Raw genomic sequence first — 56,338 nt, forward strand, 5'->3', positions numbered from 1 at the left:
CCGCCAAGCAGGTTCTTCCAGGAGTCGGTCTAGGGCGGGGTGATGGATCGACGCAGGTTTGTACGTCTATCACCGTCATCCCGGCGAAGCACGGAGTCCAGTGGTCCGCCAAGCAGGTTCTTCCAGGAGTCGGTCTAGGGCGGGGGGGATGGGTCGACGGAGGTTTGTGCGTTTAACACCGTCATCCCGGCGAAGCACGGAATCCAGTGGTCCGCCAAGCAGGTTCTTCCAGGAGTCGGTCTAGGGCGGGGGTGATGGGTCGACGCAGGTTTGTACGTTTAACACCGTCATTCCGGCGAAGCACGGAATCCAGTGGTCCGCCAAGCAGGTTCTTCCAGAAGTCGGTCTAGGGCGGGGGTGATGGGTCGACGGAGGTTTGTGCGTTTAACACCGTCATTCCGGCGAAGCACGGAATCCAGTGGTCCGCCAAGCAGGTTCTTCCAAGAGTCGGTCTAGGGCGGGGTGATGGATCGACGCAGGTTTGTGCGTTTAACCCGTCATCCCGGCGCAGGCCGGGATCCAGAATGCTGAGGCGGATACTCCTTTTCGGAGAATCGGCCCCCTCGATCACCCATCCCCCGCCCCGGCGCGCTGCAATCAGCAGCCGATCAGTAAGTTCCCGCCCTCAGAGTTTTCAATAAAAACTCCAGAGTTTTTTGCAAGAACACCCCGCACCCAGCCACTACATTCCGTGCTCCGCTTTTTCGCTCAACCGCAGGTTATTCGCGGTATCCATGGGTTTTTACTAAACCCATGATAGGACCGAGCGTATTTCCATGTGGGTAGAGGCCGTACTGGCGCTCTAGCCCGTGTTTAGGTGAGTGCCACAAGCACCACTGGTTTACTTTCGCAAGCCCAACGACGACTGCGGGTCACCCCCAGCATTCGCATAACAACAAGTAAGAGAGATCTGCTTATGACTGCCAGCACTCCCATGCTGATCACCTTTGTGGTGTATATCGCCGCAATGGTTCTGATCGGCTTGTTCGCCTATCTGCGCACCAACAACCTCTCCGATTACATTCTCGGTGGCCGTAGTCTCGGCAGCTTCGTTACGGCCCTGTCGGCCGGTGCTTCGGACATGTCCGGCTGGCTGCTGATGGGCCTGCCAGGTGCCATCTATATGTCCGGCCTGTCGGAAAGCTGGATCGCCATCGGCCTGATCGTCGGTGCCTACCTGAACTGGCTGTTCGTTGCCGGCCGTCTGCGCGTACAGACCGAGCACAACGGCAACGCCCTGACCCTGCCGGACTACTTCACCAACCGTTTCGAAGACACCAGCAAGGTGCTGCGCATTCTTTCGGCCCTGGTGATTCTGCTGTTTTTCACCATCTACTGCGCCTCGGGCGTGGTGGCCGGTGCGCGTCTGTTCGAAAGCACCTTCGGCATGTCATACGAGACCGCCCTGTGGGCCGGCGCTGCCGCGACCATCGCCTACACCTTCGTCGGCGGCTTCCTGGCCGTGAGCTGGACGGACACCGTGCAGGCGTCGCTGATGATCTTCGCCCTGATCCTCACCCCGATCGTGGTGATGCTGGCCACCGGTGGCATCGACCCCACCTTCGCCGCCATCGAACTGAAAGACGCCGCCAACTTCGACATGCTCAAAGGCGCGAGCTTTATCGGTGTGATCTCGCTGATGGGTTGGGGCCTGGGCTACTTCGGCCAGCCGCATATCCTGGCGCGCTTTATGGCCGCCGACTCGGTGAAATCGATTCCGGCTGCTCGCCGCATCTCCATGACGTGGATGGTGCTGTGCCTGGGCGGTGCGGTAGCCGTGGGCTTCTTCGGCATTGCCTACTTCTCCGCGCACCCGGAACTGGCTGGCCCAGTTACCGAGAACCCTGAGCGGGTCTTTATCGAACTGGCCAAGATCCTCTTCAACCCATGGGTTGCCGGTGTCCTGCTGTCGGCCATTCTGGCTGCCGTGATGAGCACCCTGAGCTGCCAACTGCTGGTGTGCTCCAGCGCCCTCACCGAAGACTTCTACAAATCCTTCCTGCGGAAAAACGCTTCGCAGCTGGAGCTGGTATGGGTGGGTCGTGGCATGGTGCTGTTGGTTGCCGTGGTGGCCATCGGTATTGCCGCTAACCCGAGCAGCAAGGTGCTGGGCCTGGTGTCCTACGCATGGGCTGGTTTCGGTGCGGCGTTTGGTCCGGTGGTGCTGATCTCGCTGATCTGGAAGAACATGACCCGTAACGGCGCTCTGGCCGGCATGCTGGTCGGTGCCCTGACCGTGATTCTGTGGAAGAACTTCCTCAACCACATTGGTCTGTACGAGATTATTCCGGGCTTTATCTTTGCTTCGATCGCCATTTTGCTATTCAGCAAGATTGGTCAGGGGCCGTCGGCCAGCATGCTGGCGCGGTTTGACAAGGCTGAGCGGGAATATCAGGACGCCTGATTATCGCGCGATCCAGAACGTTTTTAGTGCTTTTGCCGGCCCCTAGTGGGCCGGCTTTTTTATGCCTGGAGCTTCTTGCTCGAATGCAGCTTGGTGTTCACCTGCGCGATTCCCCAGCCTGCGCTGGGATGACGGAGGTTGCTGCACAGTTCACCGTCGTCCCAGCGCAGGCTGGGACCCAGGTGCGCAGATAGAGTGCCCAGCGCGAACGACTCAGCCCAAAACCGCATACCAAACCGGGCGGCTCAATGCCGCCTTCCATCCTGTTAGTCCACATTTATCTAAAACTCTCAGCCCCCAAGCCGGTCTGCTCCAGTAGCGCAACGATTGCGCGCCCCCCTTTTTCCCCAACGGAAACCCGGTAAGGACTATGTGCGGAATATCTGGAGAGTTACGTTTCAACCATCGCCCCGCCGACCTCGCAGCGGTCGAGCGCATCACTCAACACCTGGCCCCGCGTGGCCCCGACGCCCATGGCTTGCATAGCCAGGGCTCCATCGCCCTGGGCCATCGACGCCTGAAAATCATGGACCTGGAGGACGCCTCCGGTCAGCCGATGATCGACAGCCAGCTGGGCCTGTCGCTGGTGTTCAACGGCGCTATCTATAACTACCCCGAGCTGCGTAAAGAGCTGCAGGCCCTGGGTTATCAGTTTTTCTCCGAGGGCGACACCGAGGTGTTGCTCAAGGGCTATCACGCCTGGGGTGCCGAGCTGCTGCCCAAGCTCAATGGCATGTTCGCCTTTGCCATCTGGGAGCGGGACAAGCGCGAGCTGTTTATTGCCCGCGACCGGCTGGGCATCAAGCCGCTGTATCTGTCGCATACGGCCGAGCGCCTGCGTTTTGCTTCGACCCTGCCCGCCTTGCTGCAGGGCGGCGATATCGACAAGAGCCTCGACCCCATCGCCCTTAATCACTACCTGAATTTCCACGCCGTGGTGCCGGCACCGCGGACCTTGCTGGCCAATGTCAGCAAGCTGCCGCCCGCCACCTGGATGCGCGTCGATGCTCAGGGCCACACCACTCAGCAAACCTGGTGGAACCTCCACTACGGCGCTGCCGCCGATGAGCAGGCCTACGGCCTTAACGACTGGCGCGACCTGACTCTGGACAGCCTGCGCGAAGCCGTGGCCATTCGTCAGCGGGCGGCAGTGGATGTGGGGGTGCTGCTCTCCGGCGGTGTCGATTCCAGCTTGCTGGTGGGTCTGTTGCGGGAGGTTGGGGTGGAAAACCTGTCGACTTTCTCCATCGGCTTTCAGGATGCCGGCGGCGAGCGCGGCGACGAGTTTCAGTATTCCGATCTGATTGCCCAGCACTACGGCACCCGTCATCACCAGTTGCGGATCGACGAGCGGGAGATCATCGAGCAGTTGCCGGCGGCCTTCCGCGCCATGAGCGAGCCGATGGTCAGCCATGACTGCATTGCCTTCTACCTGCTGTCCCGCGAAGTGGCCAAGCACTGCAAGGTGGTGCAGAGCGGGCAGGGCGCCGATGAGCTATTTGCCGGTTACCACTGGTACCCGCTGGTAGACGGTGCTGCCGACCCCTATGCGGCCTATCGCGCGGCCTTTCTCGACCGCAGTTACGCCGAGTACCGCGACACCGTGCAGCCCGCCTGGCTGACCGGTGACTGCGCCGGCGAGTATGTGCGCGAGCACTTCCAGCGGCCTGGTGCCGAGGCAGCGGTGGACAAGGCCCTGCGCCTGGACAGCACGGTGATGTTGGTCGATGACCCGGTCAAACGGGTGGACAACATGACCATGGCCTGGGGGTTGGAAGCGCGTACGCCGTTTCTCGATTACCGTCTGGTGGAGCTTTCCGCGCGGATTCCCGGGCGCTTCAAATTGCCCGATGGCGGCAAGCAGGTGCTCAAGGAAGCCGCACGTCTGGTGATTCCGGCAGCGGTGATCGACCGGCCCAAAGGCTATTTCCCGGTGCCCGGCCTCAAACATCTGCAGGGCAATACCCTGGGCTGGGTGCGTGAACTGCTGCTCGACCCGAGCCAGGACCGTGGCCTGTTCAACCCGTCGATGCTCGACCAGTTGCTCACCGACCCGCAGGGCCAGTTAACGCCACTGCGCGGTTCCAAACTCTGGCAGCTCGCCGCGCTGAATCTGTGGCTTAGCGAGCAGGGTGTCTGATGCCAGGCCCCCGTCAGCCCACGCCTCCTGCTTCTTCAAGGGAAGAATTTTTCATGAAAGGCTATGCCTACAGCCAGCGCCTGCTGCGCGGCCAACCGCCGTCTTATGAGCGCTTGCAGGCGCGTTTTGCCGAGGATGGCAACCAGAGCGCCAACCCACCCCTGGCCCTGCATTGCGGCTGGGGCCGGATTCTTATCGGGCACACCTACCCAACCCCGGAACTGCTGGCCAGCGAGCTGCTCAGCGAACAGCCGGGGGAGCGCGATATCGCCCTGTATGTGGCGGCACCCCATCAGGTACTGGCGCAGGCACCGCAGGGGCTGTTTCTCGATCCTTCGGACACCCTGCGTCTGTGGTTTACCGACTACCGTCAGGCGCGCCGGGGCTTTCGCGGCTTCAACGTGCGCCGTGCGCAAAGTGCCGAAGACTGGCAGGCGCTGAACAACCTGTACCAGGAGCGCGGCATGCTGCCGGTTGACCCCGAACGCCTCACCCCCAAGGAGGAGGGCGGCCCGGAATACTGGCTGGCCGAAGACGCCGACAGCGGTGATGTGATCGGCGGCATGATGGGCCTTAACCACCGTAAGGCGTTCAATGACCCGGACAACGGCTGCAGCCTCTGGTGCCTGGCCGTTGCCCCGCAATGCCCACGCCCCGGGGTGGGCGAGGTGCTGGTGCGGCACCTGATCGAACACTTTATGAGCCGTGGCCTCAGCTATCTGGATTTGTCGGTATTGCACGACAACCACCAGGCCAAGCGCCTGTACGCCAAGCTGGGTTTCCGTGACCTGGCGACCTTCACCCTCAAGCGCAAGAACGGCATCAACGAAACGCTGTTTCTCGGTCCCGGGCCGGAAGCGGAGCTCAACCCCTACGCCAAGATCATCGTCGACGAAGCCCGTCGCCGTGGTATCGAGGTGCAGGTGGACGATGCCGAAGCCGGGCTGTTCACCCTCAACCACGGCGGGCGGCGCATTCGCTGCCGAGAGTCGCTGAGCGACCTGACCAGCGCCGTCAGCATGACCCTGTGCCAGGACAAACTTCTGACCCACCGCGCGCTGCGCCGCGTCGGCCTGCAACTGCCGGCGCAGCAACTGGCCGGTGAGCCGGAAGAAAACGCCGACTTCCTTGCCGAGCACGGCCGGGTAGTGGTCAAGCCGGTGGATGGCGAGCAGGGCAAAGGCGTGGCCATTGACCTGCGCAGTGAGGAGGAGGTGGAAGCGGCGATCAAACGTGCCCTGGCCTTCGACAACCGCGTGCTGCTGGAAAGTTTTCATGAGGGTGCCGACCTGCGCATTCTGGTGATCGGCTTTGTAGTGGTAGCTGCCGCCATTCGCCGGCCGGCCGAAGTGATAGGCGATGGACGCCATAGCATCGGTGCGTTGATCGAAGCGCAAAGCCGTCGCCGCCAGGCTGCCACCGGTGGCGAAAGCCGCATTCCGCTGGATGAAGAAACCCACCGCACCCTGCGCAGCGCCGGTTTTGACTACGACAGCGTATTGCCTGCCGGCCAGCGCCTGGCGGTGCGGCGTACCGCCAATCTGCATACCGGCGGCACCCTGGAAGATGTCACCGATATCCTCCATCCGGTGCTTAACGATGCCGCAGTGCGGGCGGCGCGGGCGCTGGATATCCCGGTGGTCGGCCTCGATCTGCTGGTGCCCGCGGCGGATCAGCCCGAGTACGTGTTTATTGAAGCCAATGAACGCGCCGGGTTGGCCAACCATCAGCCGCAACCGACGGCAGAGCGGTTTATCGACCTGCTGTTTCCGCTGAGTCAGCCCGGCGGCTGAGGCCGCTCATTGCTTTTCGCCCCCACCCCGTCGTCCCAGCGCCCAGGTGCGCCGATGCTGGATACACCGCAACTCCTGCGCGATTCTGGATCCCATGGGATGACGGGGGTTTAATTTCGAACCTGTGCAGGCATTACCAGGAGACCCCCATGAAAAAAGTCCCCGAACCCGACCTCGATTACCTGCGCCGTGTGCTTCTGGAAATGCTCGCCATTCCCAGCCCCACCGGCTTTACCGACACCATCGTGCGTTACGTCGCCGAACGCCTGGAAGAACTGGGCATTCCGTTCGAGCTGACCCGTCGCGGCACCATCCGCGCCACCCTCAAGGGCAAGCAGAACAGCCCGGACCGGGCGGTGTCCGCGCACCTCGATACCATTGGCGCCATCGTCCGCCAGGTGCAGGACAACGGTCGCCTCGGCCTGGCCCCAGTGGGTTGCTGGTCCAGCCGCTTTGCCGAAGGCAGTCGGGTCAGTGTGTTTACCGAAACCGGGGTGTTCCGTGGCAGCGTGCTGCCGCTGATGGCGTCCGGGCACGCGTTCAATACCGCCATCGACCAGATGCCAATCAGTTGGGACCATGTCGAGCTGCGTCTGGACGCCTACGCCAGTACCCGCGCCGATTGTGAATCGCTGGGCATCAATGTCGGTGATTTCGTCGCCTTCGACCCACTGCCGGAATTCACCGAAAGCGGCCATATCAGCGCCCGCCATCTGGATGACAAAGCCGGTGTGGCGGCCTTGCTCACCTCCCTCAAGGGCCTGGTGGAAAGCGGTATCGAGCCGGCCATCGACTGCCATCCGCTGTTCACTATTACCGAAGAAGTCGGCTCCGGCGCAGCCGGCGCGCTGAATTGGGATGTCAGCGAGTTCGTCGGCATCGATATCGCCCCGGTGGCACCGGGGCAGCAGTCCAGCGAGCACACCGTCAGCGTGGCCATGCAGGATTCCGGCGGCCCCTATGACTATCACCTGTCCCGCCACCTGCTGCGTCTGGCGGAGAAACACGAGGTGCCGGTGCGCCGCGACCTGTTCCGCTACTACCACAGCGATGCGCAGTCGGCGGTGGCCGCCGGTCACGACACCCGCACGGCGCTGCTGGCCTTTGGCTGTGACGCCACCCATGGCTACGAGCGCACCCATATCGACAGCCTGGCGGGACTCAGTCGTTTGCTTACCGCCTATATCCTCAGCCCGCCGGTATTTGCCAGCGATGCCAAACCGGCCAATCAGTCGCTGGATAATTTCAGCCATCAGATCGAGCACGACGCGCAGATGGAGAGCGACACTCGGGTTCCGACGGTCGACAGTTTGATCAACTCCCGTGAAAACGACACTTGAAGGGCGCTTCGCATAGAGGCACAGTGCCAGACAAACAAGAGCGGAGCGGTCCTACAGCTTCGCCGGTATTTATTTTGAGGTTAACGAATGCCTCGTCTTTGTCTGGTCTTGCTGCTGTGCCTGCTCGCTGGAAATTCCTCGGCCAGCGTGGGTGTGCTTGCGCCGCTCAATCAGGATGATCTGCGCCTGTCGCTGGCACCCTATGTCGGCTATATCGAAGACCCCCACGGCATTCTCAGCCTGGAGCAGGTGCAGGCCATCCCGGACCGGGAGTTCCAGGGCGCGCGCAGTGACCACGTCAATCTGGGCAAAAACGGCTCGGTGTGGTGGTTCAAAGTCCGTCTGCTCAACAGCCGCCCCCACGACCTGGGCGGGTACCTGGAAGTCGATTACCCGCTGCTCGACCATATCCAGCTCTACCTGCAAACCCCCGATGGCAAAACGACTACCCAGGAGACAGGCGATCAGTTCGCCTTCTCCCATCGGCCGGTGCAGGTGCGCAACTTCTGGTTCCCATTGGATTTACCCCAAGGGCAGAGCACCCTGATTCTGCGCATTGAAAGCACCAGCACGCTGTTTGTGCCGCTGTTTTTCAGCACCTATAGCGCCAGCGCGGCGGCCCAGGAAAACCTCATGGGGGTCAACGGTGCCTTCTACGGCGTGCTGTTCGCGATGTTCTGCTACAACCTGTTCCTGTTCTTCTCGCTGCGTGAGCGGGCGTACTTCTGGTACCTGGTGTACAACTTCAACATCGGCCTGTTCGCCGCCAGTTTCGACGGCATGCTGTTCAAGCTGATGCCGAACCTGATCGAGCTGCAGTCGGTCAGCATCTATTTTCTGATGTTCCTCCACAGCTTCAGCGCCACCCAGTTCAGCCGCCATTTTCTGCATACCGCGCAATACTCGCCGCGCCTGGACAAGGGCCTGCAGATAATGATGGCGCTGGTTCTGTGCGGCATCGTGTCGGTGGCGGTAATCGGTCTGCAGGCCTGGAATATTCTCGCCAGCCTGACGGTGCTGTTTGTCTCCTTCGTGCTGCTGGCCACTGGTGTGTATATCTGGCGCCGTGGCCTGCGCTATGGCTCGTACTACATTCTGGCCTGGGGCATTTTGCTTACCGCGTTTATCGTCGCCACCACGGGTTCGCTGGGTATCGAAATCTTCGGCATCTACGGCGGCACCATGGTCAAGGTCGGCGTCACCATCGAGCTGATCACCCTGTCCATTGGCCTCGCTGATCGCATCAACCTGCTCAAGGAAGAAGGCTTCCGCTCGCGCCAGGCGGCGGCCAAGTCGGAAATCGAAAACCAGGCCAAGAGCCGTTTCCTGGCCAAGATGAGCCACGAAATTCGCACCCCGCTCAATGGCGTGCTGGGCATGCTGCAACTGCTCAAAGGCACCGCGCTGGACCGCAGCCAGCGGTTTTATGTCGACACCATCGCCAGCTCCGGCAGCTCGCTGATGGCGGTGATCAACGACATCCTTGATTACGCGCGCATCGAGTCCGGCAAGCTGAGCCTGGAAAATATCGAGTTCGACCTGGAGGTGCTGATCTCCGACACTCTGACCCTGTTCACCGCCAAGGCCCTGGAAAAGAACCTGCGCCTGTATGTGAGCATGGAAGTGGGCGTGCCGCAGCGAATCAAAGGCGACCCGACACGGCTCAAGCAGGTGCTGATGAACCTGCTCAGCAATGCCCTGAAGTTCACCGCCGAAGGCCATGTGGCGGTCAGCGTGTGCCGGCGCAACAACAGCCTGGGCAACCCGCATCTGATCTTTGCCGTCAGCGACAGCGGCATCGGCATCCCGGGCGAGGCGCAGACCCAACTGTTCGAATCCTTCTCCCAGGGCGACTCCAGCACCACCCGCCGTTATGGCGGCAGCGGCCTGGGCCTGGCCATCAGCAAGGAACTGGTGGAAATGATGGGCGGCCATATCGAAGTGCAAAGCACACCGGGGCAGGGCACGCGTCTGGCCTTCGATGTGGCGCTGCAGGAAGGCGAGCGCCAGGACGACCAGCTGCGTCAACTGCTCAAAGGCAAGACTGCCCTGATCAGCTCCCTCGACGGCCTCGGCCTCGACGCCGTCAGCCGCTTGCTGGAACGCTGGGGCATGCGCACTGAACGCTGCCAGAACCCGGAAAAACTGCAGGTCTACCTCGACGACTTCGCCGTTACCCCGTTGCTGATCCTGATGGCACCCTGGCCGGGCAGCGTGCTGCATTGGCTCGACACCCTGCGTCCGCGGCTGCAAAAGGGCCAACGCATTCTGCTGCTGTGCCCCCCGGAACAATGCCAGCTGCTGCCGCCGAGCAAAGGCCTGCGCTTGGTCAACCTGGCCCAGCCCTTGGCGATCACGCCCTTGCGCGAAGCGCTGCTGGAGTTCTACCAGGAACGGCGCGGCGAAACCCGCCCGGTGCTGGACGACCAGGGTGGCAACAACGCGTGCATCCTGGTGGTGGAAGACAACCCGGTAAACCAGTTGGTGGTGCAGGGCCTGCTGAAAAAACGCGGCTACCTGGTGCGCGTGGTGGCCAATGGTGTGGAAGCAGTGCGCGACTACAGCCGCGACCCAAGTGCGGTGCAGCTGGTGTTGATGGACTGCGAAATGCCGGAAATGGACGGCTTTGAAGCCACCCGGCAAATCCGCCGCCTGGAGAAACAACAGCAACTGCGCGCCGTGCCTATCGTTGCGCTGACTGCGCATATCCTCGACGAACACCGCGAACACGGCACCCTGGCGGGCATGGACGACTTCCTTGGCAAACCCTTGGATTGCGAGGTGTTGTACGCCACCCTCGATCGTTTCCTCGCCAGCAAGCGCGAAACGCCAGCCAGCGAAGAAACTTCTTCATCTTAGTGGGCAGATGGTGGGTGGGTTAACATCGCCGGGCTTTTTGGAGAACTGCCATGTTGATCCCGCAAGAAATGCTCGCCCCCGACACCCTTACCGGCCTGATCGAAGACTTCGTCACCCGTGACGGCACCGACAACGGCGACGAAACCCCTCTGGAAACCCGCGTGGCCCGCGTGCGCCGGGCGCTGGATAAAGGCGAGGCGGTGATCGTCTTCGACGTGGAAAGCGAACAGTGCCAATTGGCGATGAAACGCGATGTGCCCAAGGAGTGGCTGGAGGATTAATGCCGAGCGCCCGTAGGGCGAATATCCGCGCAGCGGATATGCGCCATCGCGATTGGCGTGAAGCCCCGGCGCTCGTCCTACGGGGCCGAGAAGCGTGGGCCGAGCAGAATGATCAAGGCACCGATCACGCAGAACGCGGCACCAATCCAGTCGGTCGATAGCGGCCGCGCACGCTCCACCACCCCTAACCAGAACAACGACGCCACCACATAGATGCCCCCGTAGGCGGCATAAGCGCGCCCGGCATAGGCGGCTTCGACGCGGGTGAGCAGCAGGGCGAACAGCAGCAGACTGACCAGCCCCGGCGCTATCCACCAGGCGCTCTTGCCCATCCGCAGCCACGACCAGAACGCATAGCAGCCAGCGATCTCGAACAGCGCCGCGAGGAAAAACCACAGGTAATTGAGCATCGGCCGACTCCTTGCCGTCAGCTGTGCAGCGCGCCTTCGCGTTCCCAGGCACAGCGTACCAAGAGGCCGCCGGCATCCTGCGGGCTATGGAAACCCTGCTCGGACTCCCAACGGAAGGTATGGGTACCACTCAGCTCGGTTTCCAGATGCACCACGGCGCTACCCCAATAAAGACGCTTGAGCAGCGCTTCGAACTGCTCTACCCACAGGCTCCACTCGTACTCCACCGCACGGTAGCTGGCACCGAAGTGGATGACCTGGGTCTGGTACAGGCCCTCGCCGGGCTCGGGGCAGAAGGAGAACATATCGCGGCCGATAAAGGGCCAGGCGTCGCCTGATGGCAGGGCTTGCAGTTCGCGCTGGTTGATCGCTCGGCGCAGGCGTGCCTGTTCTGGGTCGCCGGACGGCCAGTCGCGGATACAGCCATAGACGATGGATTCAGACTCCAAGCGGGTACTCCAGTTTGTTGCGGGCGAGCGTGGCGCCCTGGCCACTTTTTTGGCGGTGGCGTGGGGCGGGGGAATATTAACAGGACGAGTGGGGAACGTCGTTTGGTCAGTAGGAACATCGCGTGGTTCCTTACGGCGTTAATCTTCTTTATCGCGGGCGCTGGGCGTTTGGTTTCGCGCGTTACGCGGCTCCTGCCGCTAAACCCCCTGCACAACGATTCCGCTCGGCCAGCGCTAATGGGGCGGGTAGATCAACAGCCAGATCAACAACCAGATCAAGATCAACCGCCTGATGGCGTTCCCCCGTAGAAGCGGCCGGTGCGACGCTCTGGTCAGCCTCGATGCTTTTCGCCCGCCAGACACTGGGTGTCGGCCTGAAGATACGGTTGCAGTATCGGCGCCATGCCTTTGAGCACTTGCACGGGCAGTGCGGAGGTGAAGCGGAAGCCTTCTGCGGCGCGGCCGGGGACGAAGGCGGTGAGGGTGCCGAAGTGCTTGTCGCCCAGATAGAACACGAACGTCGCTGTGCGATTCAGCGAGCGGGAGCTGAGAATCCGCCCACCGGCCCCCACGCTTTCGATGCGGTTATCACCGGTGCCGGTCTTGCCACCGAGGGTCATGGCGCTGCCGTCGGCTTCGCTGAAGCTGCCGTTCAATCGTCGCGCGGTGCCCTTGGCTACCACTTGCGCCAGAGCGCCACGCAGGGCGCTGGCCACTTCGCTGGAAAGCACCCGTTTGCCTTGATCGGGGTTGATGCCCAGGCGTGCTTCGTAGGGGGTGTCGGCGGCAAAGTGCAGGCTGTCGATACGCAGGGTGGGCTGGCGGATGCCGTCGTTGAGGATGATCCCCATCAGCTCGGCCAGCGCCGCCGGGCGGTCGCCGGAGCTGCCGATGGCGGTGGCCAGCGACGGCACCAGGTGGTCGAAGGGGTAGCCGACGCGCTGCCAGCGTTGGTGAATATCGAGGAAGGCTTCTACCTCCAGCATGATGCGGATGCGGCTGTCGCGAGCGCTCTTGTGTCGGCTTTTGAACAGCCAGCTATAAACCTCCTGGCGCTGGCCGTTACTGGCGCTTACCGCTTCATTGAAGCTGGCTTGCGGGTGCTGTTGCAGGTAGCCGAGCAGCCACAGTTCCAGCGGGTGAACGCGGGCGATATAGCCTTGGTCCGGCAGGCTGTAGGCACCCGGGCCATATTTCACGTACAGCTCGTGTACCCGTTGCGGCCCGACCTGATCCTCTACCAGATGGGCGTTGATAAAGGTGCCGAAGGTGTTTTCGTCGACACTTGGCATCAGGTAACGGTGCACGGCCGCCAGGCGCGAGGCCGTGGGGTGCATGCCGTCGAGAAAGGTGTCCAGGCGTTCGGTGGCGTTCTTGTTCTGGTATTTGCGCCAGAAGCGCAGCAGAAACACTGTGCCTTCATGGTCGGCAAAGCGTTGCAGGTAGTCCTGGCGGCGCGGGTCGCGGTCGTCTTTGAGCAATTCGGCGCTGCTGTTACTGGCCTGGTAGGTGCTGTAGCGCACCAGGTCGCGCATCAGGCGGATAAAGGGCAGGTTGATCGACTCTTGCAGCGCTTCGCGCAAGCTCGGATTGCGGCCGTTGTCTTCGCTGCGGAAGTTGTTGAAGTGGTGCAGGCCGCCACCGGTGAAGAAGCTTTCGCCGGGGCTGGCGGAGTAATGCCGTTCCAGGGCGGCGTCGAGCATGGCGGTGAGGCTCGGGTCGTTGCCGCTGGCCAGGTAGTCGACGGCCCATTGGGTCAGGCGATCCTGCTCGGGCACCTCGACCTGGCGCAGTTGCGCCGGGGTCTGGCCGACGAAGCGGCGGTGCAATTCGTCGATGATTTCCAGGTAGGTGGTGAGCACCCGCAACTTGGCGGTGGAGCCCAGCTCCAGCTTGCTGCCTTCGTTGATATCGAAGGGCTGATCGGTGCTGTCGGTTTGTACCCTTACCCGTGAACCGTCGGCGCTGCGTTCGAACAGGGTGAAGCTGTAGCGCACCTCCTGGGTGGTTTGCGCGGTCAGCAGATGGTCGCCGAGCAGCCCGGTCTGGGCGGCGAATGCCGGGTCGGCCAGGCGCTGCAGGTAATCGCTGGCGGCTTGCTGCAATTGGCCATTGAGGGTGGTGGTGGCGGCCAGGTCCAGGCGGTCGAGGTCGTACAGCGGTTTGTTCAGCAGGTTGGACAGGCGACTGCGGGCGACGCTGATGCCCTTGTTGCTTTCCACGGGCTGCACGCCAGGCTGGGCGGCCAGGTCACGCCAACGGGTAGTGCTTGCCAGCGCCGCATCGCGTAACGCCGGGTCGATCACCGCGCCAGCGGCCAGCAGGCGGATATGGCTGTCGGTCAGGGTCGCCAGCTGGCTATGGCCCTGGGCCAGGTAATAAGACGGCCGGCGCTGGGCGATCATCAACGACAACACCTGGCGCAGGGCCAAGCCACGTTCGGCTAGCGGCGCATCGGATTGCTCCAGCAGTTGATTGACCCGAGCGAAATCGGCGCCATACCAGACCCGCAAACCGTCGGCCAGACCATGCACTTCGCCATAACCGGGCGCTGCCGACAACGGCACGCTGTTGAGGTAGTCACGCACAATGTTCTGCCGCGTCGGCAGGGTTTCGGGGCCGCTCTGGTAAGCACGCACGCTGGCCGAGGCCATCTGTTTGAGTTTGTCGGTGGCCGACAGGGTCAGACCATCGGGGGAGTGGCGGTATTTCTCCAACTGGGTGGCCAGGGTGCTGCCGCCGGCGGACTGGCCCTGAAAGTCGAGCTTCTTGCCGATCTGGGTCAACGCCGCCATGGCGAACCGCGGCCAGTCCACCGCCGGGTTGCTCAGCGGCTGCTGGCTGTCGAGCAGATCGCGGTTTTCGATAAACAGCAGGCTGTTGACCACCAGCGGCGGAATGTCATGGAAGCTGGCGTACAGCTGCTGTGGATAAGTAAAGCCATACAGCGGCAGGCCGCGGCAGTCGGCGATATTCAGGCCGCTCTGGAGTTTTTCCGGGTAAGGGATAAACAGGCCGTGGCTGGCATAGTTCATCAGCGCCGGGGAAAACTGCGTCTGCGCCAGGATGCGGAAATCACGCTGCTGCAGGCGCTCAAGCATCTGCGGCAGGTAGGCATAGCCCAGGCGTTTGTCGAAGGGGCCGTCTTCGGGATAGTGGATGGCTGTGCTCGGCCCTTCGACCAATTCATAGCGCAGGGTGGCGGCGTAACGGCTGAGCTCACGCGCTTGATAGGTGGCGGTGGTGACTTCCTCCTGCAGCCACCAGGCACCTGCCGCCATGACTAGCAATAGGCTCAGCCAGAAGCTCCAGCGCAGGGCCCGGCGCAAGGGGGAACGGCGAGGGTGGTTGGACGGCGGGGAAAGTGCAGGACTCAGGCCGGGCAGCGAGTGCTCAGCTTGGTTTACGTTCGATTGCCATAGTGCGCCCATAAACGTGGCCCTGGCTCTGCGTTGCTCTGCATGGGTTAGAGCTTAGACGCTGTTGTCGGCGGCAAAATGCGGTTAACGTTCCCAGGCGAAAATTTTCTCTCAGCCCCGAGCCAGAATATGCAGCGCGACCATCGAGAACAGCTCAACTTCAGCTGGCAGGCCAACGCCGATGCCTGGACCGCCGCCGTGCGTGAACGGCGCATCGAAAGCCGCCGCCTGGTCACCGATGCGGCGATTCTGCGGGCGATTCTGGCCTGCGAGCCGAAGCGGGTGCTGGATATCGGCTGCGGTGAAGGCTGGCTGTGTCGCGGCCTGATGGCCCACGGCATCGAAGCGGTGGGCGTGGATGCCTCGGTGCCGCTGATCGAAACCGCGCGGGCGATCTGCTCCGGACAATACCGCGTGTGTGGTTACGCCGAGCTGGAATCGCAAGCCGGGCTGCTGGGCAAATTCGATGTCCTGGTGTGCAACTTCGCCCTGCTCGACGAGCCGCTGGCACCGGTGTTGAATGCCCTGCACAAACTGTTGGCCCCGGGCGGCTCCCTGCTGATCCAGACCATTCACCCGTGGAGTTCGCGCGGCGAAGGCCAGTACCAGGACGGCTGGCGGGTGGAGCACTTCGAAGGGTTTGGCGAAGGGTTTGCCGAGCCCATGCCCTGGTTCTTCCGCACATTGGAGTCATGGCTGGCCCTGCTGGCCGAAACCGACTGGCGTCTGCAATGGCTGCAAGAGCCCCTGCACCCGGAAAGCGAGCAACCGGTATCGCTGCTGCTATTACTGAAATCCGGATTGAAATAAATGCAGACGCCAGGGAGGCCACGATGAATCTGCTCCTCAACATCGACGTCCCGGACCTGGAGAGTGGCATCGCCTTCTACACCCAGGCCTTCGACCTGCACCTGAACCGCTACCTGTTCGAACACCAGGTTGCCGAACTGCTGGGCGGCCCCGTACCGATCTACCTGCTCGCCAACCCCACCGGCAGCCAACCCTGCGAACGCGCCACGCGCCACTACCAGCGGCACTGGACCCCGGTGCATTTCGATATCGTGGTCGAAGACCTGAACGCCGCCTGCGCACGCGCCACCGCCGCCGGCGCTACCCTTGAAGCGCCCATCCGCCACGAAGCCTGGTGCAGCATCGCCACATTCGCCGATCCCTTTGGTCATGGGTTTTGTTTAATGCAATGGCAGGGGCGAGGGTATGACGAGGTAGAGAGTTGAGAGCAGCGGTTGCAGGAATCGCGGCCGAAGCCGCTCCTACAAAGAGCGTACCGGCACCACGTACTGCTTTTGCTCTTGATCTGGCTGTTGATCCACCGGCCCCATTAGCGCAGGCCGAGTGGAGTCGTTATGTAGGGGCGGCGGCCGGCTAGGTTGAGCGGCAGGAACCGCGAAAAGCGCGAAAAAAAAACGCCCAGCAAACGCGGTAATGAAGACCTACACCGGAATAGGGAAGCCTCCATGCACAGCGTCCACCTCAGCAACCAAACCCTCCCCGCCATCGGCCAAGGCACCTGGCGCATGGGCGAGCGCCCCAGCGAACGTAAAACCGAAGCCAACGCCCTGCGCCAAGGCGTAGACCTGGGCATGACCCTCATCGACACCGCCGAAATGTACGGCGAAGGCGGTGCCGAAGAAGTGGTCGGCGACGCCCTGCAAGGCATCCGCGACCAGGTCTACCTGGTCAGCAAAGTCTACCCCCACAACGCCAGCCGCCGCGGCACCATCGAAGCCTGCGAACGCAGCCTCAAACGCCTGCGTACCGACAGCATCGACCTCTACCTTCTGCACTGGCGCGGCCAGTACCCATTGGAAGAAACCGTCGAAGCCTTCGAACGCTTGCGCGAGCAGGGCAAGATCGCCCGCTGGGGTGTATCCAATTTCGACCTCGACGATATGCACGAACTGAACAACCCGGCCTGCGCCACCAATCAGGTGCTCTACAGCCTGGAACAACGCGGCGTGGGGTTTGATCTGCTGCCCTGGTGCCAGCAGCAAGGCATGCCGCTGATGGCGTACTGCCCGGTGGGCCAGGGCGGGCGCTTGCTGGTCGATGCCAGCTTGCGCCAGATCGCCGAGCGGCGTGACGCAACTCCTGCACAAGTGGCCTTGGCCTGGCTGGTGCAGCAGGGCGGGGTGATCGCCATCCCCAAGGCGGTTACGCCAGCCCATGTGCAGGCCAATGCCGCGGCCTTGGCGCTGACCCTGGATGCCAGCGATCTGCGTCTGCTCGACGACGTCTTCCCGCCGCCGACGCGCAAGCGTCCGCTGGCCATGGTGTAGGGCTCCTATGCGCAAACGCCGTTGGTTGACGCCAAGTCTGCTGGCTTGCGGGCTGGCACTGTTGGCAAGTCTGGTGCTGCTGGTGGCCAATCCCTTGCCGCTGCAGCAATTGCACAATGCCGTGTTCGATCAGTTCCAGCGCTGGCACCCGCGGCAATATGCCGAGGCACCGGTGCGCATTATCGATCTGGATGAAGCCAGTCTGGCGCGCCTGGGACAGTGGCCGTGGCCGCGCACCCGGGTGGCCGAACTGGTGGATAAGTTGAACGCTGCCGGTGCGGCCGCAGTGGTGTTCGATGTGTTGTTCGCCGAAGCGGATCGCACGTCGCCGGCGCTGCTGTTACAGGATCAGGGCCTGGACGAAGCCCTGCTCAGCCAATTGCAGGCCTTGCCCGATCACGACGCCCAACTGGCCACGACCCTGGCCGCCAGCCGCGTGGTGCTGGGCTTTGCCGCCGAGCGTCGGGTGTTGCCCGAAGGCTTGCCTTTGAGCCGGTTTGGCCTGGTTATGCAAGGCCCATCGCCGGTGCCGTTTCTGCCGCAGTACAGCGCGGCGATTCGCCCTTTGCCGGTGCTGGAGCAAGCCGCCAGTGGCACGGGTGCGCTGACCTTCGAGGCCGACGTTGATGGCGTGGTGCGCAGGGTGCCCTTGCTGCTGGCGATTGGCGGACAGCCGCGGCCGTCACTGGTGGCTGAAACACTGCGGGTGGTCCAGGGCGTCAGCAGCTTCCGGGTACACAGCGGCGAGGCAGGGGTGGAGCGGGTCGATATCGGCCGGCTGCAGATTCCCAGCAACGCCCGTGCGGAACTCTGGGTGCATTTCAGCCCGCCTCAGGCCAGCCGCAGCATTCCGGCCTGGCAGGTGCTGGCCGGTCAGGCACCGGCCGGTTTGCAAGGCAGCATCGCGTTGATCGGCACCTCGGCCCAGGGCCTGCAGGACCTGCGTTTCAGCCCGTTGGGCGGGATCATTCCGGGCGTCGAGGTGCATGCCCAGGCGCTGGAGCAGATGCTCAGTGGCGAGTTCCTCCAGCGTCCGGCCTGGGCACCGGCCGTGGAGACGTTGGCCTTGGTGCTCGGCGGCTTGCTGGTGGGGCTGCTGGCGCTGCGTCTCGCCGCGCTCTGGGCGGCGTTGCTCAGCCTGCTGCTGATGGTGCTGCTCAATGGTCTGGGCTGGTACGCCTTTGCCGAGCAGCGCCTGTTGCTCGATCTTTTTACCCCGGGCCTGGGCCTGGCGCTGATCTATAGCGTGGCGAGCATCAGTCATCACATCGCCAGCGAGCGGGAACAGCGTTGGGTGCGCGAGGCGTTTTCCCGCTATGTGTCGCCCAATCTGGTCAACCACCTGGTGGATAACCCCGGCCAACTGACCCTCGGCGGCCAGCGTCAGGTATGCAGCTTTGTATTTACCGACCTCACCGGCTTTACCGAGATGATGGAGCGGCAAACCCCGGAGGCGGTGGTCAGCTTGCTCAATGATTACCTGGAGCAGGTAATCGGCATCGCCTTCCGCCATGACGGCACCCTCGACCGGATTGTTGGCGATGCCGTGGCCATCATGTTTTCCGCCCCCTTGCCGCAGCCCGACCACGCCCAGCGTGCGCTGAGCTGCGCCCTGGAGATCGATCGGTTTGCCCAGGGCTATGTCGCCCAGCTGCAGGCGGCGGGTATCGCCTTCGGCCAGACCCGTATTGGCGTACACAGCGGTGAAGTGGTGGTGGGCAACTTCGGTGGCTCGACCATTTTCGACTACCGCGCCCTGGGCGATCCGGTGAATACCACCTCGCGTCTGGAGAGCCTTAATCAGCACCTGGGGACGCGCCTGTGTGTGTCGGCCGCGATCCAGCGCAGCAACCCGCTGGTGCCGATGCGTGGGGTGGGCAAGGTGCAGTTGAAGGGCAAGTCGGCTGCGGTGGAAGTGTTCGAGCCGCTAAGCGCGGTGGACGATGCGTATGACGCGGCTTACCTGTTGCTGATGGCAGGCGATCCTGGCGCATTGGCGGCGTTTAAGGCGCTGCATGAGCAGCGCCCGGAGGATGGGTTGGTAAGGTTTCACCTGCATAGGTTGCAGGCAGGTGAGCAGGGCAATGGGTTTGTGATGAGCCGCAAGTAGCTCAAAAGCATCGCGGCTGAAGCCGCTCCTACGGTGGGCCGCGCCCTATAGGAGCGGCTTCAGCCGCGATTGGCCGGGCCTGCAACCCACCTGGCTTGCAGACTAACGAACAATAATCTCCACGCGCCGATTACGCGGCTCCGGCGTATCGTCCGGGGTCTTCACCAGCAGGTTGCTTTCGCCATGGGAGGTGACCACCAACTCGATCACCTGAATGCCTTCCTTCTGGAACATCTCGGCAATCGCTGTGGCGCGTTTGAGGCCGATCTGTTCGTTCCATTTGCTCTTGCCTTCGGTATCGGTGTGGCCGATCACCGACACTGCCGACGGGCCACGTTTGCGCAGGGTGGTCAGCACGTTTTGAAAGTCGGCTTTGGATTCTTTGGTCAGGTCGGCGGTGCCGGTTTCGAAATACAGGCGGAAGGTGATCGGCAGTGCCGGCTGGGCTTTCAGTGCGGCGGAGAAATCCTGCTCGATGCGCGGCTGCTCGACGGCGAAGGTCTTGGCGCTTTTTCCATCCAGCGCCACCGCGTCCATTTTCTTGTCGACCCGGGTGGTGCCATTGGCGGTCTCGACCACTATGGCACCAGTGCTGCCGTCCGGGCTTTCCATCAGCACCACATAGGATTTCGACGCACAGCCGGTGGCGCACAAGGCCAACAGCAAGATGGCCAATCTGCGTAATAGCGATAAGGGCATGGCCAGGCTCAACCGTCGACTTTCACCAGGAAGTGCGTGCCGCGAACGCCGATGGTGCCGGTGGGGGTGTTGATCTCCACGGCTTCGGGTTTGAGTTTGGCGATAACACCGGAAATGTAGTTGAGCGTGCCGTGGGTGATTTTCGCGCTGAGCTTGAGGTCCTGCTGCGAGGGCTCATAAACAAAGGCATCGAAACTCAGCTGGCTGTTGGGGCCGAACGACATCAGCGTGTTGTCTTCCAGGGTGACCCCGAGCGAGCCGTCGGCACCGGTCTTGATCGAGCTGCCGACGTACACCGGCATCCCGACCTTGGCCGGTTGCGCGGTGCCGTCGACGATAACGGCAGCCTCACCTTCGGTTTTCATCACATAGCCAATGGCCTTGGCTACCGGTTGCTTGGTCGGCTCTTCAGCGGCCTGCAGCCAGGTGGAAAAAAGCGCAGGGGCAATAAAACTGATTAACCAGTGGCTGATCTTTTTTGGCACAAACATACTAGTCTCCCTGAATGTCCGATTTCCTGGGTTTTAACCTTGCTGAACGAGCTGGGTAGAACGGTACACGGTATGTGAGGTCGTATTGTCGGTATTTATAAAAGCTGCGATCAACGGGATTTGCCAGTACTGAGGCAAAAAGGAATTTCTAATAACGGGTTGCAGTATGACAACAGCATTTTTCAAGTTCCGTTTCAAGAACTGGTCAGTTGTTCTCGCCGCGTTTTTTCTACTCCAGTTGCTGCCGATTCTGGCGCTGACGTTCGGCCTCACGCCCACCACCGTACTCTGTCTATCGGTGCTGGTGCTGCTATGCACCATGCCGCTGGCGCTTAATGGCATGGAAAGTATCAACCGCACCATTGAGCGCCTGGCCGAAGATGCCCGGTTGATCCGTGATCTGGATTTTTCCGGCGAGCAGCCCCAGGCCTCGATGTTCTATGAGGTCGACAGCCTCAACCGCAATCACGCGAGCATGAAAGCGGCGTTGCAGCTGCAAACCCATACCCTGCAGGAAACCCAACTGAAACTCGCCAGCCTGGTGGAAAACGGTTTGCTGCTGTCCTCCGAGCGCGACCACGAAGCGCTGCTGCGGCACATCCTGATGCAGGGCAAGCGGATCTGTAACGCGCAAGCCGCCACCATGTACCTGAAGACCGAACACAACACCCTGCGCTTTGCCCTGCGCTCGATGGACGACACTTTGCCGGCCAGCGAAATCGCCCTGCATGACCCAGTCAGTGGCCTGCCCAATGAACGCCATGTGTCCACCTACACGGCGCTGCACAACCAGGCTGTGGTGATTGACGACGTCTACAGCGAAACCCGTTTCGACCTGAGCGGCACCCGCCACTTCGATAGCCAATCGGGCTATCACACCGTGTCGATGCTCAGCGTGCCGCTGGCACCGCGCCAGGGTGAAGTGATCGGCGTGCTGCAATTTATGAACGCCCTCGACCCACTCACCGGCGAGGTGGTGGCGTTCTCGCCGCAGGTGCTGTCCTTCGTCGGTGCCCTGGCCTCCCAGGCCGCCATTGCCCTGGACAACCACAACCTGATCGATGCGCAGAAGGCGCTGATCGACGCCATGATCGAGATTCTCGCCGGAGCCATCGACGCCAAGAGCCCCTATACCGGCGCGCATTGCGAGCGCGTGCCGGAGCTGGCGTTGATGCTTGCCGAAGAGGCGTGCAAGGTCGACAGCGGGCCGCTGGCGAATTTCAGTTTCAACTCCGCCGATGAGTGGCGCGAGTTCCGCATCGGTGCCTGGCTGCACGACTGCGGCAAGATCACCACCCCCGAGCATGTGGTCGACAAAGCCACCAAGCTGGAAACCATCTACAACCGTATTCACGAAGTGCGCATGCGCTTTGAAGTGCTGCTGCGCGATGCCCATATCGCCTGCTTGCAGGCTATTGGCGATGGTGTCGATGAAGGCGTCGCCCGCGCCGAATACCAGCGGGCAATGGCACAGTTGCACGAGGAGTTTGCCTATGTTGCCGAGTGCAATATCGGCAGCGAGTTGATGGCACCGGAACGCATCGAACGTTTGCAGGCCATCGCCCAGCGTCCTTGGCTGCGGCACTTCGATGACCGCTTGGGTTTGTCCGAAGGTGAGATGCACCGTGTGGCCCATCTGCCGGTCAGCGCGCTGCCCGCTCAAGAAACCCTGTTGGCGGACAAGCCACAGCATATTTTTCCGCGCGTGGTCGGCCGCGATTTCGATCCCAAGTACGGCTTCAAGGTGACGGTGCCCGAGCACCTGTACAACTACGGCGAGCTCTACAACCTGAGCGTGCGCCGCGGCACCCTGACCGACGAAGAACGCTTCAAGATCAACGAGCACATCATCCAGACCATCATGATGCTGGAGAACCTGCCGTTTCCGGCCAACCTCAAGCGCGTGCCCGAATACGCCGGCACCCACCACGAAACCCTGATGGGCAGCGGCTACCCCCGGCAACTGGACAAGCACAAGCTGTCGATCCCGGCGCGGATCATGGCGATTGCTGACGTGTTCGAAGCGCTGACCGCCTCCGACCGCCCGTATAAAAAGGCCAAGACCCTATCCGAATCGGTGCGCATCCTCGCCAACCTGCGGGACAAGGGCCATATCGATGCCGACCTGTTTGCCCTGTTTCTGCAAACCGGCATGCACCTGCGCTACGGCCAGAAGCACCTACAGGCTGAGCAGATCGATGAGGTGGATATCCAGGGGTTCCTCAAGCCTGCGGTGGTTTGAGTCTGGTCTCGCGCTTAGCCGCGACTTCTGGAAACGGCGATCACAACCGCCACAGCGGATCATTTGCCATGGTCGTCGTAGCCCAGTCGGTAAACGCCCGCACCCGCGCCGACTGTCGTCGGGCTTGGGGGTAGACCAGGCTCATGGGCATGCTCGTCAGGCTCCATTCGGGTAGCAGCTGCACCAGCTCGCCACTGTCCAGCAGCGGTTGTGCTTCGCACCGCGGCACGGCGACAAAACCCAGTCCGGCCTCGGCTGCGGCCATATAGGCACCGCCGCTGTTAAAGCGCATGGCCGGGGTCTGTTCCAGCAGCACGCTGTCCTCGCCGCGGCTCAAACGCACCGGGTTCTGCCGGCCGGTGGCGGGGAAGACAAAGGCAAGGAAACGGTGCAGGGCGAGATCCGCTGGCGTGTGGATTGCCGCTTTGCCCCGCAGATATGCCGGTGCCGCGCACAGCACAAAGCGCATCTGGCCGATGGCGCGGCAGACCAGATCCGGATCGTTGACCACGCCACCACGGATCGCGCAGTCGACGCCTTCCTGCACCAGGTCTACCACCCGTTCGCTACAACCCAGGTCGAGCTGGATATCCGGGTACTGGCTGACGAAACCGGGGAGTGCCGGGATCATCAGAAAACGCCCGACCGGCGAGGGCATATCCACCCGCACTTTGCCGCGGGCAAGGGTGCGGGTTTGCGAGACGCTGGCTTCCAGTTCGTCCATGTCCTCGAGGAGCGTTCGCGCCCGCTCATAATAGACGGTGCCATCGGTGGTGGGGGAGACGCGGCGGGTCGTGCGGTGCAGCAGTTTCACCCCGAGCTGGCTTTCCAGCGCCTGGATCTGCCCGGACAACGTGGTCTTGGCGATGGCCAATGCCTCGGCGGCGCGGGTGAAGCTGCCCAGTTCGACGATACGGCAGAACGCGCGCATCGCATCCAGTCGGTCAAAGGCCATGATTGTCCGGTTAGTCGTCTAATGTTTCCGAGTTTAGCCGGTTTATCCGCTTGAGTGCGGCTAATACAGTGAGCCCATTCCCGGCATTCAGCCGGGCCATCTTCAGGTTCACGAACGAGGAAAACCACATGAGCAACGCACGCGTCAGTTACGCCCAAGTCGCCCCCCACACCTTCAAGGCATTGCTGGGGTTGGAAAAGGCCATGGGCGAGTCATCCCTGGAAAAGTCCCTGCACGAGCTGGTGAAAATCCGCGCCTCGCAACTCAATGGCTGCGCCTACTGCATCGATCTGCACACGGCCGACGCCATCAAGCTGGGCGAAACCCCACGGCGCATCTTTGCCCTGTCGGCCTGGCAGGAAACGCCGTTCTTCACCGCGCGTGAGCGCGCGGCGCTGTTGTGGACCGAAACCCTGACCCTGCTGGCCGAACGCGGCGCACCGGAGGCGATTTATAGCCAAGTGGCCGAACAGTTCGATGAGCGCGAACTGGCCGACCTGACCTTCGCCATCGCCACCATCAACGCCTGGAACCGTTTTGGTGTGGGCTTCGCCATGCAGCCGGCGGTGTAACCATGACCACGTCAACTCGCTTGGCAGCGCTGGCGTTTACCTTGTTCAGCACGGTGGCGCATGCCCATGGTGGCGGCGCCGGGGATGAAACCGTAACGCCGCTGGCACAGGCGCAACTGCCGGCCAGCATTGGCTCGGATGCCAAGGCACTGCGGGTCGAGTTTGCCCCGGGTGCCGCCTCGCGTCCGCACACCCATCCGGGGCCGGTATTCGTTGTGGTGGTTTGCGGAACGGTGGAGTCGTCGCTGGACGACGGGCCGGTGCATACCTACGCGGCCGGAGAAGCCTGGTACGAAGCACCGGGGCAGGAGCACCGGGTAACGCGCAACCCAAGCAAGAGCGAACCGGCGGTGTTGGTGGCTTGGTTGCTGTCCGACGGTAAGGTGCCGTTAGTCAAACCCTTGGTGGCCCAGTAGGTTGGGTTGAGCGAAGCCCAACAGGCCGTGCAAAGGACGGTGCTTATCGGTCTCGCCGTTAGGCGGCCTTTTTCGGCTCGAACCGCCACGCCACGAAGAACACCAGCAACCCGGCAAGCGCCGTGGCGGCACCGATATAGCCAGTGGAGGTCCAGCCATACCCGGCGCTGATGGCCATGCCGCCCAGCCACGGCCCCAGGGCATTGGCGAAGTTGAAGGCGGCATGGTTGGACGCCGCTGCCAGGGTTTGCGCTTCCTGGGCGACATCCATCAGGTGGGTTTGCAGCGGCGCGCCCAGCGACACCATGGTGCCTACGGCGAATACGGCCGGCAGTACGGTCCAGGCCGACAGTGCGGCGCTGGGGAAAATCGCCAGCACCAGGGCGCTCCATACCAGCAACCAGGCGACGGCCTTGAATTGCAATTTATCGAACAGCCAGCCGCCGACCATATTGCCGACGATGCTACCCAGGCCGAAGGCGGCCAGGGCGAAAGGAATCCAGGTGGTGGACAGGTGCGTTACCTGCAGCAGGGTCGGTGCCATATAGCTGAATACGCAGAACATGCCGGCAAAGCCCACCGAGCTGATGGCCAGCGCCAGCCACACCTGCGGCCGGTTGAAGGCACGCAGTTCGCGCATCGGGTAGCTTGGTGGCTCGCTGCTGTCCGGTGGCAGAAACCAGGCGACCATGGCCACGGTGCACAGCGCCAGTACGCCGACCAGGGCAAAGGCAAAGCGCCAACTGAAATACTGACCCATCAGGGTGGCCAGCGGGTTGCCCACCAGAATGGCCACGGTAAGGCCAAGCATCACCCGGCTGACCGCCTTGGCCCGCTTGTGCGGCGGTGCCATGGAAGCCGCCACCAGCATCGCTACGCCAAAGTAGGCACCATGGGGCAGGCCGGCGAAGAAGCGGAACAGCATCATCGAGTGATAGTCCGGCGACAGCGCGGTGGCAAAGTTGCCTACGGCGAAGATCGCCATCAACAACAGCAGCAGATTGCGTCTGGGCAGGCGTGAACCGAGGATCGCCAACAGCGGCGCGCCTACCACCACCCCCAAGGCATAGGTGCTGATCACATTGCCCACCTGCGGCTCGGTGATACCCAGGCCGCTGGCGACATTGGGCATCAGGCCCATGATCGAGAATTCGCCGGTGCCGATGGCAAAGCCGCCGAGGGCCAGGGCCAGTTCGATCAAGATAATGGCGCGGCTCGACAGGCGTTTGGCCATTGGTGCTGCAGCGGGCAATACGTCAGACATGGGCACAGCCTCAATTGCAAAAACAGAACTACGGTGAACCATTCACCGGCGTGGCAGCTGGTCAAAAACAGGGTTTAGCGGTACTTGGCGAGGATTTTTTCGAATTCGCCGGCGTTGCTCATTTGCACCATGGCACGCAGCAGCGCCATGGTCGGCACGTCGGGTTCGTCGCGGACGATGCACGAGGCCAGGTCCGACGACAGCTCTAGTAAGGGTTGCAGTTTGTGTTGCGGTGGTTGGTCGCGATTGAACCAGTTCAGGGTCAGCTCACTGCTGACGGCGTAGTTGTTGCGTCCGGCGTCGAGTTTGAGCAAGGCCAGTTCCTGGGTGCGGGCATCGTCACGTTGCAGGTCATTGCTGTCGAACTTGGCTTGCAGTTGCGGGTAGACATAACCGAGCACCGTGCCCACCAGCTCGCCGTGCAGGTTGGCCAGGGTCGTATGGCGCTGAGTGCGTGCCACCAGCAGGTCGCGCTGGGTCATAAACGGTACGCTCCAGATGTACTGGTGGTGGGACTCGGTCATCCAGGTCGGGTTTACGTAGCAGCGCACATCGATCTCGCCGCGTACCAGCATGGCCTGCACACGTTTGCGCGGCAGCACCAGCATTTCGGCACGCCGCCCGACTTTCTGCGCCAGACGCATTTGCAGGTCATAAACGATACCGCCCACCGCCGCACCGTTCTCCACTTTGATCAGCGGCATCGCCCAGCTTTCGATCACGGAAAAACGCAGGGGTCGCTCATCTGCAGCGCTGCAGGCGCAAAACAACAGCAGAGCGAGTGGCAGAAAACGCATAGCGATACCGGGCTGGGTCATTCGCCCGGTTATTGGCTGCAAGGCGGCCGGAACGGGCGAGGGCGGTCAATCTTAACCACAAGCCCGCGCCCCTGTCCCTGCGATCAGGGCAGCAGAATGAATTTATCGCCGCTGCCGTTGTTCACCGCTTGGTAGCTGGCCACGCCTTCGCTCAGCGGCACTTCGCGCAGATCGCTGGGCAGTGGCAGCAGGCTCTGATCAAACAGGCTGCCGAAACCATCGAGCATCGCTGCACATTCCTTAGGGCTGTAGAGCAGCGAGTTGACCCCCACCAGCACCCCGCCACGGCGGTACAGGGCCAGGGCTGGCAGTTGCACATTGCCGTCCACCGGCGCGGCGATGATGGCGATACGGCCGAAGGTGGCCAGGGCCGGAACGGCGGCTGGCAGCCAGGAGCCTGTGGTGTCGAAGATCACTTCGGCACCGCCTTTGAAGTGTTCTTCCACCTGAGCAGGCAGGGCCGCCGGGTCACCCAACAAAATGCCGGGGATTCCTCGCTGGCTCAGCTCGGCCAGGGATTCCGGGCGTCGCACGGCGGCCAGTACCTGGGCACCACGGGCTTTGGCCAGGTTGACGGCGGCATCGCCCACCGCGCCATTGGCACCGATCACCAGCAAGGTGGTGCCGGCTTGCACCTGGCTGCGCTGCAGCGCATCCCAGGCGGTGGTGAAGGGCACGCCGCAGCTGGCGGCCTGGGCAAAACTCAGGGCTTGTGGTTTCAGCGCGACGTCGTCGGCGGCCAGGGCGATATGGCTGGCATGGCTGCCATCGCGGGTAAAGCCCAGGCCCTTGCCGGTGCCCCACACCGCTTGGCCGAGCAGATGGCTCGGGCCCTGTACCACCACCCCGGCAAAGTCGCGGCCGGGGATGCGCGGCACGGTGGTGTAGGGGAAGCGCCCGAGGACGTTTTTCACATCGCTGGGGTTGAGGCCGGCGGCGCGGATTTCCACCAGTACTTCACCGTCGCCGGCCGTAGGGGTGGGTACTTCCACAGGGTGGAGAGAGTTCAGATCGCCCTTGAGGGTGAATTGCAGTGCGTGCATGGCGTGCTCCGAGTCAGGAAGGCAATGGGACTAGTAAAGGCGATCAGGACAACCAGTGGCTGAGTAGCTGGCGACCGAACGGCAGTAATTGTTCGCCGGCCAGCATGCCCAGCAGACCGACCAGGGCGATTGCCGGTGGAGCCGGAGAACGCACGTCCAACAGGTTGTAAATAACGCCAACCAGCAAGCCGGCGGCCAGGGAAATCAGGTAGTTCATGCTGAGGCTCCGTTGCTTGAGGTGAGTGGCGGAATGGGCTCAGTCTAGCGACGGGAAAACGGTGCTCAGGTCAAAGGCTTCTGTTTATCTGCCAACCTGTGGGCGGCCTAGCGGCTGGCCAGGTAGTCCGAGGGGGCCACCCCGAGCTCACGGCGGAACATGTCGCTAAAGCTGCTGGGCCGATAGCCGAGGTCGGCAGCGATCCGGCTGACCGGCGTGCCTTCGATCAGCGCGGCCACTGCGGTAGCCAGCTGCACCTGCCGCCGCCATTGGGCAAAGCCCATGCCCAGGCTGTCCTGAAACAGACGCGCCAGGGTGCGTACGCTGGCACCCGCGGCAGCGGCATGTTGCTCGAAGGAAAACGCCTGGGAGGGCGCAGCGATTACCGCCTGACAGAGGCTCAGCAGGCGGCGGTCGCTGGCATCCGGCAAGGGCACACGCAGATGGGAATGCTGGGCGCGCTGCAGTTCCAGCACGGCCAGGGCGCTGAGGCTGTGGTAGTAGTCGCTGTCTTCGGCACCTTGCTGATCCACCAGACCGAGGATCAGCTCGCGCAGCAACGGCCGCACTTCCAGTACCTGAGTGACCCCGGGCAGGCTGTGGGGTTGGTCGGGGCGCAGGTAGATATTGCGCATCTCCAGCTCCGACACCACGCGCACCGCATGGGGCACCCGGGCCGGCAGCCACACCGCACGCAAGGGCGGCACCAGCACGGCCTCGTGCGGGGTTTCCACCCACATGATGCCGCTCATGGCATACAGCAGCTGGCCCCAGTCATGGGCGTGGGGCTCGATAAACAGGCCACGCGGATAGCTGCGCGCCACCGTCCGCAAGGCGGCGCCGGGGCTGTGCAGGTCGGGCGGCGCGGCACGGGCCATGGCTTAGCGCAGGGTCGGCAACGCCGCCCCCATCAACGCGAACAAGCTGCCGCAGCCACGGTTGAAGCCTTTGCCGCTGCGCTCCAGCCACGGGCGGATGCGGTGCGCCAGGCGGGCCAACAGGTATTCGACAAAGCCTTCGAACAGCACAAAGGTCAGCACCAGAATCACAAACTGCAGCCACAGCGCGCGGCCGGGGTCGAGAAATTGCGGCAGAAACGCGCCGAAGAACAGAATCACCTTGGGATTGGAGATGGCTGACAGCAGCCCCTGGCGAAACAGCGCCTGCCCGGATTTGCCGGGCGCCGTTGCATCGAGATCGAGCTTGATCGGTGGCGCGCGCCAGAGCTGAATTCCCAGCCACACCAGATAGGCACCGCCAACCCACTTCAGCACGGTCAGCGCATGGGCCGAGGTTTGCAGCAAGGCACCGATGCCGAACATCGACAAGGCCATCAACAAGGTGAACCCGAGCATGCCGCCGCTGATGGTGAACAGGGTTTTGCGTTGCCCATACAAGGCACCGTGGCTAAGCGCCAACAGGCTGTTGGGGCCGGGCGTCAGCGACAGGCCAATAACCGCAATCAGATAAACCAGCCAGGTGTGCAAGGCCATGGTGAACGTCCGCAGAGAGGCAGTGAAGGGCGAGGATAGCAGGGGCGACGGGAAAAAAGCTTGAGGCGCTACATGGGAAATTCGGGCTCGCTGCGGGGCTTGTCCAGGGTCTTCGCCACGCTCTGGTGCAGCTCCTGCAGATGCCGAGTCAGCAGGCTCCAGAACGCCGGCTCATTGACCGTGCTGGCCACCAGTCGAGTGGGCAGAAAGCGGCTCATTTCATGGCGAAAGTCGGCGGCTATGCTCGGGTCGCTGCTCAGCAACCCGGCACGTTGGGCAAAGACCACGAGAAAATCCGCCGGCGCACAGCGATGGTCCGCCAGCTTGCGTTGCAGCAGCTCCCACGGCGGCGTCAGCCCTTGCTGGCGCAGCCAGAGCAGGTCCCACAGGTCGCGGTTCTTGATGCGGTTCGGGCGCAGGGCGAAGGCCAGCACCTTGTCGAGGTAGATTTCTTCGCGGCTCTGGGCCTGCAGAATCAAGCCGCCGGTACCCATGTCCACCCCATAAGGGTTGAGCAGCAAGGCGGGTTGGGGCCGGTAACTGGGAATCGCGCAGACATCGATATTGATGCGCTGCGCCGGCAGGTTCGGGCTTTGCGGGCGGGTCTGGATTATCAGCTTCCAGGTGTCGACATTGCCACGCTCTCGGCTTGGCTCGCTGACCACCACGCTCAGGCCGTATTTGCCCATCAGGGTGTAGACCAGCACCTGCGCCAGCTCTGCCAACTGCTCGCGGCTGAAGTCGGTGCCGCCGGTGAAGTGGAGGTCTTCGCTCAGGCGGTTGGAGCCGTAACAGGCGCGCAGGCAGGTGCCGCCAATAAAGGTCAGGCGGGCCAGCAGCCCGGCGCTGCTCAGAGCCAGCATGATGTCGTGGTGCAGCAACTCCTTCTCCACCACCATGCGCAGCGGTGCCAGCTCCTCACTGTTGCTTAATGCCTCATCGACCAGCCGATCAAACAGGCTCATCCGCACTGCTCCCATCCATCCGCTCGGGGGCGACCAGATCCATGCTGCGGCGTGTGGCGCGCATATCCCGCAGCGCCTGCTGGGTGGTCGCACGCCACAGCCGGCAGCGCGCATCGTAATTCAGCTGTTCGGCCAGCTCGTTCGGCTGCTGCCGGGTGTGGACAAACTCGATGGTGCCCCAGCGCCCGCAATCGATCTGGCTGCTGCGTCCGGAGGACATCAGGGTCAGCCAATTCATCGGAACTTGGGAAATTACCCCGGCGTCACTCAGCGCAGTCTCAAGGCTGAGGTAGTTGAAATAATTGGCCCGCAAGCGCGCCGCCGCATGGGCCAGCAACAGGCCGTTGCGCGGCGCGGCAGGCTCGAACACATACAGACCGCGACACACGCGGGTCAGCAGGCCGCCGCTATCGGCCCGGCTGAGCAGGGTTTTATAGGCTCCCTCGGACAGCTCGGGCAGCAAGCCACGCAGATCATCCGGGGTGAACAGATAGCGCTCAGGGCCCGCCAGCTGATACAGGCTGTGCAGCAGCAGACGTATGGGCTGGATGGGTTCGGGCGAGAGCAGCATGGTCAGGGATCGCTCAACGGAAAGTTACACAAAGTGTAAGTTAGTGTTGAGTGATAGGGATTACAAGGCAGATGACTCAACGGAAGGTTTCACTTTGTGTAACTTTCCGTTGAGTGGTGCGCGAGAGGCGTTATGCGCGTTGCATGGCATCCGGTTCCGCCGGGGCCGCTTCAAAGCTGTCGGCGCGGGCCATTTTCCACATGCGCTCATAGAACTCGCCGCCGATCTTGCCGCTCAGCAATTCGCCGGGTTTGAGAAACACATGCTCCTGGGAAAACAGCTTGATCTCGGTGCTGGAGATGCGCCGGACCAGGTGCCGGGCATCCAGTTGCGCCGGGTGACTCAACCCAGCGGCGGCGAGCATTTCGGCCAGCGCCTTGAGGGTGTTGCGGTGGAAGCTGTACACCCGCTGGGCTTTGTCTTCTACTACCAGGGCGCGCTGGCGCAGCGGGTCCTGGGTGGCGACGCCGGTGGGGCATTTATTGGTATGGCAGCTCTGGCTCTGGATACAGCCGATGGCGAACATAAAGCCGCGTGCCGAGTTGGCCCAGTCGGCACCGATGGCCAGCACGCTGGCGATATCGAAGGCACTGACGATCTTGCCGCTGGCACCGAGCTTGATCTTGTCGCGCAGGTTAAGCCCCACCAGGGTGTTGTGCACAAATAGCAAACCTTCGCGCATCGGTACGCCGATATGGTCGGTGAACTCCACCGGGGCGGCACCGGTGCCGCCTTCCTTGCCGTCGACGACGATAAAGTCCGGCAGGATGCCGGTCTCCAGCATGGCCTTGGCGATGCCCATAAATTCCCACGGATGGCCCAGGCAGAATTTGAAACCCACCGGCTTGCCGCCCGACAGCTCGCGCAGCTGGGCAACGAATTGCAGCAGTTCGATTGGCGTGGAAAAAGCGCTATGGCGTGATGGTGAAATGCAGTCTTCGCCCATGGGCACACCACGGGTTTGGGAAATTTCTTTGGTCACCTTGTGCTTGGGCAGGATGCCGCCGTGGCCCGGCTTGGCACCCTGGCTGAGCTTGATTTCAATCATCCGCACCTGCGGGCTCTGCGCCTGTTTGGCAAAGCGCTCGGGGTCGAACAGGCCGGTGCTGGTGCGGCAGCCGAAATAGCCGCTGCCCAGTTCCCAGGTCAGGTCGCCGCCGTGTTCGCGGTGGTACTCGCTGATGCTGCCCTCGCCGGTGTCGTGAATAAAGTTGCCGAGCTTGGCACCCTTGTTCAGCGCGCGGATGGCGTTGGCACTCAGCGAGCCAAAGCTCATTGCCGAGATATTGAACAGCGAGGCGGAGTAAGGCTGCGTGCACGCCGGCCCACCGATCACCACCCGGAAGCTGTCGGGATCGGTCAGGGTGGCCGGGCGCATCGAGTGGCCGATAAATTCGAAGCCGTTCTGGTACACATCGATCAGGGTGCCGAAGGGTTTGTCGGCACCTTCATTCTTGGCCCGGGCATACACCAGCGAGCGTTGCGCTCGGGAGAACGGCAGCTTGTCGTCGTCGGCCTCCAGCAGGTACTGGCGGATCTCCGGGCGGATGCCCTCGACCAGATAACGGATATTGCCCAGGATCGGATAATTGCGCCGCACCGCATGGCGGGTCTGCAGTAAATCGCCGATGCCCACCAGAGTCAGCAGGCCGGAGAGCAAGGTGAATGGCCAGAGCCACTCATGGTGATAGAAGGGCAGGCTGGCGAGCGTGAATACAAGGCAGGCAACAAAAAACGCGTAGCGGCTCAGCAGCGAAAGGCTCATGCGGGTTCCCTTGGGGCGTGGACGGCAGGGCTCAGAGTAGACAGGCTAGCCGGGTGAGTCGAGCTTGAGAGCATTGCGGCTGAAGCCGCTCCTACGGAACTGTGAACGTTGTGCGATCGCGTAGGAGCCAGCTTCAGCCGCGATACGTTCCGGCCCTTACAACGCCTTCAGCATCCCACTCAATTCCTGCAGGCTGTCTTCGTCGGCGCTCAGGCGTTCGGGCAGGGTGTCGCGCAAAAACTCCACCCAGGTGCGGATCTTGGCATCCAGGTATTGCCGCGACGGGTACAGGGCAAACACCTTGAGCTGGTACAGGCGGTACTGCGGCAGCACCCGCACCAGACTGCCGTCGCGCAGGCCGGCGATGGCCGAGTACACCGGCAGGGCGCCGATACCGATGCCGGCTTTCACCGCTTCGGTCATGGCGTCGGCAGTGTTGACCTGAAACACCGAACGGTTGATGGCCACCATCTCGTCGCCATCGGGGCCTTCGAAGTGCCATTTATCCAGGCTCATGGCGGCGTTCACCAGGCGCAGGCAGCGATGCTGATGCAGCTCACCCGGGCGATGGGCAAAGCCGTTTTCGGCGATATAGGCCGGCGAGGCGCAAAGCACGCTGAAGGTATTGCCGATGCATTTGGACACCAACCCCGAATCGGGCAATTCGCGGGCGATCACCACTGACACGTCGTAGCCTTCGTCGAGAATATCGGTGGTGCGATTGGCCAGGGTCAGGTCGAAGCTGACATCCGGGTATTTGCGGTTATAGGCGGCGATGGCCTTGATCAGGTAGTGCTGGCCGATGCCGGTCATCGAATGCACTTTCAGGTTGCCGGCGGGGTGGGCATGGGCGTCGCTGGCCTCGGCTTCCGCTTCTTCGATATAGCCGAGAATCTGCTGGCAGCGCAGCAGATAGCGCTGCCCGGCTTCGGTCAGGGCGATGCGCCGGGTGGTGCGTTGCAGCAGGCGGGTACGCAGGTGGGTTTCCAGGGTGGCCACCGAACGGGAGACGTAGGAGGTGGTGAGGTCCATACGTTGCGCGGCGGCGGTAAAACTGCCGGTTTCGACCACGCACACAAAGGTGCGCATATTGAACAGGATGTCCACCCGGTAATTCCTCTGAGGCGCCGGCTGCCGGGGCTGACAAGGTTCAGGCGGCAGCTTCTGGCGAGTGCGCAGTCTGGCAGGAAACCTGCCAAAGATTGTCGCAGTTTAGTACACAATGATTCGCCAAAAGCCTCGCTTATCCATCCTCGAAGCGCCGCCTAGAATCGCCACCCAGCCGGCCAGCAAGAGCCGGAAAACCTCGTTAGCCGCCTCGTCAGGATAATTCGCAGTGCCCCGCACCCATGGGCAATGGCTTCGCCTTGCCAGCTTGTGTCTGTGTTCCGTGTTCTTGAGCGCCTGCCTCGACAGCAGTGGTATTCGCCCTATCAGCCAGGCACCTGCGCCGCTTGAACCCGCGTCGGTGGCTATCACGTGGCCAAGCGAGCAGTGGTGGCAGGCCTACCACGACCCGCAACTGAATGCCTGGATGAGCCAGGCCCTGGCTGCCAACCCCAGCTTGAAGATGGCTGCCGCTCGCGTGCGCCAGGCCCGGGCCATGGCCGGTCTGGCCGAAGCTGACGAAGCGCCGCAGGTGGATTACCGCGCGCAACTGCAACGCAAGCGCTGGCCCGACGACGGCTTTTACGGCCCTGGCAGCCTTGGCCGCAGCACCAGTTGGAACAACACCCAGGGTCTGAACCTGAGTTACAACCTTGATCTCTGGGGTCGCGAGCGCAGCGAGCGGTTGCGCGCGCTGAACCTGGCCCAGGTGGCCGCCACCGATGAACGTGCCGCGGCTCTGGAGCTGCAAGGCAATCTGCTGCGCGCCTATGTCGGTCTGGCCTTGCACTTTGCCGAACGGGATATCGCCCAAGCCGCGGTGGCGCAGCAACAGCAATTGGTTGCTCTGGCGCAACGGCGATTGCAGGCCGGGTTGGGCACGCAGCTGGAACTCAGCCAAGCGCAGACACCGTTGCCGGAAACCCAGCGGCAACTCGACCTTGCCGACGAAGCCATCGCCTTGAGTCGTCATCAATTGGCCGCATTGGCCGGTCAGCCGCCCAGCGCTGGCGAGCAGTTGCAACGTCCGCAGCTGCAACTGAATCAGGTACCGGCGTTACCCCATAGCCTGCCGCTGGCCTTGCTCGGTCGTCGCCCGGATATCGTTGCACGGCGTTGGCAAGTGGCGGCTGAGGCTCAGGGAATTGCGGCGACCAAGGCCGAGTTCTATCCGGATATCGATCTGCTCGGCAGCCTCGGTTCGGCGGCGGTGCAGGGCGCTGGGGTGGATTTTCTGCGCTACGACAAACTCACCTATGGCCTGGGCCCGGCCCTGACCTTGCCGATCTTCGATGGCGGGCGTTTACGGGCGCAATTGGGTGAACGTACGGCGAGTTATGACCTGGCCGTCGAGCACTACAACCAGACGCTGATCGCGGCGCTGCACAGCGTGGCGGATGTGCTGACTCGCCTGCATTCCCTGGCTGAACAGCAGAACTTGGTGGCCCATTCCCTAAGCCTGGCGCAAACCAATCGACAGCTGGCCGAGGTGGCACACCAACGCGGCCTTACCGATTTTCGCGCGGTATTGCAGGCGCAGACCGAGGTGTTCCAGCAGCAGCGTTTGCAGCAGCAAGTGCTGGCGGCGCAGCTCAGTAACCAGGCGCAGTTGTGGGTCGCCCTCGGTGGCGGAGTGTTAGGCCAAAACGAGGTCACGCCATGAGCACGCTAACCCTGCAACCCCTGCGCGCCACCCTGGCCGATTGGGGGCGTAGCGAAGGCCTGACCTGGGTGTTTATCGGCAAGGCCCTGGTCACTGCTTTTCTCGCCCTGTGGCTGGCTTATCGCCTGCAACTGCCGCAGCCGAGCACGGTGCTGGTGACGGTATTTATCATCATGCAGCCGCAAAGCGGTCAGGTGCTGGCCAAGAGTTTCTACCGGTTGATCGGCACCTTTGTCGGCCTGGCGATGATGGTCACACTGATCGCCCTGTTCGCTCAGGAACGGGTGCTGTTTTTGCTCAGCCTGGCGCTGTGGATTGGTCTGTGCACCGCCGGGGCCACCCGTTACCGCGACTTTCGTGGCTACGCCTGTGTGCTGGCCGGTTACACCGCCGCGATGATCGGCCTGCCCGCCACCTTGCATCCGGAAGGGGCGTTTATGGCGGCATTGTGGCGAGTGCTGGAAATCTGCCTGGGGATTATCTGCACCGGGGTGGTCAACGGCTTGCTGCTGCCACAAACCAGCAGCAGTTCGCTGCGCAGCACCTTGGCCTTGCGCTTTCGCGACTTTGCCGGGTTCGCCTGGGAAGGTCTGGCCGGTGAGTTGCCGCCGGCCCGTTTCGAACAGCTGAATGCGCGTTTTGCCGGCGAAGCGGTGGGCCTGGAAAACCTGCGCAATGCCAGCGCCTTCGAAGACCCCCATATCCGCCTGCGCAGCGGTCGTCTGGCGCGCCTGAACAATGAGTTCATGCTGCTCTCCACCCGTTTCCACGCCCTCTATCAACTGCTGCGGCGCTTGCAGGCGGCCGGTGAACAGGGCGTGGTCGATGCCTTGCAGCCTTGCCTGGCGGAGGTTGCCGCGGTACTTGCGCCGCTGCGCACGCGGCTGTGCACGGACAGTGAGGCGGTACAGCTGGCCGAGCGTCTGCACGCCTGCAAGCTGGAGCTGATGGAGCAGATTCGCCGCGCCCGCCTGCAATTGCATATGCAGCAACCGGTGGAAGCACAACTGCTGGATTTCAACACCGCCGCCGAGCTGCTCTATCGCTTTGCCGATGACCTGCACAGCTATGCCCTGACCCACGCCTCGCTGCTGGATCACCACCATATCCGCGAAGATTTCAAAGAAGCCTTCACCCCGCGCGCCAATGGCGTGGCGGCGATTGTTGCCGGTATGCGCGGCTCCTTGCTGATGCTCGCGCTGAGTGCTTGCTGGCTGGCCACCGCCTGGCCCAGTGGCACCACCCTGGTGATGACAGCGGGGATGATCACCGGGCTGGTGTCGGCCGGTGCCAACCCCAAACGCCTGGCCGGGCAGTTGTTGGTCGGTGCCTGCGCTGGGGCGGTGCTGGGGTTCGCCTTGCTGTTTTTCGTGCTGCCCCATCTGGATGGTTTTGCCTTGCTCTGCTGCGCGCTGACCCCGGTGTTCGCCCTTGGGGCCTTGCTGTTGTCGCGCCCGCACTGGGCCGGGTTCGGCATGGGCTTGCTGGTGTGGTTCTGCATGTTGTCGCTGCCGGCCAATCTGACCCTCTATAACCCCTACGGCTTTATCAACGAATACCTGGCGGCCTTGCTGTCGATGGCCATGGCCACCCTGGCCACGGCGCTGATCCTGCCGCCCAACCGCCCCTGGTTATGGCGGCGGCTGGAGCGCGATCTGCGTATGCGCGTGGTGTTTGCGGTGAGTGGCAAACTCAAGGGCCTGGTGGCCGGGTTTGAAAGTGGCACTCGGGATCTGCTCAACCAGGCCCATGGCTTTTCCGCCGGGCGTCCGGACGTACAGCGTCAGCTGCTGCGCTGGATGTTTCTGGTGCAGGAGATCGGTCACGCGGTGATCGAGCTGCGCCAGGAACAGGCGGGTCTGCCGAGCCAACCCTGCTACGCCGAACAGATGCCCTGGCGCCAGGCCATTCGGCTGATGGGGCGGGCCTTGATCCGCCTGTTCGTGCGCCCTCAGGAAAGTCATCGGCAACGCGCCTTGCAGGCCGTCGAGCAAGCCATCGCCGCCGTGCGCGCCACCCCGGAACCACGGGCACCACAGTTCGATACCTCGCCCCTGCGCCGGGTGCTCAGCTACCTGCACTTTATCCGCAGTGCCTTGCTCGACCCCGAGTCGCCCCTGGCCCCCGACGCAGGAGGCCAGCATGCCCCGTGAAGTGCAGGTGCTGGGGGTGTATATGCCGAGCCTGACCCTGCTGTTTCTGCTCTGCGTGCTGCTCGGTTGGGGCCTGGATCGGCTGCTGGCCTGGCTCGGTTGCTATCGCCATGCCTGGCACCCGACCTTGCTGCGCGTCAGCCTGTTTATCTGCCTGTATGGCGCCCTGGCGCTGTGTATCTACCGTTGAGTCGAGAGCCTTCCATGTCCGCGAAAAAGATCATCAGCGTGCTGGTCAGCCTGTTGGTGTTTGCCCTGGCGCTAGTGGTGCTGCGCACCCTCTGGAGCCACTACATGGACGCGCCCTGGACCCGTGACGGGCGGGTGCGCGCCGATGTCATCAATATTGCCGCCGACGTTGGCGGCCTGGTGGCCGAGGTGGCGGTGACGGATAACCAGGCGGTGAAAAAAGGCGACCTGCTGCTGCGCATCGACGCCGAGCATTTTCAGCTGGCGGTGCAGCAGGCCGAAGCGGCGGTGGCGGCGCGCAAGGCGGCGCTGCATCGGCGCAAAGACAACGCCGAGCGCCGTGCGGATCTGGATGAGCAGGTGGTGTCGCGGGAAAGTCGCGACGACGCCAGCCACCTGGCTGACGCTGCGCTGGCCGACTATCAACGCGCCCAGGCCCAGCTGGCGGCAGCGCGGCTCGACTTGCAGCGCAGCGAAGTGCACGCGCCGGCGGATGGCTATATCACCAACCTCAACGTCTACCGCGGTGACTTCGCCCAGCGCGGCCAGGCCACCATGGCCCTGGTGGACAGCCATTCCTTCTATATCAACGGCTACTTCGAAGAGACCCGCCTGCCGCTGATCAAGGTCGGCGACCCGGCCGAGATGCGCATGATGAGCGGTGCCCGCTTGCAGGGCCATGTCGACAGCATTTCCCGCGGCATCTACGACCGCGACAACCCGCAGAGCCACGAGCTGACCGCAGATGTGAACCCGACCTTCAACTGGGTGCGCCTGGCCCAGCGGGTGCCGGTGCGGATCCGCATCGACAGCGTGCCGGACGGTTTGCTGCTGGCGGCGGGGATGACCTGCACGGTGGTGATCAATCCGGATGCCAACGATGCCAATGAGTTGCTGCTTGGCATCGAATGATTCCACCCCTCTGTAGGAGCAGCTTCAGCCGCGATGCTGTTGGTTTTCCCGATTGCCACGGCCGGCCAGATCGCGGCTGAAGCCGCTCCTCCGGTCCTGGCTATGGCGTGGATTATTGCGATTCCAGTCAACAGTCCTTGGTCATCTTCGCGCTTAAAGCCCACCCCGCCAAAACCTAAAATAAACCCGCCTCCCACGCAGAGGCCAATGCTCGGAAAGGCATTGTTCAGCGCCGCTTTCCAAAAGATTGCGGCGGGTTCCATCAAGCACCAAGCAACACACTCGGCTGGCAAATTTTCCACGAAAAAAGGCGCCAGCCGACTACTCCCCAAAGCACTGGCAAGCGCAGTGCAAGCAAACAGGTAAACACCCCATGAAAGCTCTAGTTTTACTGGCGTTGGCGGGCTACGCCTGCGTGTCTCTGGGCGGCGAATTGCCGAGCCTCAGCGATGGCCAGGAACAACCAGCCATCGAGCAATACGCCTATGGCATGGAATTGGATGTGGCGCGGGTCATCTCCATTTCCACTGACAACCACGAGTGCGCTGTCGGGCCGGCGTGGATGACCTTCGAAGACCACCAGGGCCAGCGCCATACCGTTGAGTATCGGCAGATGGGCGATGGCTGCTCGAACGGTTGAGGATTGCGGGAATCGCGGCTGAAGCCGCTCCTGCGGACCGTGCTATCGGTAGGAACGGCCGGTCGGCGTTGCGCTGCAGCCGCGATGCTGTTTATTTTTCCTTTGCCGCGCTTACACCTTCCAGGGTGGAGAACGAGGTGTCTTTGGCGGTCAGCAGGAAGTCGCGCATAAAGGGCGCATCGAGCATGTCGGTGCGGATGCCGGCATACAGGGTGGCGAACAGGCCCTTTTCCCCCAGGCGCTTGGCCGTGACGTAACCGCGCGAGCTGTATTCATGCAGTGCCCAGTTGGGCAAGCCGCAGACGCCACGACCGCTGGCCACCAGCTGCATCATCATCACCGTCAGTTCCGAGGTACGCACCTGCGCCGGTTCGATATCGGCCGGCTCGAGAAAGCGGGTGAAGATATCCAGGCGGTCGCGTTCCACCGGGTAGGTGATCAGGGTTTCCTTGGCCAGATCGCCTGGCACGATATAGGGCTTGTTGGCCAGGCCATGCTGGTTGGCCACCGCGAGCATGGCTTCGTAGGTGAACAGCGGCACATAGGTGATGCCGGAGAGCTCGATGGGGTCGGAAGTCACCACCAGATCCAGGTCGCCGCGGGCCAGCGCCGGCAGTGGGGCGAAGGAAAAGCCCGAAGCCAGGTCCAACTCCACTTCCGGCCAGGCATCGCGGAACTGGTCGATGGTCGGCATCAGCCACTGGAAGCAGCTATGGCACTCGATGGCCATATGCAAACGTCCGGCGGTGCCACCCACCAGTCGCGCCATATCGCGTTCGGCAGCGCGCAATTGCGGCAGCAGCGAGTCGGCCAGTTGCAGCAAGCGCAGGCCCGCGCTGGTGAAGCGCACCGGCTTGGTCTTGCGCACGAACAGCGGCATGCCCAGACGCTCTTCCAATTCCTTGAACTGGTGGGAGAGGGCGGATTGGGTCAGGTGCAGGCGTAGGGCGGCATCCACCAGGCTGTCGGTTTCGCGCAGCGCGTGCAGGGTTTTCAGATGGCGCAATTCCAACATGGCGAGGGTCTCGGAAGTCAACGTGAGGCAAATTAACGTGAATATATTTACGCTTCAACTGATTATTGTTGAATAAGGCTCATCTTCGTTCGTTGGGTTTGTAGAATTAACCTACAAAGCTTTGCGACCGTTCGGCGCTATTCATCAAACTGTCACCGTTGTGTGGCAGCGCGCTCGTACAGATGTCAGCAGAATCCGGCCTTACTGGGGTTTTGTGTGTTGGTATTTTCTTATGCGTGTTTTTTTATTCTGGGCCGCCTTGTGGTGCGCCTTGCCGTCTTTTGCGGCTCCACGTTGCGATGTAAATGTTCCGACTCAACGGGCTGATCTGGGCGAAGTGAACCTCGCATACCAGAGCATTGGCCGTGAGTCCGATCCGGCCTTGCTGCTGGTTATGGGCCTGGGCGGGCAGCTGATTCACTGGCCGGATGAGGTGGTAGTTGCCCTCTGCCAGCAAGGCTTCCGGGTGATTCGCTACGACAACCGCGATGTCGGGCTGTCCACTTGGTCGCACGCCCCGGAGCAAGCCAACCTCACCTACGAAGTGCTGCGCTACAAGCTCGGTTTTTCCGTGGCCGCGCCCTATCACCTTACCGATATGGCGCAGGACGCCCTGGGCCTGATGGACAGCCTGCAGGTGACGCGCTTTCACGTCCTGGGCGCGAGCATGGGCGGGATGATCGCTCAGCATATGGCCGACATGGCCCCCGAGCGCGTTGCCAGCCTGACCCTGATCATGACCAGCTCCGGTGCCCAGGGCCTGCCGGAACCCAAGCCGGCCTTGCTGGCGTTGCTGGCCCGCCGTGAAGCGCCAAACCGTGAAGTGGCAATCGAACAGCAGGCCGACCTGCTGGCCGCGTTGGGCAGCCCCACCGTGCATGACGACCGCAAACTGCTCAAGGAGCAGGCCGCCGTCGCCTACGACCGCGCCTTCAACCCCCAGGGCGTGCAGCGGCAGATTCTCGCCATTCTTGCCGAACCCAGCCGCGTGGCCTTGCTCGACCGCCTGCGGGTGCCGACCCTGGTGGTGCATGGCACCGCTGACCCGCTGCTGCCGGTGATGCATGGCGTGCATGTGGCCGCCCATATCAAGGGCGCGCAGCTGAAGCTGATTCCTGGCTTGGCCCATCGTTTCCAGGAGGCGTTCAAGGCACCGTTGCTGGCGGCGGTGTTGCCGTACCTGGCGGAGCATCGGCAGCCGGTGGGGTTGGCGCAGCTTTGAGCCAACATTGATCCCGTAGGCGCGGCTTCAGCCGCGATGCTCGTTGGGATCAAAAGCATCGCGGCTGAAGCCGCTGCCACGGGTAGGGCATCCGTCGCTTCTGCACATGCCAACCGCGCTTCTGTCTGCGCCCACCCCATCTATCTGCTCTAACCTCCTCGCGACACAACCCGGCAACCGCGCTATGGTCGCCGGCTAATTTTGCTTGGGGAATGACATGCAGCTGTCCGGTCGCGGAGTGGCACTGTCGGTGACGGCCTCGGTGCTGTTCGCCTTTATGCCGGGCTATGTGCAGCAACTGGCACCGCTCGACGGCGTGCAGATTTTTGCCCAACGCGTGCTGTGGTCGATTCCCATGGTGTTGTTGCTGGTCGCCGTTTCGCGCCAGTGGGGTCTGCTGTTCGGTGCCTTGCAGCGTCTGCGCCGCGAGCCATTGCTGGTGCTGGCCTTGCCCCTGGCGGCAGCGCTTATCGGCATTCAGTGGGGGCTTTTTCTCTGGGCACCGTTGCAGGGCATGATGCTGGAAGTCACCCTCGGCTATTTTCTGCTGCCGCTGTCCATGGTGCTGGTGGGACGGGTGTTTTATCGCGAGCGCTTGAGCCCGTTGCAGGGCATTGCCGTGGGCCTGGCGCTGCTCGGCGTGCTGCATGAACTGTGGCTGACCCGGGCGTTTTCCTGGGCGACGCTGGTGGGCGCGCTGGGTTATCCGCCGTATTTCATGCTGCGCCGCTGGATGCGCCTGGATTCGTTATCCGGCTTTATTCTGGAAATGCTTATGCTGGCACCCGTGGCGATCTGGCTGATCCTGGCCTATGGCCCGGCGGATTTGTTTACCCAGGCGCCCAGCATGTGGTGGCTGCTGCCGGGTATTGGCCTGCTCGGCACCCTGGCGTTCGCCGCGATGATGGCCGCCAGCCGTCTGCTGCCGCTGGGGGTGTTTGGCATTCTCAGTTATATCGAGCCAGCGCTGCTGTTCGCGGTGGCGGTGGTGTTTCTTGGCGAAACCTTCAACCCGGCGCAGCTATGGACCTACATCCCGATCTGGCTGGCGATTGTGTTAACCGGCTGGGACAGCATCCATGTGCTGCGCAAGCAGGCGCGGCAACACGTGCAGGCGCAGTAGCGGCGCCAGGTCGTCGCGCTCCGGCGCTTGCAGGTCCAGCCAGGCCAGTTCCTCCAACTCGGCGGCAGCGGCGACTGGCTGGTGCAGTGCGGCGACGAAGATATCGGCGTCTATCCAGGTATCTGCCTCGTTGGCGGCCGGCGCATGAAACTGGCCGAGGGCTGTAAGCGCCTCTACCGGCAACGTCAGGTTCAACTCTTCGAGCAATTCGCGCTGCAAGGCGGCGATGGCCGACTCCCCCGGCTCACGTTTGCCGCCCGGCAGCATAAACGCCTGGGTGCCGCGTTTGCGCACTAGCAGCAAACGGCCGTGGGCGTCGATCAGGCAGGCGGCGGCGATGCTGAGAACGGTCATCAAATTCCCCATAGGGCGGTTTTTTTCGGCGGCCAGAATGCCAGTTCAAGAGCATTTTGCAACGCCGCGCCGCGCACCTGCGGTCGATAGCCTGCACAGACTGCGGGCGTTCCGGGGCAACAACCGGTAACCTATGCGGCTGTTTAGTGATCTTCGCCGAGGTAGCCCCCCGTGTTTTCCCAATTCGCCCTGCATGAACGCCTGCTTAAAGCCGTGGCCGAGCTGAAGTTTGTCGAGCCCACCCCGGTACAAGTCGCGGCCATTCCGCCGGCGCTGGAAGGGAAAGACCTGCGGGTTACCGCGCAAACCGGCAGCGGCAAAACCGCGGCTTTCGTACTGCCGATGCTCAACCGCCTGATGGGCGATGCCAAGCCGCGCGTGGTGATCCGCGCGCTGATCCTGCTGCCAACCCGCGAGCTGGCGCAGCAGACCTTGAAAGAGGTGGAGCGGTTTTCCCAGTTCACCTTTATCAAATCCGGCCTGATCACCGGCGGTGAAGACTTCAAAGTGCAAGCCGCCATGCTGCGCAAGGTGCCGGACATCCTGATCGGTACCCCGGGCCGTCTGCTGGAGCAACTGAACGCCGGCAACCTCGACCTCAAGGCCGTGGAAGTGCTGGTGCTGGACGAAGCCGACCGCATGCTCGATATGGGTTTTGCCGAAGACGTGCAACGTCTGGCCGGCGAGTGCAAAGGCGCGCACCAGACCATGCTGTTCTCCGCCACCAGTGGCGGCAACGGCCTGCGCGAGATGGTCGCCTCGGTGCTCAAAGATCCCCAGCACCTGCAACTCAACGCCGTCAGCCAGCTTAGCGATGGCGTGCGCCAGCAGATCATCACCGCCGACCACAACCAGCACAAAGAGCAGCTGGTTTACTGGCTCTTGGCCAACGAGACCTACCAGAAAGCCATTATCTTCACCAACACCCGCGTTGCTGCCGACCGCCTGTACGGGCGTCTGGTAGCCGCTGAACACAAGGTGTTCGTGCTGCATGGCGAGAAGGACCAGAAAGACCGCAAGCTGGCCATCGACCGGCTGAAGCAGGGTGGGGTGAAAATCCTCGTGGCCACCGATGTCGCGGCCCGTGGTCTGGATGTTGATGGCCTGGACCTGGTGATCAACTACGACATGCCGCGCAGTGGCGATGAATACGTGCACCGCATCGGTCGCACCGGCCGTGCCGGTAACGAAGGCCTGGCGATCTCGCTGATCTGCCATGGTGACTGGAACCTGATGTCGAGTATCGAGCGCTACCTCAAGCAGAGCTTCGAGCGCCGTACCATCAAGGAACTGAAAGGCACCTACGGCGGCCCGAAAAAGGTCAAAGCCTCGGGCAAAGCCGTGGGTGTGAAGAAGAAAAAGACCGACAAGAAAGGCGACAAGAAAGCCGTGGCCAAGGCCCCGAGCAAACGCAAAACCGCCAACAAGCCGAAGAGCTCGCTGGTGAGCGGCGATGGCATGGCGCCGTTGAAGCGCAAGAAGCCGGAAGCGCCTGCGGCGGAGTAATTCCGCCCCCTCCACCGTCATCCCCGCACAGGCGGGGATGACAGGTGTCTTTGCATCATCTTGCGTATGCAGGTGATGGGCTTACTTCGGCACGATCAGAATCTTGCCTTCTCGCTCGCCACCGGCCGCTGCCGCCACCGCTTGCTTGATCTGGCTGACGTCATAGGTCGCGGCAATCCGGGTTTTCAGCTTGCCGCTGGCAATCAGCTGCACCAACTCGCCAAACACCTTGCCCTGTTCTGCCTGACTGGCGGCGCGGAACCATTTCGCCAGCCAGAAGCCTTTCAGCGTTACGTCGCGAAAGACGATGGCCGATGGTGAAACCTGACACGGCTCGCCGCTCATCATGCCGTAGTTCACTACGATGCCGCCTTCACCCAGGCAGGCGGCCAGATGGTCTGTGGCTGCGCCGCCTACCGCGTCGATCGCCAGGCGGATCGTCGCGCTACCGGTGGCTTCGCGCACCCGTTTGGCCAGGTCGGGACCGTCCACCAGCACCACATCGCCGCCGTCTTGCTGGGTGGCGGCAATCGCCGAATCACGGCGCACCACGTTGACGGTTTTAAAGCCGCGCAGTTTGGCCAGTTGCATCAGGTAGCTACCGACCCCGGAGTTGGCGGCGTTCTGGATGACCCATTCGCCGGGCTGCAGATCGACAAACTGACTGAGCAGCAACGAGGCAGTCGGTGGGTTGACGGTGAGCATCGCCAGTTGCTGCGGGTCGGCATCGGGCAGGGGGATCAGCTTGCTGGCGTCGGCATTCAGGTGAGTGACCCAGGTACCGCTGCCCACTGGTAGCAACACGGTCTGGCCAACCTTCAGGTCGCTGACGTCCGGGCCCAGTTCCTCGACCTTGCCCACGCCTTCGTTACCGCCAATGGCGGGCAGCGGCGGCAGCATGCCGTACTGGCCGGTGAGGGTAAGCACGTCGGAAGGGTTGATCGGCGCGGCCAGCACCTGGATGCGTACCTGGCCGGCTTTCAGCGGCGGCAGTTGCAGGTCGACGGCTTCGATCACGTCTTGCGGCACCGGGCCGCGGGTCTGGTACTGGGCTTTGAGCATGCTGATCTCCTGGCAGTTGAACGAAGTCAGCAGTCTAGCGAACCTACTGGCAGCTGGAGTTCCCAATAGGTACGGCGAATACCGCCTACCTCAGCCGATCAGCACTTTTTACCGCCAGGTGCGACGGGCTTTCTGCCATGGGCCTGCCCGGCGCACCTGGCGGCAAGCTATGGCGGGCCGGCTATGCTGAAAGAACGTGCGCGCGGACCGGGGAGGTGGCATGTCTCGCTTGCTCCACACCTTGGCCCTGTTCTGGCTGCTGACTCTGCCCGCGCTGGCCGATTCCTTGCGCGTTGGCTTTGGCAGCAATAAACCGCCTTACGTGTTCGAGACCGAAGCCAGGGGCTTGGAGTACGAACTGGTGCAAGCCGCCTTGCGCCGCGCCGGCTATGAGATGCAGGCGTACTTCGCGCCCATGGAGCGCCTGCACCTGATGCTCGCCCGCGGCGAAATCGACTGTATCACTACCACCAACGACATGAGCGGCGTGGCGGCCTATTACTCGGACGTCTACATCCACTACCACAACGCCGCCGCGGCCCTGAGCTCACGCCATCTGCAGATCCACACCCTCGATGACCTGCGCGGTTACTCGATCAGTGCCTTTCAACGCGCACGCTTTCTGCTCGGGCCGGAATACGCCCAGCTGGTGAACAACCACCCCAGATACCGCGAAGAAGCCCAGCAGGTCAGCCGCAATCGCTTGCTCTACAGCGGGCGGGTTGACGTGATCATTGGCGACCCCAAGGTGATCCGCTACTTCAATCGCGAGGTGCTCGACCAAGTGGATATCACCCAGCCGCTGACCTGGTATCCGCTGTTCCCGTCCACCGGGTATCAGGTGGGCTTTCGTTTTCAGATCCAGCGTGACCAGTTCAACCTTGGCCTGGCGGCCATTCGCCGCAGCGGCGAGTACGAGGAAATCGAACGCCGCTACGCGGATTACTGAAGCCAGCTTCCACAGACAAGGCGAAGCCGCTTCCAGCGGGTGCGTAGTTTCCCGTTGCAATTGCAGCCACCCGATCAGCGATTTTTTTGCCAGTCTTCTGCCCACATTGATTGCGCAAGGGAAGTTCAGCGATGTGGAACACGGCATTGGCGGTGATCGGTTTGTCAGTTGCGAGCAGTTGGGCAATGGCCCAGGCGGCAGAGAATTTTCAGCAGCCCAGCGAGCGCGGCACCTTGCAGGTCGAGTACCTGGTAACTGACTTGCAGCACCCTTGGGGCCTGGCCTTTCTACCCGATGGCCAGGCGTTGATCAGCGAGCGCCCCGGCACGCTGCGGCTGGTGGCCAGCGATTTCAGTGCGACCCGCAAGGTCGAGGGCGTGCCCAAGGTGTTCAGCCGTGGCCAGGGCGGCTTACTGGATGTGGCGCTGTCGCCACAATTTGTTGAAGACCGTTTGGTTTACCTGGCGTTTGCCGAGGCGGGTGACGACGGGCTGGCCGGTACGGCGGTCGGGCGTGGCCAGTTGGCGGCCGACAACAGCCGGCTGGAGCATTTTCAGGTGATCTTCCGCCAGCAACCCAAACTGTCCACCGGCAACCATTTCGGGTCACGCCTGGTGTTCGATGATCAGGGTCATCTGTTTATCACTTTGGGGGAAAACTATCAGCGTGCAGCGGCGCAGGACCTTGGCAAGCTGCAGGGCAAGGTAGTGCGCCTGAATGCCGATGGCAGCGTGCCCAAGGACAATCCCTTTGTCGGCAAGACCGGGGCGCGCAGCGAGATCTGGTCCTACGGTCACCGCAATGCCCAGGGCGCGGCGCTCAACCCTTGGACCGATGCGCTGTGGGTGCACGAGCATGGGCCGCGCGGCGGCGATGAAATCAATATTCCCCAGGCCGGCAAGAACTACGGCTGGCCGCTGGCAACCCATGGTGTCGATTACACCTTGCTGCCCATCAGCGAGGCGCTGGGCAAGAGCGCGCCAGGCACCGAACCGCCGCACCACGTCTGGGAAAAATCTCCGGCCATCAGTGGCATGGCTTTCTACAACGCCGAGCGCTTTGCCGGCTGGCAGCACAACCTGTTTATTGGTGCCCTGGCCGATCAGTCGCTGATTCGTCTGGAGCTCCAGGGCAACGAGATCGTCCATGAAGAGCGTTTGCTCAGCGATAGACTCGGGCGCATCCGCGACGTGCGCCAAGGGCCGGATGGCTACTTGTATCTGCTCACTGACGCGGCCGCCGGCAGCCTGGTGCGCATCGGCCTGACGAACTGAGTGCGGTTACAGATCGACCTGCTCGTCGCTGACCTCGTCGGGGGCGATGCTGTCGGCCTGGGCGCTTTCTTCGGTTTTTTCCAGATCGAGCAGATCCGGCGGCAGCAGTGGTTCGGTGACCACGCTGAAATCGGTGATCTCGATGGCGCCGCGGCCTTCGCCCAGCAGGTGGAAAGAGAAGGCCTTGCGGGTTTCCAGGTTATCGAAACCGAAGCTGACATTCAGCGTCTGCCCCGGTTTGAGCGAAGGTAGCTCGGGGATCAGGCCGGCCACATCGCGATCGAACTCCTTGGTTTTCAGCAACAGCTTGGCACCTTGCTTGGCCATGCGCACCGCGCGGATGGTCAGGGTGACCTTGGTACGCGTGCCCTGCGGCAGCTCCAGGTATTGGGCACCGATCAGGTTGTCGGCCCAGTCGTCCTTGGCGGCGGCCTTGAGGCTGATCCGCTCGTTATTGGCAAACTGGTATTGCTGGCCGATCTGGCCATTGCTCAGAGACTGATCCAGCAGGGCGGCACGCTCACTGACCAACCGCGCCTGTTTGCCGCCGACCCGGCCCAGGTAGCGGGCCTGGTCGGCAATAAAGCCATCGCTGGCATAACGCCGACAGATCTGCTGGAAATCGCACTCGGTAAAGGTGCCCTTGCCATCGTGCTGGCGCAGCAGACCGTTGGTGTAGGACATGATCTCGCGGCCGCTGATGTAATCGCGAAACAGCGAGCGCCCGGACAGGTTGGGTGGCACCTGGAAGTCGAAATAGTCGAGCACCGAGGCGGTCAGGTCGACATGCCCGTATACGCCACTTTTCAGCTTCGGCAGGCTGCTTTGTTCCGGGGCCAGAATCAGGTTGAAACCCCAGGCCGAGGCCAGACGCACATCGTCGATGCCATGGGATTCATCGGACGTGACTATCACCAGGGTGTCCTTGAGCACGCCCTGTTTCTCCAGGCTGCTGAGGAAGTCGGCTACCGCATCGTCCAGATAGCCAATGGCGGCCTGCTTGGCATTTGGATAGCGATCCAGATACCCCTGGGGCGCTGAGTAGGGTTGGTGGGTGCCGACCGTGAGCAGGGTTAGCATCCACGGCTGCGGCGAACGGCGCAGGTCGGCCACATGCTTGAGCGCGCCTTCGAAGTAGGCCTTGTCGTCCATGCCCCAAGGGAATTCCAGATAGGGCTTGTTCTTGAACCAGCTGCGTCCCAGGGTTTGCTCGAAACCCATATGCGGCATGATTTTGTCCTTGGCCATAAAACGCAGCCCGGCACCTTGCAGAAAGCTGGTACGAAAGCCCTGGTCGCGCATTTGGGCGGGCAGACACTGCAGGTTGCGGGTGCTGCTGTTGAGCAGTTCGACGCCCTTGGGCGTACCACTGTCGAGCTTGCTGTAGTCACCGCACAGCATGGAGTACAGGCCGCGAATGGTCTGGTGGCTATGCAGGACGTAATCCGGCGTGTTCATGCCGCGCTCCGCCCATTGGCTCAGGCGCGGCATCAGGTCGTCCTGATAGGCGCTGTGCAGGGCCTGGCGGTCGGTTGCGATATAGGCACCGGGAATGCCTTCCAGGGTAACGATCAGGACGTTCTTCGCCTGGCCTTTGCCGGCGAACAGTTTGCTGCCGTTCAGATCGAGCTGACTGAGACCGGCGATATCGGGCTTGCTGTCCGGGTCGTCGTCATCCAGCCAGGCTTCCAGGCGCAGCTGCCCGCCGTTAAAGGCCTCGGCCAGCAACTTGTGCGACAGGTTGAATTGCTTCCACTGCACCGCTTCGCTGGGTTCCAGGTATTGGCCGCTGGCGTGCAGCACAGCAAAACCCAAGGGCAGGGCGTAGGCATAGACCGGAATGCGCAGGGCATCGTTGCGGCGGCGTACTAGCAGATTGGCCAGCAGACCCAGCCCCAGGCCGAGGGCCAGCAGCGGATAGGTGAGGCCGCCGCCCTGGGTGGAGTGGCCGACGAATTGTGCATCGGTGAGGTACTGCAGGTCGCTGACTTCCGGCATCCGCCCGACAGCGCCGACCAGTTCGGCGCTGCTCAGGGCGAACAGGCTCCACACCAGCAGCACGGGCATGGCCAGCCACAGCGGGCGATTGTGCAGCAGCAAGAGCAGCAGGGTGCCGATGCCGAGGTCCGACAAATAACCGAACCCGTTCGACCAGCCGAGAAAATAACGGCTGACAAGCGGCACCACGAGCAGAAGAAATCCACGGGCGATCAGGGGGGAAACCGGGTGCTGCAGCCAAGGGCTGGAAATGCGCACAGGAGCTCCTGAGATAAGGCAGAGAGAATCCGAACCAGTCGGCAAGCATAAGGGGCGGCGACCGCGTGGTGACACGATTCTGAAACAACTCTGTGTTAGAGGCCAGAAGCTTGTCTGTCGCAAAGGCAAAGAATGTGTGAGTAGCCGTGTAATCAGGAGGGGGTGTTACGGAGGAGCGAGCGGGGTACTACAGCTGTTCGAGCGCTTTAATTAACATCCTTAGAATCAAGCGCTTGGAACAGCAGCAATAGAGATAGAGGTGTTACTTCTTGCCGAGGGTGATGTGGCGCGACGGGGCGAACACCTGACCGCTTACACCCTTAGGGATTTCCTGGATCTGGCCGCCGGCTTTCAGGAAGGCTGTCACTGCGTCGTCGATGGAGCTATGGGTTTCAACGGCAGGAGGGGCTTTTTTCTTCATTTCGGATGCTTTAACGCGCATGGCGGCCATTTAACCTATAAGCAGTAATTTGGCCAGGCATTGTACACAAAATGAGCGGCCCTGACCCGGCTAATAACGGTCAATTTGGCGACAGCGAATTTAGCCAGAGAGCCCGACTACGGGCGGCTAACTGCTTGTTAAGCCATAAAAAGCCTGAAGTTTAGGGTTTTTGCCCCGGTTTGCCGTCGGTCAGCGCAGTTTGGTGCGCAGGTACAGGGCCTCGACTTTTTCCCGCGCCCAGGGCGTTTTACGCAGAAACTTCAGGCTGGATTTCACGCTCGGCTCGCTCTGAAAGCAGCGAATATCGATCAGTTGACCCAACTTCTCCCAGCCGTAATGCGCCTGCAGGGCGCTGACAATGGTTTCCAAAGTGACGCCGTGAAGTGCGTTGTGATTCTGTTCGCTGGTCATGGGCGGCCTGTTGCAGAGAAAAACGCACAGCGCTCTTTCGGCGGCGTGCAGTGGCCGGCGATTATCAGTGATTGGCACCGGGCCGTCACTGTTGCCGGCGCGCATCGGGTAGAATGCCGGCCACGCAACGAGGGCAGTGCACATGGCTTTAATCGGACGTTTCAACAGTTTGCAGGTGGTTAAACACACCAACTTCGGTCTTTACCTGGACGGCGGTGCCGACGGCGAAATTCTCCTGCCCAACCGCTATATCCCGAAGGACACGCCGAGCGAAGTCGAAGACTGGCTGAATGTGTTCATCTACCTGGACAGCGACGACAAACTGATCGCCACCAACGAAAAGCCCAAAGTGCAGGTCGGCGAATTCGCCAGTTTGAAGGTCAAGGAAGTCAACAGCATCGGCATCTTCCTCGACTGGGGCTTATCCAAAGACCTGCTGCTGCCGTACTCCGAAGAAAAGCGCACGCTGCAAGCCGGTGAGTACTGCGTGGTGCATGTCTACCTCGACAAACACACCCGCCGCATCACCGCCACCGCCCGTCTGGACCGTTACCTGGACAACACCCCGGCCCGCTACAGCGTTGGTCAGGCCGTGGATTTGCTGGTGGCCGAGTCTACCGACATGGGCTTCAAAGCCATCATCAACAATCAGCACTGGGGCCTGATCCACAAGAACGAAGTGTTCAAGTTCCTGCGCCCCGGCAAAGAGGAAAAAGGCTTTATCAAAGAGATTCGCCCCGACGGCAAACTCAGCCTCAGCCTGCAACCGGTCGGCAAAGAAGCCGCCACCGGCCTGCACGAACAGATCCTCAACAAACTGCGCGAAAGCGGCGGCGTGCTGGCGGTCAGCGATAAGAGCCCACCGGAAACCATCGCCGGCCTGTTTGGCGTCAGCAAAGGCAACTTCAAAAAAGCCATTGGCGCTTTGTACAAACAAGGTGAGCTGGTTATTCACGCTGACCGTATCGAATTGCCCTGATCAATCGAGCTGCGTTGGCAAAAACCGCCAACGCTGTTCTAGAGTGACGGTGGTGCCGTTGTAGCTCAGTCGGTAGAGCATCTGCCTCGTAAGCAGGAGGTCGGAGGTTCGATTCCTCTCAACGGCACCAGATATCCCGGAACTCACCTGCACTTTAACTCCCCCCGTCTCTCGCCTGTTCCAGCACCGCTCACTGACCAGCGGCGTTGCGAACCATTCTATTTTGGCGCGAAAACTGCTATCTGGTTGCGCGTAACGCAAAGCACCCCGTGCGGCTCATGCTGGCAATTGCCCACAAGGGCTGATCGCCAGACGGGTGCGGCGTTATTCATTGATGGGTAACAGCGCGTCGTTAGGCTGTGTGCGGTGGCCATCTTTGAGCACATTTGGACAACCACTATCGACCGCTGCACCCCTGCGGTGCTGATCGTTACCAGCCTGGCTGATGACGCAGGGAGCACCATCGCCGTTCTCCAGCTTGGAGGCGACACCGCCACGGGTCCGCCGGTCTAATTCTGGGGGATACCGTAATGCCCGATATTTCGAGTTACTTGAGTGCACCTTTGCCGCCACCGCTGGCGGGGATCGACACCATCATGTTGGTGGGCGCTTCCATTGAGAATGGCATGGCCAACGGCTTTCTCGCCGCCGCCCTGGATTACGTGCAGGTTGGCCACGGACTGACTGACGTTGTGGCGGTGCAGTACTACGGCTTCAGCGGCATGGACCCCGATGGGATTTATGCCAAGTGGACCACTATCGTACGGCCCGCTCTGGCAGCCCGCAGCGATGGCGGTGCCGGGGTGCTGATTCTGTCGATGCCCACCGGCAATGCGGTCACCGCCCTGGTGCCGTACGCCAGCGCTAACCCCACCACCCTGGCGCAGAAAAAAGCCACGCTGGATCTGTTGAACGCCGAGATGAAGGCGCAGTGCGGTGATACCCATGTGCTGATCTTCAACAACACCTTTCGCCTCTACGGTGCGCCGTCTACCACCTGCCTGGTCAATCAGGACATGGGTGCCAAACCCTTCAACGAGGAGTGGATCGATCCTCTGTCTTATCAGGTGCCGTGGAATTTCTATTGCCGCTCCTACGGTTACCCCTATCCGATTGCCTATAACTGGTACACCAAGGTGCTGATCGATAGCACCCACTACAACCCGTTGGGTTATCAGTTGCTGTTGAAGTACTGGATGGATGTGGCCGCCGCGATGATCAAAGGCACGCCGCCGCCCTATATCCCGTTGAAGGAAGACCCCATCAATGATCAGGTGCCCAAGGCGGGGCGGGCACTGGTGGTGTATCGGCCGACGGCGACGGTGACCCGTTCTTCCACCCATCTGATTGCCAACGCACGGGGCTCCACGGCACCGGGCACCGACTTGCCGGAAGCCCCGTACCTTTGCCCGTGGGAGGGGCATGACCCGGTGCTCGGTCTGGGCGCGCGGCCGGCGCTTAGCGGGACCACTACGCAAACCGGCATGGGCACCGGCAACAACACCCATAGCTTACTCAACGATACCTTTCGCGGTGCCTACACCTTCACCACCTCGCCGACCTTTGTGGTGTTGGAGGAAATCATCAACCTGCAGCCACTTCAGCAGTTTCGTTACCGGGTGCTGTGTTGCCGCAAGGTCACGGCAGGACAGACGCGTCTGCAGGAGTTCTCCAATGACGGGGTCAATGTTTCGGGCTCCATTGATTGCGCCTATGTGACCGGCAGTACGCCGAAAATCTACGTGGGCTTCGGCACGGCCGATGAGCAAGGAAAAGCCCGCATCTGGCTGCGCTGTGCAGCGGGAAATACCGCGGGGGCCTTCGCCAATGCCATCGAGATAAATCCGCTGCCGTTGTGAAGCCTGCCGCTCAGTCGTCCTGCGGCACCACCCAGAACAGATGTACGCCACCATCGTCGCGATAGGCGATGGTGACGTTGTCGGTCTCACCGATTTCCGCCAGTACCTGCGCCCAGTCGTCTTCCGATTCATCGGGGGCCTTGTAGAGCAAGGCGGTTTTCGATTTCTGCGCGGCGGGGGCGTTGATGATTTTCTGCAGGCGGGTGGCGAGCAGTTCGTATTGGCTCGGCTGGCGGGTGGCGGCGCTAGTCATGCAACAAGATCCTTGATGCTGGTTGGATATACAGTATTCTAGATCGTGATTTTTCCCAGTGTCGAGTCTGTGTGCAAAGTTTTTCCAGTCAGGCGTCGCCCAGCCCTGCGAGCCTTGAACGCGTGTGGTGTTATTGCCGCGCCACAGTCGCTGCTGGCTTAATAGGCCGGCCGCCCAACTGGCTGTTCAGCGCTGGTTGGCGATTAACAAGGAAGTTTATGAGCCTACCGCTACGTTCTCTGCTGCTCGCCGGTCTGCTGGCCCTCGGCGCTTGCCAGTCCAGGCCCGTCCCACCGCCGGCGGCCGAATTGAGTCCGGAGCAGCAGCGCCGGGTGCAATTTACCCATGATGCGCAGAATGCGATCTGGCGACGGGCGTTTGTCAGCAATGTCGCCTCGCTGCAGGGCAGTCTGCAGATGGTGTTCAGCATCGATAAAAACGCTCGGGTAGTGGCCTGTGAAATTGAGCCCTACAGCGCCGCAGCGCCTGGCACACCGCCTTATAACGCCATTCTGGCGGCGCATATGCAGAGCGTCTGTTGGAGCACCGTGCTACCCGAGTTGCCCGTTGAGGCAGGTCACAGCGAGGAGGTCACGAAACTGCTGGCACCGCTGATTTTCCCCGCTCAAGACCGCGCATCCGAGGAGCGCCGGGCACGGATGCGGCCACTCCAGGCGCGAAGTCAGTTCTTTTGGGAACGCACCCTGGCGAGCGAAACACTGGACAGCATCGGCGTCGCCCGCTTCGAGCTCCGCGCTGATGCGCAAGGGGTGGTGCAAAGCTGTGAGGTGGTGATCGATCCGCATCCGCTAAGGCGTCGTGAGTTCAAGCAGGACAACGCCCTGGTGCAGCGTCTGAGCGAACGTTGCCTGCACCTTGACCTGCGGCAGATGCCGTACTTTCAAGTTGGCAAGGACGGCATCGCCAGCGGTCAGGTCAGTGTCGAATACACGCCCTGGCGCAATGGGCCGCTAACGGTGCCTAAGCCCTAGCTGACGGCCAGGCTCAAAACCCTCTGAAGCGGGCAAACTCTTCCACCGCCGCGCGCTCGGAGCGTAGTTGATTGACCGTGGCGGCGGAGTCTGGATAACCCAGCGCCATGCCGCAATACACCACTTCGTTGTCAGCCAGGCCGAAGTGCTGGTGCAGGCTATCGCGGGCCATGCCCCAGGCTTCCTGCATGCAGGTGCCGAGGCCACGTTCTTCTGCGAGCAGCGCCAGCGATTGCATAAACATGCCGACATGGGCCCACTGGCCATTGCCCATTTCCTTGTCGATGACAAAGAACAGGCCCACCGGCGCGCCGAAGAATTGGTAGTTGCGCGACATCCATTTCAATCGCGCGCCTTTGTCTTCGCGGGGGATGCCGAGCAGGGCGTACATGTCTTCGCCGATCTTGTAGCGGCGCGCGCGGTAGGGGTCTTGCAGGCCTTCGGGGTAGATCGGGTAGGCACCGACTTCGCCCTTGGGATTTTTCATGATGGCTTCCACAGCCAGGCGCTCCAGCGCGGCTTTTTCCGCACCGGCCACGGCGATCACTTTCCACGGCTGTAGATTGCCGCCGGAGGGCGACCAACGTGCATCGTCGAGCAGGGCATGGACGGTGGCGGCGTCTACCGGGGTGTCGAGAAAGGCACGCACGGAGATACGTTTTTTCAGGGTGTCGGCGACAGACATGGGCGAGCTTCCTTATGAGGGTCGACGCGTTTTCGACCAGGCGTAGTTCACCGTTCTAAAGCCTTGGCCAGGCAAAGGCAATCCGTTGGCCTGCCGTGATAGTGACAGCGATAGGGATATTTCCATGCCTTACCATCCTGGCGGTCAGCCATTACCGCTCCATCAACAAACTGGTGATTCCCCTGGGCCGGAAGCCAAAGCACTTTTCCCCAGACAACAAAAAGCCCGCGTGGTGGCGGGCTCTTTGCAGATAGGGTGCTGGTCCTTCAGCTGCCTGGA

50 protein-coding genes and 1 tRNA gene are annotated in these 56,338 nt (G+C 62.2%); 27 read left to right on the plus strand and 24 right to left on the minus strand.

The window, feature by feature from the left end:
• Positions 1–916 precede the first annotated feature (916 nt).
• The 6 genes from putP (at position 917) to ACVW0Y_RS17145 (ending at position 10,817) form a co-directional block, all read left to right on the plus strand.
• A complete protein-coding gene (putP, locus tag ACVW0Y_RS17120; protein WP_457439789.1) occupies positions 917–2,404 on the plus strand; it encodes a sodium/proline symporter PutP in 1,488 nt (495 codons plus the stop codon).
• 370 nt (positions 2,405–2,774) lie between these two features.
• A complete protein-coding gene (locus ACVW0Y_RS17125; protein WP_457439791.1) occupies positions 2,775–4,544 on the plus strand; it encodes an N-acetylglutaminylglutamine amidotransferase in 1,770 nt (589 codons plus the stop codon).
• 53 nt (positions 4,545–4,597) lie between these two features.
• On the plus strand, positions 4,598–6,337 hold the full coding sequence (gene ngg, locus ACVW0Y_RS17130; protein ID WP_457439793.1) for an N-acetylglutaminylglutamine synthetase: 1,740 nt from the start codon (positions 4,598–4,600) through the stop codon (positions 6,335–6,337).
• A 149-nt stretch (positions 6,338–6,486) separates the two neighbouring features.
• Positions 6,487–7,677: an osmoprotectant NAGGN system M42 family peptidase gene (locus ACVW0Y_RS17135; protein WP_457439794.1), complete on the plus strand. Its 1,191-nt coding sequence runs from the start codon at positions 6,487–6,489 to the stop codon at positions 7,675–7,677.
• A gap of 87 nt (positions 7,678–7,764) precedes the next feature.
• Positions 7,765–10,536, plus strand: coding sequence for a 7TM diverse intracellular signaling domain-containing protein (locus tag ACVW0Y_RS17140; RefSeq protein WP_457439795.1), 2,772 nt, complete (start codon positions 7,765–7,767; stop codon positions 10,534–10,536).
• A gap of 50 nt (positions 10,537–10,586) precedes the next feature.
• Positions 10,587–10,817 (plus strand): YheU family protein, encoded by a 231-nt coding sequence (locus ACVW0Y_RS17145; protein WP_457439797.1) that lies wholly within the window; start codon positions 10,587–10,589, stop codon positions 10,815–10,817.
• 77 nt (positions 10,818–10,894) lie between these two features.
• On the opposite strand, the gene ACVW0Y_RS17150 is transcribed toward ACVW0Y_RS17145, so the two are convergent.
• The 3 genes from ACVW0Y_RS17150 to ACVW0Y_RS17160 form a co-directional block, all read right to left on the minus strand.
• Positions 10,895–11,227: a YnfA family protein gene (locus ACVW0Y_RS17150; RefSeq protein WP_457439798.1), complete on the minus strand. Its 333-nt coding sequence runs from the start codon at positions 11,225–11,227 to the stop codon at positions 10,895–10,897.
• Positions 11,228–11,244: 17 nt separating this feature from the next.
• A complete protein-coding gene (locus tag ACVW0Y_RS17155) occupies positions 11,245–11,676 on the minus strand; it encodes a hypothetical protein (RefSeq protein WP_457439800.1) in 432 nt (143 codons plus the stop codon).
• A 332-nt stretch (positions 11,677–12,008) separates the two neighbouring features.
• Positions 12,009–15,107: a transglycosylase domain-containing protein gene (locus tag ACVW0Y_RS17160; protein WP_457439802.1), complete on the minus strand. Its 3,099-nt coding sequence runs from the start codon at positions 15,105–15,107 to the stop codon at positions 12,009–12,011.
• A gap of 117 nt (positions 15,108–15,224) precedes the next feature.
• Between ACVW0Y_RS17160 and ACVW0Y_RS17165 the strand changes: the two genes are divergently transcribed.
• From ACVW0Y_RS17165 to ACVW0Y_RS17180, 4 genes are all read left to right on the plus strand, one after another.
• Positions 15,225–15,905, plus strand: a complete 681-nt coding sequence (locus tag ACVW0Y_RS17165; protein WP_457439803.1) for a class I SAM-dependent methyltransferase — start codon at positions 15,225–15,227, stop codon at positions 15,903–15,905.
• Positions 15,906–15,928: 23 nt separating this feature from the next.
• Positions 15,929–16,330 (plus strand): VOC family protein, encoded by a 402-nt coding sequence (locus ACVW0Y_RS17170; RefSeq protein ID WP_457439805.1) that lies wholly within the window; start codon positions 15,929–15,931, stop codon positions 16,328–16,330.
• Between the two features lie 240 nt (positions 16,331–16,570).
• Positions 16,571–17,392: an aldo/keto reductase gene (locus ACVW0Y_RS17175; protein ID WP_457439806.1), complete on the plus strand. Its 822-nt coding sequence runs from the start codon at positions 16,571–16,573 to the stop codon at positions 17,390–17,392.
• Between the two features lie 7 nt (positions 17,393–17,399).
• A complete protein-coding gene (locus ACVW0Y_RS17180) occupies positions 17,400–19,502 on the plus strand; it encodes a CHASE2 domain-containing protein (protein WP_457439808.1) in 2,103 nt (700 codons plus the stop codon).
• Positions 19,503–19,604: 102 nt separating this feature from the next.
• Here ACVW0Y_RS17180 and ACVW0Y_RS17185 read toward each other — a convergent pair whose 3' ends face one another.
• Positions 19,605–20,201 carry an OmpA family protein gene (locus ACVW0Y_RS17185; protein ID WP_457439809.1) on the minus strand — a complete coding sequence of 199 codons (597 nt, stop codon included), beginning with the start codon at positions 20,199–20,201 and terminating at the stop codon, positions 19,605–19,607.
• A gap of 8 nt (positions 20,202–20,209) precedes the next feature.
• Entirely contained in the window at positions 20,210–20,692 is a 483-nt protein-coding gene (locus ACVW0Y_RS17190; RefSeq protein WP_457439810.1) for a FecR family protein, read from the minus strand.
• A gap of 166 nt (positions 20,693–20,858) precedes the next feature.
• Between ACVW0Y_RS17190 and ACVW0Y_RS17195 the strand changes: the two genes are divergently transcribed.
• Positions 20,859–22,934: an HD-GYP domain-containing protein gene (locus ACVW0Y_RS17195; RefSeq protein WP_457439811.1), complete on the plus strand. Its 2,076-nt coding sequence runs from the start codon at positions 20,859–20,861 to the stop codon at positions 22,932–22,934.
• A 40-nt stretch (positions 22,935–22,974) separates the two neighbouring features.
• Here ACVW0Y_RS17195 and ACVW0Y_RS17200 read toward each other — a convergent pair whose 3' ends face one another.
• Positions 22,975–23,889: a LysR substrate-binding domain-containing protein gene (locus ACVW0Y_RS17200; RefSeq protein WP_457439812.1), complete on the minus strand. Its 915-nt coding sequence runs from the start codon at positions 23,887–23,889 to the stop codon at positions 22,975–22,977.
• Positions 23,890–24,017: 128 nt separating this feature from the next.
• Between ACVW0Y_RS17200 and ACVW0Y_RS17205 the strand changes: the two genes are divergently transcribed.
• Entirely contained in the window at positions 24,018–24,461 is a 444-nt protein-coding gene (locus ACVW0Y_RS17205) for a carboxymuconolactone decarboxylase family protein (protein ID WP_457439813.1), read from the plus strand.
• 2 nt (positions 24,462–24,463) lie between these two features.
• A complete protein-coding gene (locus tag ACVW0Y_RS17210; protein WP_457439814.1) occupies positions 24,464–24,877 on the plus strand; it encodes a cupin domain-containing protein in 414 nt (137 codons plus the stop codon).
• Between the two features lie 58 nt (positions 24,878–24,935).
• On the opposite strand, the gene ACVW0Y_RS17215 is transcribed toward ACVW0Y_RS17210, so the two are convergent.
• The 10 genes from ACVW0Y_RS17215 to ACVW0Y_RS17260 all read right to left on the minus strand — a co-directional run bounded on the left by ACVW0Y_RS17215 (position 24,936) and on the right by ACVW0Y_RS17260 (position 34,120).
• The gene (locus ACVW0Y_RS17215) at positions 24,936–26,141 is read right to left on the minus strand and encodes an MFS transporter (protein WP_457439816.1); all 1,206 of its coding nucleotides are present in this window, start codon (positions 26,139–26,141) and stop codon (positions 24,936–24,938) included.
• A 74-nt stretch (positions 26,142–26,215) separates the two neighbouring features.
• Positions 26,216–26,938, minus strand: a complete 723-nt coding sequence (locus ACVW0Y_RS17220; protein ID WP_457439817.1) for a substrate-binding periplasmic protein — start codon at positions 26,936–26,938, stop codon at positions 26,216–26,218.
• A gap of 104 nt (positions 26,939–27,042) precedes the next feature.
• The gene (locus tag ACVW0Y_RS17225) at positions 27,043–28,002 is read right to left on the minus strand and encodes a quinone oxidoreductase family protein (protein ID WP_457439819.1); all 960 of its coding nucleotides are present in this window, start codon (positions 28,000–28,002) and stop codon (positions 27,043–27,045) included.
• A 43-nt stretch (positions 28,003–28,045) separates the two neighbouring features.
• Positions 28,046–28,219: a DUF1427 family protein gene (locus ACVW0Y_RS17230; RefSeq protein WP_457439821.1), complete on the minus strand. Its 174-nt coding sequence runs from the start codon at positions 28,217–28,219 to the stop codon at positions 28,046–28,048.
• Positions 28,220–28,326: 107 nt separating this feature from the next.
• A complete protein-coding gene (locus ACVW0Y_RS17235; RefSeq protein ID WP_457439822.1) occupies positions 28,327–29,097 on the minus strand; it encodes an AraC family transcriptional regulator in 771 nt (256 codons plus the stop codon).
• Positions 29,098–29,100: 3 nt separating this feature from the next.
• Complete coding sequence (locus tag ACVW0Y_RS17240) at positions 29,101–29,712, minus strand: LysE family translocator (protein WP_457439823.1); 612 nt, start codon at positions 29,710–29,712, stop codon at positions 29,101–29,103.
• Between the two features lie 68 nt (positions 29,713–29,780).
• Positions 29,781–30,677, minus strand: coding sequence for a nucleotidyl transferase AbiEii/AbiGii toxin family protein (locus ACVW0Y_RS17245; RefSeq protein ID WP_457439825.1), 897 nt, complete (start codon positions 30,675–30,677; stop codon positions 29,781–29,783).
• On the minus strand, positions 30,664–31,248 hold the full coding sequence (gene abiEi / locus ACVW0Y_RS17250) for a type IV toxin-antitoxin system AbiEi family antitoxin (RefSeq protein ID WP_457439827.1): 585 nt from the start codon (positions 31,246–31,248) through the stop codon (positions 30,664–30,666). The genes ACVW0Y_RS17245 and abiEi overlap by 14 nt, the downstream gene beginning before the upstream one ends.
• A gap of 130 nt (positions 31,249–31,378) precedes the next feature.
• Positions 31,379–33,013, minus strand: a complete 1,635-nt coding sequence (locus tag ACVW0Y_RS17255; RefSeq protein ID WP_457439829.1) for an FMN-binding glutamate synthase family protein — start codon at positions 33,011–33,013, stop codon at positions 31,379–31,381.
• 156 nt (positions 33,014–33,169) lie between these two features.
• Entirely contained in the window at positions 33,170–34,120 is a 951-nt protein-coding gene (locus ACVW0Y_RS17260) for a LysR family transcriptional regulator (RefSeq protein WP_457439830.1), read from the minus strand.
• Positions 34,121–34,349: 229 nt separating this feature from the next.
• On the opposite strand from ACVW0Y_RS17260, the gene ACVW0Y_RS17265 reads away from it, so the two are divergent.
• The 5 genes from ACVW0Y_RS17265 (at position 34,350) to ACVW0Y_RS17285 (ending at position 39,677) form a co-directional block, all read left to right on the plus strand.
• A complete protein-coding gene (locus ACVW0Y_RS17265) occupies positions 34,350–35,783 on the plus strand; it encodes an efflux transporter outer membrane subunit (protein WP_457439832.1) in 1,434 nt (477 codons plus the stop codon).
• Positions 35,780–37,936 carry an FUSC family protein gene (locus ACVW0Y_RS17270; protein WP_457439834.1) on the plus strand — a complete coding sequence of 719 codons (2,157 nt, stop codon included), beginning with the start codon at positions 35,780–35,782 and terminating at the stop codon, positions 37,934–37,936. Before ACVW0Y_RS17265 ends, ACVW0Y_RS17270 begins: the two co-directional genes overlap by 4 nt.
• Complete coding sequence (locus ACVW0Y_RS17275; protein WP_457439836.1) at positions 37,926–38,126, plus strand: DUF1656 domain-containing protein; 201 nt, start codon at positions 37,926–37,928, stop codon at positions 38,124–38,126. Before ACVW0Y_RS17270 ends, ACVW0Y_RS17275 begins: the two co-directional genes overlap by 11 nt.
• Before the next feature lie 14 nt (positions 38,127–38,140).
• Positions 38,141–39,037, plus strand: a complete 897-nt coding sequence (locus tag ACVW0Y_RS17280; protein WP_457439838.1) for an efflux RND transporter periplasmic adaptor subunit — start codon at positions 38,141–38,143, stop codon at positions 39,035–39,037.
• A 373-nt stretch (positions 39,038–39,410) separates the two neighbouring features.
• On the plus strand, positions 39,411–39,677 hold the full coding sequence (locus ACVW0Y_RS17285; protein ID WP_457439840.1) for a DUF2790 domain-containing protein: 267 nt from the start codon (positions 39,411–39,413) through the stop codon (positions 39,675–39,677).
• A gap of 91 nt (positions 39,678–39,768) precedes the next feature.
• Here ACVW0Y_RS17285 and metR read toward each other — a convergent pair whose 3' ends face one another.
• Positions 39,769–40,692: a transcriptional regulator MetR gene (gene metR, locus ACVW0Y_RS17290; RefSeq protein WP_457439842.1), complete on the minus strand. Its 924-nt coding sequence runs from the start codon at positions 40,690–40,692 to the stop codon at positions 39,769–39,771.
• A gap of 232 nt (positions 40,693–40,924) precedes the next feature.
• Here metR and ACVW0Y_RS17295 point away from each other — a divergent pair, with 232 nt between their 5' ends.
• A complete protein-coding gene (locus tag ACVW0Y_RS17295) occupies positions 40,925–41,914 on the plus strand; it encodes an alpha/beta fold hydrolase (protein WP_457439844.1) in 990 nt (329 codons plus the stop codon).
• 217 nt (positions 41,915–42,131) lie between these two features.
• Positions 42,132–43,037, plus strand: coding sequence for an EamA family transporter RarD (rarD, locus tag ACVW0Y_RS17300; protein WP_457439845.1), 906 nt, complete (start codon positions 42,132–42,134; stop codon positions 43,035–43,037).
• Here the strand turns inward: rarD and ACVW0Y_RS17305 are convergent.
• The gene (locus ACVW0Y_RS17305) at positions 42,972–43,391 is read right to left on the minus strand and encodes an NUDIX hydrolase (protein WP_457439847.1); all 420 of its coding nucleotides are present in this window, start codon (positions 43,389–43,391) and stop codon (positions 42,972–42,974) included. The genes rarD and ACVW0Y_RS17305 overlap by 66 nt on opposite strands.
• A 171-nt stretch (positions 43,392–43,562) precedes the next feature.
• Between ACVW0Y_RS17305 and ACVW0Y_RS17310 the strand changes: the two genes are divergently transcribed.
• A complete protein-coding gene (locus tag ACVW0Y_RS17310; RefSeq protein WP_457439849.1) occupies positions 43,563–44,897 on the plus strand; it encodes a DEAD/DEAH box helicase in 1,335 nt (444 codons plus the stop codon).
• An 81-nt stretch (positions 44,898–44,978) separates the two neighbouring features.
• Here ACVW0Y_RS17310 and ACVW0Y_RS17315 read toward each other — a convergent pair whose 3' ends face one another.
• Positions 44,979–45,959 carry a zinc-dependent alcohol dehydrogenase family protein gene (locus ACVW0Y_RS17315; RefSeq protein ID WP_457439851.1) on the minus strand — a complete coding sequence of 327 codons (981 nt, stop codon included), beginning with the start codon at positions 45,957–45,959 and terminating at the stop codon, positions 44,979–44,981.
• Between the two features lie 220 nt (positions 45,960–46,179).
• Between ACVW0Y_RS17315 and ACVW0Y_RS17320 the strand changes: the two genes are divergently transcribed.
• Positions 46,180–46,908, plus strand: a complete 729-nt coding sequence (locus tag ACVW0Y_RS17320; RefSeq protein ID WP_457439853.1) for a substrate-binding periplasmic protein — start codon at positions 46,180–46,182, stop codon at positions 46,906–46,908.
• Positions 46,909–47,039: 131 nt separating this feature from the next.
• Positions 47,040–48,182, plus strand: coding sequence for a PQQ-dependent sugar dehydrogenase (locus ACVW0Y_RS17325; RefSeq protein WP_457439855.1), 1,143 nt, complete (start codon positions 47,040–47,042; stop codon positions 48,180–48,182).
• A gap of 6 nt (positions 48,183–48,188) precedes the next feature.
• Here the strand turns inward: ACVW0Y_RS17325 and ACVW0Y_RS17330 are convergent, their stop codons facing one another.
• From ACVW0Y_RS17330 to ACVW0Y_RS17340, 3 genes are all read right to left on the minus strand, one after another.
• Complete coding sequence (locus ACVW0Y_RS17330; protein ID WP_457439857.1) at positions 48,189–50,438, minus strand: LTA synthase family protein; 2,250 nt, start codon at positions 50,436–50,438, stop codon at positions 48,189–48,191.
• A 262-nt stretch (positions 50,439–50,700) separates the two neighbouring features.
• Entirely contained in the window at positions 50,701–50,889 is a 189-nt protein-coding gene (locus ACVW0Y_RS17335; RefSeq protein WP_205898675.1) for a hypothetical protein, read from the minus strand.
• A gap of 180 nt (positions 50,890–51,069) precedes the next feature.
• Positions 51,070–51,291, minus strand: a complete 222-nt coding sequence (locus ACVW0Y_RS17340) for a VF530 family protein (RefSeq protein WP_457439859.1) — start codon at positions 51,289–51,291, stop codon at positions 51,070–51,072.
• Between the two features lie 142 nt (positions 51,292–51,433).
• Between ACVW0Y_RS17340 and ACVW0Y_RS17345 the strand changes: the two genes are divergently transcribed.
• The 3 genes from ACVW0Y_RS17345 (at position 51,434) to ACVW0Y_RS17355 (ending at position 54,129) form a co-directional block, all read left to right on the plus strand.
• Complete coding sequence (locus tag ACVW0Y_RS17345) at positions 51,434–52,270, plus strand: CvfB family protein (protein ID WP_457439861.1); 837 nt, start codon at positions 51,434–51,436, stop codon at positions 52,268–52,270.
• A gap of 54 nt (positions 52,271–52,324) precedes the next feature.
• Positions 52,325–52,400, plus strand: a tRNA-Thr gene (locus ACVW0Y_RS17350).
• Positions 52,401–52,800: 400 nt separating this feature from the next.
• A complete protein-coding gene (locus ACVW0Y_RS17355; protein WP_457439863.1) occupies positions 52,801–54,129 on the plus strand; it encodes a hypothetical protein in 1,329 nt (442 codons plus the stop codon).
• Positions 54,130–54,139: 10 nt separating this feature from the next.
• On the opposite strand, the gene ACVW0Y_RS17360 is transcribed toward ACVW0Y_RS17355, so the two are convergent.
• Positions 54,140–54,382, minus strand: coding sequence for a DUF1654 domain-containing protein (locus ACVW0Y_RS17360; RefSeq protein WP_457439864.1), 243 nt, complete (start codon positions 54,380–54,382; stop codon positions 54,140–54,142).
• Positions 54,383–54,600: 218 nt separating this feature from the next.
• On the opposite strand from ACVW0Y_RS17360, the gene ACVW0Y_RS17365 reads away from it, so the two are divergent.
• On the plus strand, positions 54,601–55,374 hold the full coding sequence (locus ACVW0Y_RS17365) for a hypothetical protein (RefSeq protein WP_457439866.1): 774 nt from the start codon (positions 54,601–54,603) through the stop codon (positions 55,372–55,374).
• A 13-nt stretch (positions 55,375–55,387) separates the two neighbouring features.
• Here ACVW0Y_RS17365 and ACVW0Y_RS17370 read toward each other — a convergent pair whose 3' ends face one another.
• Positions 55,388–56,059 (minus strand): nitroreductase, encoded by a 672-nt coding sequence (locus ACVW0Y_RS17370; RefSeq protein ID WP_457439868.1) that lies wholly within the window; start codon positions 56,057–56,059, stop codon positions 55,388–55,390.
• Positions 56,060–56,338 lie beyond the last annotated feature (279 nt).

The sequence above is a fragment of the Pseudomonas sp. TE3786 genome (genome assembly GCF_054057335.1).

Bases quoted from the DNA above. Each gene is read 5' to 3' on its own strand.
- putP (WP_457439789.1), top strand. From the start codon at position 917: ATGACTGCCAGCACTCCCATGCTGATCACCTTTGTGGTGTATATCGCC.
- ACVW0Y_RS17125 (WP_457439791.1), top strand. From the start codon at position 2,775: ATGTGCGGAATATCTGGAGAGTTACGTTTCAACCATCGCCCCGCCGAC.
- ngg (WP_457439793.1), top strand. From the start codon at position 4,598: ATGAAAGGCTATGCCTACAGCCAGCGCCTGCTGCGCGGCCAACCGCCG.
- ACVW0Y_RS17135 (WP_457439794.1), top strand. From the start codon at position 6,487: ATGAAAAAAGTCCCCGAACCCGACCTCGATTACCTGCGCCGTGTGCTT.
- ACVW0Y_RS17140 (WP_457439795.1), top strand. From the start codon at position 7,765: ATGCCTCGTCTTTGTCTGGTCTTGCTGCTGTGCCTGCTCGCTGGAAAT.
- ACVW0Y_RS17145 (WP_457439797.1), top strand. From the start codon at position 10,587: ATGTTGATCCCGCAAGAAATGCTCGCCCCCGACACCCTTACCGGCCTG.
- ACVW0Y_RS17150 (WP_457439798.1), bottom strand. From the start codon at position 11,227: ATGCTCAATTACCTGTGGTTTTTCCTCGCGGCGCTGTTCGAGATCGCT.
- ACVW0Y_RS17160 (WP_457439802.1), bottom strand. From the start codon at position 15,107: ATGGGCGCACTATGGCAATCGAACGTAAACCAAGCTGAGCACTCGCTG.
- ACVW0Y_RS17165 (WP_457439803.1), top strand. From the start codon at position 15,225: ATGCAGCGCGACCATCGAGAACAGCTCAACTTCAGCTGGCAGGCCAAC.
- ACVW0Y_RS17170 (WP_457439805.1), top strand. From the start codon at position 15,929: ATGAATCTGCTCCTCAACATCGACGTCCCGGACCTGGAGAGTGGCATC.
- ACVW0Y_RS17175 (WP_457439806.1), top strand. From the start codon at position 16,571: ATGCACAGCGTCCACCTCAGCAACCAAACCCTCCCCGCCATCGGCCAA.
- ACVW0Y_RS17180 (WP_457439808.1), top strand. From the start codon at position 17,400: ATGCGCAAACGCCGTTGGTTGACGCCAAGTCTGCTGGCTTGCGGGCTG.
- ACVW0Y_RS17185 (WP_457439809.1), bottom strand. From the start codon at position 20,201: ATGCCCTTATCGCTATTACGCAGATTGGCCATCTTGCTGTTGGCCTTG.
- ACVW0Y_RS17190 (WP_457439810.1), bottom strand. From the start codon at position 20,692: ATGTTTGTGCCAAAAAAGATCAGCCACTGGTTAATCAGTTTTATTGCC.
- ACVW0Y_RS17195 (WP_457439811.1), top strand. From the start codon at position 20,859: ATGACAACAGCATTTTTCAAGTTCCGTTTCAAGAACTGGTCAGTTGTT.
- ACVW0Y_RS17200 (WP_457439812.1), bottom strand. From the start codon at position 23,889: ATGGCCTTTGACCGACTGGATGCGATGCGCGCGTTCTGCCGTATCGTC.
- ACVW0Y_RS17205 (WP_457439813.1), top strand. From the start codon at position 24,018: ATGAGCAACGCACGCGTCAGTTACGCCCAAGTCGCCCCCCACACCTTC.
- ACVW0Y_RS17210 (WP_457439814.1), top strand. From the start codon at position 24,464: ATGACCACGTCAACTCGCTTGGCAGCGCTGGCGTTTACCTTGTTCAGC.
- ACVW0Y_RS17215 (WP_457439816.1), bottom strand. From the start codon at position 26,141: ATGTCTGACGTATTGCCCGCTGCAGCACCAATGGCCAAACGCCTGTCG.
- ACVW0Y_RS17220 (WP_457439817.1), bottom strand. From the start codon at position 26,938: ATGCGTTTTCTGCCACTCGCTCTGCTGTTGTTTTGCGCCTGCAGCGCT.
- ACVW0Y_RS17225 (WP_457439819.1), bottom strand. From the start codon at position 28,002: ATGCACGCACTGCAATTCACCCTCAAGGGCGATCTGAACTCTCTCCAC.
- ACVW0Y_RS17230 (WP_457439821.1), bottom strand. From the start codon at position 28,219: ATGAACTACCTGATTTCCCTGGCCGCCGGCTTGCTGGTTGGCGTTATT.
- ACVW0Y_RS17235 (WP_457439822.1), bottom strand. From the start codon at position 29,097: ATGGCCCGTGCCGCGCCGCCCGACCTGCACAGCCCCGGCGCCGCCTTG.
- ACVW0Y_RS17240 (WP_457439823.1), bottom strand. From the start codon at position 29,712: ATGGCCTTGCACACCTGGCTGGTTTATCTGATTGCGGTTATTGGCCTG.
- ACVW0Y_RS17245 (WP_457439825.1), bottom strand. From the start codon at position 30,677: ATGAGCCTGTTTGATCGGCTGGTCGATGAGGCATTAAGCAACAGTGAG.
- abiEi (WP_457439827.1), bottom strand. From the start codon at position 31,248: ATGCTGCTCTCGCCCGAACCCATCCAGCCCATACGTCTGCTGCTGCAC.
- ACVW0Y_RS17255 (WP_457439829.1), bottom strand. From the start codon at position 33,013: ATGAGCCTTTCGCTGCTGAGCCGCTACGCGTTTTTTGTTGCCTGCCTT.
- ACVW0Y_RS17270 (WP_457439834.1), top strand. From the start codon at position 35,780: ATGAGCACGCTAACCCTGCAACCCCTGCGCGCCACCCTGGCCGATTGG.
- ACVW0Y_RS17275 (WP_457439836.1), top strand. From the start codon at position 37,926: ATGCCCCGTGAAGTGCAGGTGCTGGGGGTGTATATGCCGAGCCTGACC.
- ACVW0Y_RS17280 (WP_457439838.1), top strand. From the start codon at position 38,141: ATGTCCGCGAAAAAGATCATCAGCGTGCTGGTCAGCCTGTTGGTGTTT.
- ACVW0Y_RS17285 (WP_457439840.1), top strand. From the start codon at position 39,411: ATGAAAGCTCTAGTTTTACTGGCGTTGGCGGGCTACGCCTGCGTGTCT.
- metR (WP_457439842.1), bottom strand. From the start codon at position 40,692: ATGTTGGAATTGCGCCATCTGAAAACCCTGCACGCGCTGCGCGAAACC.
- ACVW0Y_RS17295 (WP_457439844.1), top strand. From the start codon at position 40,925: ATGCGTGTTTTTTTATTCTGGGCCGCCTTGTGGTGCGCCTTGCCGTCT.
- rarD (WP_457439845.1), top strand. From the start codon at position 42,132: ATGCAGCTGTCCGGTCGCGGAGTGGCACTGTCGGTGACGGCCTCGGTG.
- ACVW0Y_RS17305 (WP_457439847.1), bottom strand. From the start codon at position 43,391: ATGACCGTTCTCAGCATCGCCGCCGCCTGCCTGATCGACGCCCACGGC.
- ACVW0Y_RS17315 (WP_457439851.1), bottom strand. From the start codon at position 45,959: ATGCTCAAAGCCCAGTACCAGACCCGCGGCCCGGTGCCGCAAGACGTG.
- ACVW0Y_RS17320 (WP_457439853.1), top strand. From the start codon at position 46,180: ATGTCTCGCTTGCTCCACACCTTGGCCCTGTTCTGGCTGCTGACTCTG.
- ACVW0Y_RS17325 (WP_457439855.1), top strand. From the start codon at position 47,040: ATGTGGAACACGGCATTGGCGGTGATCGGTTTGTCAGTTGCGAGCAGT.
- ACVW0Y_RS17335 (WP_205898675.1), bottom strand. From the start codon at position 50,889: ATGGCCGCCATGCGCGTTAAAGCATCCGAAATGAAGAAAAAAGCCCCT.
- ACVW0Y_RS17340 (WP_457439859.1), bottom strand. From the start codon at position 51,291: ATGACCAGCGAACAGAATCACAACGCACTTCACGGCGTCACTTTGGAA.
- ACVW0Y_RS17345 (WP_457439861.1), top strand. From the start codon at position 51,434: ATGGCTTTAATCGGACGTTTCAACAGTTTGCAGGTGGTTAAACACACC.
- ACVW0Y_RS17355 (WP_457439863.1), top strand. From the start codon at position 52,801: ATGCCCGATATTTCGAGTTACTTGAGTGCACCTTTGCCGCCACCGCTG.
- ACVW0Y_RS17360 (WP_457439864.1), bottom strand. From the start codon at position 54,382: ATGACTAGCGCCGCCACCCGCCAGCCGAGCCAATACGAACTGCTCGCC.
- ACVW0Y_RS17365 (WP_457439866.1), top strand. From the start codon at position 54,601: ATGAGCCTACCGCTACGTTCTCTGCTGCTCGCCGGTCTGCTGGCCCTC.
- ACVW0Y_RS17370 (WP_457439868.1), bottom strand. From the start codon at position 56,059: ATGTCTGTCGCCGACACCCTGAAAAAACGTATCTCCGTGCGTGCCTTT.